Raw genomic sequence first — 57671 nt, 5'->3', positions numbered from 1 at the left:
AGGGCCGGATGCTGCATCAGTCCGGCAAATAAATCCGCCTGCTGCCACAGAGAATCACCGCAGCTACCGGCAGGTACCGTCTGCGGTGCTGACGTTGCCTGTGATTCACTTAATAGGGTGTAGTGACTATGACTATGCCGCAATTCCATAGTAATTCCTTCTGTTTTCAGACAGAACCCATGTAACAGGGGGCCTGTAAACCGTCTCACGGATATAGTGGCTTAGCAGAGATGCAGACAGAAGGATTGTTAGGGACTAACTAATAACAGGCAGGTATATAAATGAAAATGCAGGGGGAACCAGGGGCGGCATCCGGTAACGGACTACCACAGCAGGCGGGTTAACCGCCTGCTGTGGGAAACTTATTTCAGTTCCAGTTCGTTCATTGCGGCGATGCTGAAGCCACCATCAACGTGTAAGATTTCACCGGTAACACCACCGGCCAGGTCAGAACACAGGAAAGCCGCGGAATTACCGACATCTTCGATGGTGACGGTACGACGAATCGGCGTTACTGCTTCACAGTGTGACAGCATTTTACGGAAGTCTTTAATGCCTGAGGCTGCCAGAGTACGGATTGGACCTGCAGAGACGGCGTTGACACGCACACCTTCAGGGCCCATAGCGTTAGCCATATACCGCACGTTAGCTTCCAGAGATGCTTTAGCCAGACCCATTACGTTGTAGTTAGGGATAGCACGTTCTGCACCAAGGTAAGACAGCGTCAGCAGGGCTGAGTTCGGGTTCAGCATGGCACGGCATTCTTTGGCCATCGCGACGAAGCTATAGGCACTGATGTCATGGGCAATTTTGAATCCGTCACGGGTAACGGCATTCACATAGTCACCGTCCAGCTGGTCGCCGGGCGCAAAACCGATAGAGTGTACAAAGCCATCAAATTTCGGCCAGACTTTTTCCAGTTCGGTAAACAGATTTTTAATGCTGTCATCTTCTGCAACATCACAAGGCAGAACAATGTCTGAGCCCAGGTCTTTGGCAAAGCCTTCAACGCGAGACTTTAATTTTTCGTTTTGGTAAGTGAATGCCAGTTCAGCACCCTGTTTGTGCATCGCCTGAGCGATACCCCATGCGATAGACAGTTTACTGGCAACGCCAGTGACCAGAATGCGCTTACCGGAAAGAAAACCCATAGCTGTAATCCTTAATATGGTTATTGTTGTTGGCGGTGGCTGGTGTTTTTTCAGCCGTGCCGCAATGTTCAATCGGTGGATTCTAACACGACAATGGGTTATCAGGTAAAGTGGCGAAGGTTCAGAGCAAAATTCTGTGGATTATCGTTCACTTCGTCGCCAGGCATCGGCGGTCAGCGCCTCGCCGAAGTGGCTGTTAATCAGCCGTCGTGTCAGATCATGGAGCGGGGAAGCAAGGACATCAGCAGTACCGCCGCGTTCCACTACCTGTCCCTGATGCATCACCATCACCAGATCACTGATATGCTTCATCATGCCGATATGCTGTGTCACGTAAATATAGGACAGCCCGTCCCGTTCCTGTAACTCCAGCATCAGATTCACCAGTTGCGAGCGCATAGTCATATCCAGCGATGCCAGTGCTTCGTCAGCTACAATGACTTTAGGCTCTAATATCAGAGCCCGGGCAAGAGCCAGGCGCTGTTTCTGGCCAGGAGCCAGCATATGAGGATAGTATCCGGCATGATCGCGTAATAATCCGACCTTACGCAGTGTTTCGATGATCCGCAGTTCCCGTTGTTCCGCCGACAGACCGCTATTCAGCCTGAGGGGCAGGTCCAGTATCTGGCTGACACGTTGCCTCGGGTTGAGTGAGGTGCCGGGATCCTGAAAAATCATGCGGATAACCTGACTGCGGTAACCATAATCGCCAAATTCCAGCGGATGATTATTAATAATAATTTCGCCGCTGCTCGGCGCTATCATCCCGCTTAACATTTTTGCCAGTGTCGATTTACCGGAACCATTTTCGCCAATAATCGCCAGTGTCTGTCGCTCACGTAATGTAAAGCTGACATTTTTAACCGCATCAATATGCTGTGGCCGGAATAACCCCGTTTTATAACGATAGGTTTTACACAAATCACGGACTTCGAGTAAGGTTTCCATAGTTATTGCGGCTCTTTATTTAACGGAAAGTGGCAGGCATAAAGATGCGTTTTGCTCCCGGTCAGCCGGGGGGCCTGAATACAGTCACGTTGTGCATACGGGCAGCGAGGCCCCAGACGGCAACCCACAGGTAAATGCTCCAGAGAGGGGATGGCACCCGACAGGGTATTCAGGCGGCTTTTATGGGGCAGGGCGCGTCCGAAATCAGGCATAGAACGGATTAAAGCCTGCGTATAGGGATGATGGGGGGTCGCTATCAGTTCATCGCTGAGAGCCGTTTCAACCGTCTGCCCGCAATACATCACGTTAATCCGGTTGGCCCACTGACCGAGAGTCCGCAGGTCATGACTAATCAGTAAGATAGTGGTGTTATTATTCTGATTAAGCCGGCTCAGTAACCGGAAAATCTGCGCCTGGGTGGTCGGCTCCATGGCATTGGTCGGTTCATCGGCTATCAGCAACCGGGGTTTATTGGCCAGCGCGATGGCAATCATAACTTTCTGGCACTCACCTTCGGTCAGTTCATAAGGAAAACTGCGCATAATATCCTTATGATCTTTAATCCCTACGCGGTGTAATAACTCGATGGCCCGCTGTTTCCGCCACCGCCAGAACCGGCGATACCAGTGGCCTTTCAGTGTCCAGCCGGGGATTGCCTGAATCAACTGACGGCCAATACTTTCTGAAGGATCCAGACAGGACTGGGGCTCCTGAAAAATCATCGAAATATGGCGGCCGATAATTTTCCGGCGTTCACGGGGCGTCAGCAGCAGTAAGTCGATATCATTAAAACGCATCCGGTCCGCCGTGACACGCCAGTTATCCGAGGTCACACCGCAGATAGCCTTGGCTATCAGGCTTTTACCGGAGCCGGATTCACCCACCAGCCCGCGAATTTCGCCTTCATTCAGGGTCAGGTTTACCTTATCTACCGCTTTGACCGGCCCCTCGGCGGTGAAAAATTCAATGGTGAGATTGCGTATATCCAGTAACGGCATTATTTGACCCCGGCTTCGACAGCACGACGTATACCGTCGCCTAATAAATTGATGATCAGTACGCTGACCATCAGCATGACGCCGGGCAGCATCACTGTCCAGGGCGCTACATAAATCAGCTCCAGGGAATCACCGAGCATGGCACCCCATTCGGGTGAAGGCAATTGCGCACCGAGACCGAGAAAGCCCAGGGCGGCAATATCCAGCACTGCCATCGATAAACCCCGGGTAAATTCACTGACCAGCAGGGGTAACACATTGGGCAGAATGGTGTCTTTGAGTAAAGTGATCGGGCTTGCGCCATCCAGCCGCGCTGCCACCACATACTCTTTTTCCATCTGTTCATGAATAGCGATATAAATTGCCCGGACCAGCCGTGGCATTAACGCCAGCCAGACAGCGATTAATGCATGGAACAGGCTGGGACCGGCAAAAGCCACCACAATAATCGCCAGCAGTAACGACGGAATAGATAACAGAGTATCAAGGATGTGATTCATGATCGCCGAACGGAAACCATGGGTCAGCCCCGCAAGGATACCGATTAAAAAGGCACAGATAGCGGAAAAGACAGTAACCAGAATGGCTGAGCCGACAGTCGGTGCTGCCCCGCGTAATAAACGACTGAGCAGGTCCCGGCCCAGGTCATCGGTACCAAGAAAAAAAGAGACATCGCCGTAACGCGACCAGGAAGGGGGTAATAACTGGTAACCCATAAATTGCTGGTCAACACCGTAAGGTGCCAGTAACGCGCCAGACAGGCATAACAGCAGCAACAGGGCAAAACCATACAGACCGACCATTGCTGCAGTATCGTGATAAAATTTCCCCCAGGACTGACGAAAGGTGCCGGGCAGACGTTTTTCCTGATAGATATTATCGATGGGCATATATCACCGTCTTACTTCTGTTAATTTTCATGTAATGACTTCAGTGAGTCTTCACACTGTTTTTCCAGTCCGGCATGGACATCCGGCGGCAGTGGTGCGGTCATCATATGCTGGTATTCCAGACACTGTCGCGTGGTCTGATCGGCAGACTTATCCGGGGAACAGCCTGCCAGCAGAGGTAGCAGTAATAATGGCATCAGTAATTTTAACATCTATCGTTTCCTGTGGTGATCTGACAACAAACCGCACTACGACTGGCAGTCAGGGCAGTAAGGGAAAACCGCAACTGCCGGTTATCTGAGGGCATACCATTCTTTATGTTTCAGCGGATTTAAAGCTGCGCCGATAATATCTGACAGTACATTTACGATGACCACCATACTGCCAATTACCATCACTCCGGCAGAAATAGCGGCATAATCCTGCTGACGGACGGCCGCGATCAACCAGTGCCCGGCCCCTGGCCAGTTGAAAACCACCTCGGTGATCATGGTCAGAGTCAGCATGGTGGAAAACTGCATGCCGAGGTGCGGGATCACCGGCGGTAAAGCGTTATGCAGTACATGGCGACGGATAACGGTAAAACGGGATAAACCGCGGGTGATGGCTGCTTTGACATAACTTTTATCGATCACTTCAAGGGTACTGTGGCGCATTAAACGGATCACTTCCGTCATCGGGGCCACGGCCAGAGTCACCACCGGTAGCAGCAGATGCTGAAAAATACTGACCAGCATTTCATGACGCCATACGGAGTGAGTCAGCAGCGCATCAATCAGCACAAACCCGGTAACATGCGGCAGAGGATAAAGCAGGTCAAGACGGCCGGATACGGGTAACCAGCCCAGAGTCAGGGAAAAGAACAACGTCAGCAGCAATGCCAGCCAGAATACCGGTAACGAAAAACCGAGTAATGCCAGAGCACTGATCAGCCGGTCCTGCCATTTTTTACGCATCACTGCCGCAATGATCCCCAGCGGGATCCCCAGCAACAGTGCCATCAGAAATGCCAGCACGCAAAGTTCCAGGGTAGCCGGAACCACTTCTTTCAGCTGATCGATGATCGGCTGGCCATTAACACTGGAGACGCCAAAATCCAGACGTAACATATCTTTAAACCAGAACCACCAGGCATCAGACAGAGAGGCACCTTCCAGCGGAGCATGGGGGGTGAAATAACTCAGGCTGAAAGCAACCAGCGATAAAAAAAACAGGGTTACTGCCAGTAATACCAGCCGCCGTAAAATAAAGATAATCATGGGGCATTTCCTTCTGAATCATCACGGTACACTCCGGCAAACGAGGTATTACCGAACGGGCTTAACACCAGCCCTTTAATATCATAGCGATAAGCCTGTAAACGCAGTGATGATGCCAGCGGCAGTACCGGTAACTGGTCGGCCAGCATTTGCTGAGCCTGATCATAACTGTCAATCCGGTCAGCCAGTTGCTGTGAGGTTAAGGCTGACTGTAATATCTGGTCAAATGCAGGGTAACACCAGTGGGCATAATTGGTTGCAGAATTGATAGCCGCGCAGCTAAGCAATGGCCTGAAAAAGCTGTCCGGGTCATTACTGTCGGTTGCCCAGCCTGCCAGAGTCAGGTCATGATTAAGTGACATCAACTGAGCTTCCTGAAAACGGCCCTCTACCGGCACAATATCGACGCTAACGCCAATCCGTCCCAGATCGGCCTGAATCAGCTCTGCCGTTTTAAGCGGGCTGGGATTCCAGGGTTGTGAGGCGACGGGCACCATCAGCTTCAGATGCAGATCCTGTATGCCGAGTTGTTTAAGCCGTTGCTGTGCTTGTTGCGGATTATAATCGGAAATACGGGTACGGTTATCATAAGCCCAGGACGCACGGGGTAAAACAGAAGCCGCGGTTTCTGCCGTACCATAATAAATGGAAGAAATCAGCCGTTCATTATTAATCGCCAGTGACAGGGCTTTACGCACCTCCGGATTATCCAGCGGTGGTTTACGGGTATTAAATGCCAGATAGGCAATGTTCATCCCCGGGCGAAGTGCCATCCGCAGTCGCGGGTCATCGCGCAAAATAGACAGCTGACTGGCGGCCGGATAGGCCAGCACATCACATTCACCGGTCAGTAATTTAGATAAACGGCCGGTGCCTCCGGCGCCGATATCGATGACAACCTGTTGCATACGCGGCACGCCTTTCCAGTACTGCGGATTACGTATCAGCCGGATAAACTGCCCTGAACGGTATTCAGCCAGCTGAAAAGGGCCGGTGCCCACCGGATGGCTGTCCATTGCTTCCTGATGTCCGCTGGCGGTTAACTGGTCAGCATATTCTTTGGATAATACCGGTGCATAGTGGGTGGCAATATGCCACAGGAAAGAGGCATCCGGGTGGGCGAGGCGAAATTCGACCGTGTAGTTGTCCAGCGTTTTGATGCTCAGGACATTATCCGTAAACTGAAGACTGTCGAAATACGGGTAATTTCCGCCGCCGACCTGATGCCATGGGTTGCTCCGGTTAAACATCCGCGAAAAACTAAACACCACATCATCGGCATTCAGGCTGCGGTGCGGGGTAAACCAGTTGGTGGACTGAAAGTTAACCCCGTGGCGAAGGCGGAAAATATAGGTCGCACCGTGATCTCTGACTTCCCAGCCCGATGCCAGTTCCGGCACCAGACGGTAAGTGTAGGGGTCGACACCCAGCAAACGGTCGTAGAGCTGCGCGGCCAGGGTATCCACTGTAAGGCCACTGCTGGCCAGTTGCGGATTAAAGGTATTCAGTACCCCGTTCACACAATAGACAAAACCGCTCTGACGGATGTCCTGCTGAGATGCGGAAAAGGCGGCACCGCAGTACAGACTGAGTCCCAGGCACAGCGCAGAATAGAATTTCGACATAGTACTCAAAGAATTTTAATAGATTGGCGGCAGTGTATCGCAAACCCGGCGGTTACCCCAACCCTGGCGTATGCGGTGCTGCTCTTTTTCATGGTGTCTGCTGGCAACGGTGCGCGGCACTATCCCCGGAAACAGCATCATCAGCGCCCGGCGGACACCTGATGTTTTTTTATTAAAGCCCGTAACTGATGATAGGTCAGTCCGAGATCAGCGGCTGCTTTACGCTGGTGGTAATGATTTTTTTGCAGACTCAGCATCAGCAGACGGTATTCCTGACTATTTTGCCATTCCCGTAAATTTACCGGCAATCCCGGTAAATGCTCTTCAGCGTCCGGAACGGGGGGCGTGGCCTGCAGGGAATCTCCGCCAGCACTGTCCGGCCGGAAAGGATTAAAAATAATCCGGTCCAGCAGCTGTTCGCTGCTGTTGTGGCGATAGATGGAACGCTCGATAACATTTTTCAGCTCCCGCACATTGCCTGGCCACGGCCAGCTGAGCAGCTGATGACGGGCCTTATCACTGAAACCGGGGAATAAGGGCAGTCCGAGTTCACGGCACATCCGGAGAGCAAAATATTCACCCATGACCAGTATATCGCTTTGTCTTTCACGCAGTGGCGGAATAATCACTACATCGAATGCCAGCCTGTCCAGCAGGTCAGCACGGAATTTTCCCTGCGCGGCCAGCGCCGGTAAGTCCTCATTCGTCGCGCAAACCAGCCGCACATTCACCTGCAGCGAGTGGTTGCCGCCGACACGTTCCAGTTGCCCGTATTCAATCACCCGCAACAGCTTTTCCTGAACCATCATCGGTGCGGTTGCCAGCTCATCGAGGAACAGAGTGCCACCATCAGCCCGTTCAAACCGTCCCAGATGCCGTTTCTGTGCCCCGGTAAAGGCACCGGCCTCATGGCCAAATAATTCGGAATCCAGCAGGTTATCGTTCAGTGCTGCACAGTTAAGGGAAACAAAAGGCCCTTGCCAGCGGGCAGAAAGATAATGCAGACGGTTGGCAATCAGCTCTTTACCGGTACCTCGTTCACCGATCACCAGCACCGGTTTATTAAGTGGCGCCAGGGCAGAAACCTGTTCCAGCATCTCAAGAAAGTTATTGGACTCACCCAGCAGATTATCCTGACGCTCACTCATGATTATTTTGACCAGCTATTAATTAATTTCACCATTCTACGGGATCTTTCTGACAGGGCAATTAAATAAAATCATTTAAAAACATTAAGTTAAAAACTGGCATGCCGATTGCTAATACAAGTGGCAGATAACCGGTAGCCATCAGCGGACGGCTATAACCTATTCCGGGGATTTCCCGGCATTTTTCAGGAGAAACAACATGGGTATTTTTTCCCGCTTTACTGACATTGTGAATGCCAACATCAATTCCCTGCTGGAGCGGGCTGAAGACCCGCAGAAACTGGTCCGGCTGATGATCCAGGAAATGGAAGACACATTAATTGAAGTGCGTACCACCTCGGCCCGTGCACTGGCTGAGAAAAAACAGTTAGTTCGCAGGAGTGAGCAGGCGGCACTACATTCTGCCGAGTGGCAGGAGAAAGCCGAACTGGCACTGCGTAAAGACAAAGAAGATCTGGCACGGGCTGCGTTGCTGGAAAAACAGAAAACCGATGCGTTAGTGAGCTCTCTGGATCAGGAAATTGAACAGACAGACCAGACCCTGCAACGGATGAAAGGTGAAATTGCTGAACTGGAAAATAAACTGACCGAAACCCGGGCTCGTCAGCAGGCTCTGACTCTGCGCCACCAGGCGGCATCAAATTCACGGGATATTCGTCGTCAGCTGGATAATGGTAAAATTGATCAGGCAATGGCCCGTTTTGAATCTTTCGAGCGTCGTATTGACCATATGGAAGCCGAAGCAGAAAGTCAGCGTTTTGGTAAGCCTCAGTCACTGGAACAGCAATTTGCCAGCCTGAAAGCAGATGATGAAATCAGCCAGCAGCTGGCGGCATTAAAAGAAAAAATGCAGCGTCACGACGGACAGTAATCTCCGTTATAGTCCCCCGGCTGAACCGCGACTCAGGTAAGGAGAATTCATGAGCGCAATTATTCTTTTTATGATCCCGCTGACTATTTTTGTGCTGTTTGTCGCGCCGATCTGGTTATGGTTACATTACAGCAATAAACATCCGGCGGGCAGTGAACTGTCGCCACAGGAAATGCAACGACTACAGCAACTGACAATAGATGCGCGCCGGATGCAGGAACGTATCGGTACGCTGGAAGCGATACTGGATGCGGAAAACCCGCAATGGAGGCAACAGCCATGAGACAGCGATCCGCGACTTCACGTCAGTTATGGCGCGATCCGCAACAGGGCAAGCTGATGGGGGTCTGTGCAGGACTGGCGGAATATCTCAATGTGCCGGTTAACCTGATCCGTATTATGGTGATTATCTCCCTGTTTATCGGACTATTTTTTATTACCCTGGTGGTTTATTTTGCGCTGGCTTTTTTTCTGGAGAAAAAACCGGTCAGCGGGCAACAAGAGCCGGCACAGCCCGCCGCCGCAGAGTTGTTATCGGAACTGGAACAGCAACTCCGGCAGGGAGAAAACAGGGTCAGGGAGATAGAACGTTATGTCACTTCTGAAACTTTTTCGATCCGCAGCCGTTTCAGACAATTGTAAAATATCAGTGGATATACCCGCCGGAGGTGAGCAATGAAATATGCAGAGCAACAGGGCAGGCCGTCACGCCTGATGTCGGTACTCCTTTCTGCTGTAAAATTTATCATTATCACGATACTCAGCCGGACTCCGGCAGGGATCAGTGCCAGAGTGCTTAACCGGGTCGCCCGCAGGCCTGTGCGCATTATTCTGGCAATGGTGCTCGAACCTGTATTGTCTGCGATAATGAAAAAAATATCTGCCCGACTATTCAGAGAGAAACATGAACAAACTGCAAAATGAGATTGTATCCCTGGTCAGCCGCGGTGCCGATAAACACCTGCGGCTGGCGGTTACCGGACTCAGCCGCAGTGGAAAAACGGCTTTTATTACCTCACTGGTTAATCAGTTACTGAACGTGAATAACGGTGCCCGGCTGCCGTTATTTTCTGTGGCGCGGGAAGAGCGGTTACTTGGCGTGAAACGTATTCCGCAACGGGATATGGGTATTGCGCGGTTTAATTACGATTCCGGTCTGGCGCAACTTTACGGGCAGCCAGCGCAATGGCCGACACCGACCCGCGGTATCAGCGAAATGCGTCTGGCGCTGCGTTACCGTTCTGCCGACTCTCTGTTGCGCTATTTTAAAGACACGACCACCTTGTTTCTGGAAATCATTGATTATCCGGGCGAGTGGTTGCTGGATTTGCCGATGCTGGGACAAAGTTATACCGCCTGGTCACAGCAAATGATGGCGTTCTTGCAGGGAGAGCGGGGCCAGCGGGCAGCCCGCTGGCGGCACCTGGCGGCCGCACTGGATCCCCGGGCCGTGGCTGACGAACAGCAACTGGCAGATATCTCTGCCGCCTGGACCGACTATCTGCACCAGTGTAAAAATAACGGCCTGCATTTTATCCAGCCCGGCCGCTGCGTAATGCCGGGGGATATGGCCGGTGCACCTGCGCTGCAATTCTTCCCGTGGCCAGTTGATACGCTGGCCGACAGCACAAAACTCAGCGATGGCGGCAAACTCAGTAATTTCGGGATGCTGCAGGCCCGCTATGACTATTACTGCCAGCATGTGGTGAAGCGTTTTTATAAAGACTATTTTGTGAAATTTGACCGGCAGATAGTACTGGTAGATTGCCTGCAGCCCCTGAACAGCGGACCGGAATCGTTTAATGATATGCGTCAGGCACTGACCCTGCTGATGCAAAGCTTTCAATACGGACAGCGTACATTACTGCGGCGGCTGTTTGCGCCGGTGATCGATAAACTGCTGTTTGCCGCCAGTAAAGCGGACCATATTACCCACGATCAACAGGGCAATCTGGTTTCTCTGTTACGGCAGATGGTGGGTGATGCATGGCAGCAGGCGGCCTTCGAAGGTATAAAAATCGATTGTCTGGGACTGTCGGCGATCCGTGCCACAGCGTCAGGAAATATTATTCATCAGCAACAGAGTCTGCCGGTATTACGTGGTCATCGTCTGACTGACGGTGAAAAACTGACTTTTTATCCGGGGGAGGTGCCGGCCAGGCTGCCTGCCGCCAGTTTCTGGCAGGAACAGGGATTTCGTTTTGAAGCCTTCCGCCCGGCAACCATGGACAGCGATCAGCCTCTGCCGCATCTGCGGATGGACAGTGCGCTGGAGTTTTTACTGGGAGATAAATTACGATGACCGAACAGGAAAAGGCACCGCTCAGACCCGGCATCATTTTCAGGGACACAGCGGCGCCGGATAATTTCCGTCTGCAACCCGCCCGGCATTTTTCGGCCGATGATAGCTCATTCAGTCCGCAGGATGAGCAGGATATGCCACCCGGCGAAGATAGCGACGATGAACAGCCGCTGGTTGCCGTATTACGTCCGCGCCGTTCCCTGTGGCGCAATATCCTGTTACTGGGGGTCTGCATATTTTTAGCCAGTGTTATCGCCAGGACGGGTGACTGGCTGATCACTGCATGGCAAAACCGTCAGTGGATCGACGCAGGCATCAGCCTGGCGATAGGACTGGTGGTAATTGCCGGGGCCGGTAGCCTGCTGGCAGAATGGCGACGGTTATTTTTATTGCGTCACCGGGCACAGGAAAGGGATCATGCCCGGCAGTTACTGGACAGTCATGATACGGGCAGGGCCAGAACATTTTGTGAACAACTGGCGGCGCGGGCGGGTATTAATGACTCAGAAGCCTTCCGCAAATGGCAGACTGCACTACAGGATACCCACAGTGATCGTGAAGTAATCAGCTTATATGCATTGCAGGTTCAGCCGCTGGCCGATAAACAGGCGAGGGCCACAATCAGCCGTTTCGCTGCTGAATCCGCATTAATGATCGCTGTCAGCCCGCTGGCTGTCGTTGATATGGCGCTTATTGCCTGGCGTAATATCAGGATGATTAACCAGATAGCACGTATTTATGGTATTGAGCTGGGTTACTTCAGCCGGTTACGTTTGTTCCGCGGGGTATTATTCAATATTGCTTTTGCCGGGGTCAGCGAACTGGTGCGGGAAACCGGTATTGACTGGATGTCACAGGACATTATGGCCCGTTTGTCAGGGCGCGCAGCGCAGGGGATCGGCGCGGGGCTGCTCACGGCACGGCTGGGTATTAAAGCGATGGAGTTATGCCGGCCGCTGCCATGGTTTGAGGGTCAGAAGCCCCGGCTGAGCGATTACCGAACCGATTTACTGACAAGGCTTCGCCAGGCGATGAAAAAGAAACCCGCCTCCGGCTCCCCTTCAAAGGATCCCTCATCCCCGGTCACTTAAAGGTGTGGCGTGGCGTGATCTGCCGCGCCCGTCAATAAATACGTACAAAAATGGGTGTTCCCCGCGATATCTGTAAACTTTTAATGACGATTAGGGTAAGTCTGGTATGATAACCGCCACACGTCATGGCTGGGAAAATACACTGATGCGCCTCGAAATTATATGCAAAGACCGATTAGGCCTGGTGCGGGAACTGCTTAATCTGCTGGTGGCACGAAATATTGATCTGTATGGTATCGAAATAGTTGCCCTGGAACGCTTGTATTTACGCTTCAGCCCGATTCCTTTTAATGAATTCAGTGCCCTGATGGCGGAGATCCGTCGTACCCGCGGGGTATCTGATGTACGCACCGTCACAGACCTGCCTTCAGAACGGGAAAACCGTGTACTGACCTCACTGCTGGTGGCAATTCCGGAACCGGTGATCTCCATTGATCTCCGCGGACGGATAGAGCGGGCCAACCCCGCAGCCCTGTCGTTGTTCGGACTGGATGAAAAAAAGATTATGCATTATCCGATCAGTCAGCTGATTGATAATTTCCAGTTTATTCCGCGCAATGAAGGTGACAGTGTCACGGCATCCACCCGCAGTGTAGTGATCCAGGGCCGTGATTTTCTGATGGAACTGTTGCCGATTTACCTGCCTGATCAGCAGGAGCAACAGGAACAGCCGGTCGGGGCCATGATTATGCTCAAATCCACCGCGCGTATGGGCCATCAGTTACAGAATCTTAACCATACTGATGAATCAGGCTTTGCCCATATTGTTGCCGTCAGTGCGAAGATGCGGCAGCTGCTGAGCCAGGCGAAAAAGCTGGCCATGCATGATGCCCCGTTGCTGATTATCGGTGATACAGGGACCGGTAAAGATATGCTCGCCAGAGCCTGTCACCTGCGCAGTCATCGCAGCAGTAAACCTTTTCTGGCGCTTAACTGTGCCTCGTTACCTGATGATGTCGCTGAAAGTGAATTATTTGGCCATGCGGCGGGAGCTTACCCTAATGTGTCAGGCAGCCAGAAAGGTTTCTTTGAACAGGCAAATGGCGGTTCTGTTCTGCTGGATGAAATTGGTGAAATGTCACCACGTATGCAAACCAAATTATTACGTTTTCTCAATGACGGAACTTTCCGCCGTGTCGGAGAAGAGCATGAGGTGCATGTGGATGTGCGGGTTATCTGCGCGACACAGAAAAATTTACAGGAACTGGTCAGCCGCGGGGAATTCCGCGAAGATTTATTTTACCGGCTTAATGTGCTGACGCTGAATCTGCCCGCACTGCGGGAACATACTCAGGATATTCAGCCGCTGACCGAGATGTTTGTTGCCAGGTTTGCCGATGAGCAGGGTATTCCCTGTCCGGTTATTTCCCCGCAACTGGCTGGTTATCTGGCGCGCTACAGCTGGCCGGGTAATGTAAGGCAACTGAAAAATATTATTTACCGGGCCATGACTCAGCTGGAAGGGCATGAACTGAAGCCGAAAGATGTGCTGTTACCTGAAACCTTTACTGCCGATCTGGCGGTGGAGGATAATCTGGAGGGGTCGCTGGATGATATTACCAGCCGTTACGAACGGGCGGTGCTGGTCCGCTTATATCACCATTATCCAAGCACCCGTAAGCTGGCAAAAAGGCTTGGGGTTTCTCATACAGCAATCGCAAATAAATTACGTGAGTACGGACTGAATCACAAAAAAACAGCCGGTGAGGAATAATACCGGCTGTCGGACAGAACACCACCGGGGGATAAGCCGGTGGTGTTCAGAAAACAGCGATAACTTACTTCAGTACCGCTAATGCAGCATCGTAGTCAGGCTCGTCAGCGATTTCTGCTACCAGCTCGGCATGTAATACGGTGTTATCTTTGTCCAGCACCACAACGGCACGGGCGGTCAGGGCTTTCAGCGGGCCTTCGAGGATTTCCACACCGTAATCCTGCTTAAATTGACTGCCACGCAGGGTGGACAGGGTAACCACATTATCCAGACCATCAGCCCCGCAGAAGCGGCTCTGGGCAAACGGCAGATCAGCAGAGATACATAATACTACGGTGTCTGAAAGCTCAGAGGCCAGCTGGTTAAACTTACGTACCGACGTTGCACAGGTGCTGGTATCGATACTTGGGAAAATATTCAGGACCTTACGTTTACCGGCATAGTTTTCCAGAGACACATCATTCAGGTCTTTTGTGACCAGGCTGAAATCAGGCGCGGTTTTACCGGTGGCCGGGAACTGACCTGCGACGGCAATAGGCTGACCTTTGAAGTTAACTGTCTGAGACATTTGAGGTTCCTTTTAATCCTAACTGATTTACTGTAATGCTGACTGACCAGCACCACAGGGCAAGTGATGTTTTTATTTATCCCATATTCCGCAGTATTTTACGAGCTGCGCCCATCAATATCCGCTTAAAAAGCCATAACCGTTAAACAGAATGCTGAAAATACCCGCAATCCTCCGCGCAATATTCCGTTGCAGCCCTGTGCGGAGAGACAGAGACAGGTAAGTATTTCTGATAACGAAAATACTGAAGAGTTCAGTCAGTGCTATCAGTGGCAGAGTTTTTTCCCGTACCTGTCAATCCCTGTGCCTGCCGAGGGAGATCCCCGGAAAGTCTGCGCTATCAGATTGATTTTAAGCATCATTGTTTGGTTTCTTTTTTTCCGGTTGTAATGCGTCTTTACGTTTTAAACCCCATAGACGGTCACTAATCCTCTACAATAACGGTTATATACATCAGTCAGAGTGAAGTAAGGGGAAGGAGTGAGTATTATTGACGGTAAAGAACTGCATATCCCGGATGCGATTATTTCCTGTCAGTTAGACGGGCAAGGCGGCATGTTGCCTATCAGTGAAACTGAAGTGGTAAACAGTGAGCATGCCTGTTGGCTGCATCTGAATTATGCTCAACAGGAAAGTGCAGAATGGTTACAGGACACGCCGCTGTTACCGGATTCGGTACGGGATGCATTAGCCGGTGAGAGTATGCGGCCAAGGATCACTAAGCTGGCTGACGGCTTTATGATTACGCTGCGCAGTATTAACTTTAACCATGACTCACGGCCCGATGAACTGGTGGCTGTCAGAATTTTTATCAACGATCGGCTGATTGTCTCTACTCGTCAGCGTAAAGTCGCGGCAGTGGATGATGTCTGGTCCAGCCTGAAAAATAAAGCCGGCCCGGAAAACGCCGGCGACTGGCTGGTGGAATTTTGCGATGCGCTGACGGACCATATCAGTGAATTTATCGAAGATCTGCACGATAAAATTATTGATCTGGAAGATGGCCTGCTGGAAGGCAAGGTGCCGCAACGGGGCCAGATGGCATTATTACGTAAGCAGCTGATTGTTATGCGACGTTATATGGCACCTCAGCGCGATGTTCTGGCACGGATAGCCAGTGAAAAATCACTCTGGCTGGACGATGCGCAACGGCGGCTGTTGCAGGATATCGCCGACCGGCTGGGAAGGGGGCTGGAGGATCTTGATGCCGGTGTTGCCCGTACAGCGGTGCTTAACGATGAAATCAGTTCGCAGATGACCGAATCGATGAATAAACGCACCTATATTATGTCATTACTGGCGATGATATTTTTACCGGCGACTTTCCTGACCGGATTATTCGGGGTCAACCTGGGGGGGATCCCCGGCGGCCAGTGGAGCGACGGATTCAGTGTGTTCTGCGTGATACTGGTGGTCATCGCACTGATGATTACCTTGTGGCTTAAGAATCGTAAGTGGCTGTAAGCGCACAGAATGGCGGCAATCGAAAAAAGTATGATCTCAATCAACTCATGATGGCGTTAAATCGCTGATACTTCTTTCCGCAGGTGAATGCAACGTCAAGCGATGGGCGTTGTGCTCCACATTGTCTTACTTTTGAATTACTGCATAGCACATTTAATTCTTATGACCCCGGCGTTATTCACGCCGGTTTTTTTTGTCTGTTTCCCGCCAGAGCTACTGTTTTTCTGCGTTATTGCCCGCCGCTTTTTTCACCGCGTGGCAGGTGTTCTGTCTGCCGGCAGATAAGGAGATTTCCCCGCTGAGGAAAAATCCGTATAATCCGCTGCCATGCAGGTACCTAACCAGGAAATAAACAGCCGGACTCTCCGGCGGTGTGAACGTAAGCTATGAATCAGACAGATAACAGAAAAGAAACCCTCGAATTCAACAAACTTCAGAAACGTCTCCGCAGAAATGTGGGTAATGCCATTACGGATTACCAGATGATTGAAGAGAATGATGTGGTCATGGCTTGCATGAGCGGCGGCAAAGATTCATTTGCAATGCTGGATATTCTCCTCAGCCTCCGGAAAGTGGCCCCGGTAAAATTTCAGGTCATTGCGGTTAACCTTGATCAGAAACAGCCGGGTTTCCCTGAACATATTTTGCCGGACTATTTCGAACGTCTGGATATTCCTTATTACATCGTTGATAAGGACACCTACTCGGTGGTTAAAGAAAAAATCCCTGAAGGGAAGACGACCTGTGGTTTATGTTCGAGGCTGCGCCGCGGCACCCTGTATTCGTTTGCTGAGAAAATAGGTGCTACCAAAATTGCCCTTGGTCACCATATGGACGACATTGTTGAAACCCTGTTTCTGAATATGTTTCACGGGGCACGTCTGAAAGCCATGCCACCGAAGCTGCGTTCTGATGACGGACGTAACGTTGTTATCCGGCCGCTAACCTACTGCCGGGAAAAAGACCTGATCAGCTTTGCCGGGCAGAAAAACTTCCCCATCATTCCCTGTAACCTGTGTGGTTCACAGGAAAACCTGCAGCGCCAGGCGATCAAAGCCATGCTGAATGAATGGGATAAAAAGGATGCGGGACGTGTAGAAAGCGTGTTTAAGTCACTGCAAAATGTCAGCCCCAGCCAGTTAGCCGATCGGCAGCTGTTTGATTTCGGCCATTTGCCGCTGGACAGGGAAGGTGAGCGTGACACTTACCAGTTTACCGAAGCCACAGTCTCTTCAACCAATATCGACGAGTCATTGTTTATCGATATTACTAACGTCTGAAGTCTGTGTTGCCGGTAAACGGGCAGCGGTGGTGATTGCTCTCCTGCAGACGCTGGCAGGGGAGCGGCAACATAAAACTCAAACATTGGTCCTGCCTGCCACCGGCTGAATACTCTCAGTATCGGCGAACCGGGATAAATCTGCTGGTAATACGGCTGCCACTAAAGAGTAAAAACATGTAACAGCAGTCGACCCGCACCCTTTCCTGACATATTCTGTGTTGCGAACTGTCAATATCCCCCGGAGCCCGAACCATGAAAATAGCCGCTTTATTGCTGGCCAGTGCCAGTCTGTTGCTTTCTGCCTGTAGCAGTAATAACGAGAATGATCCGCCACAGCAGGCAACAGCAGCCCATATTCAGCCAGTGGTCATGTCATCGTTAGCCGAAACTAACTGTGCCGATGCGGGGGGAAGACTGGCTTATTCACGTCAGCTGGATGGCAGCCGGATAGGCATGTGCCAGCTGGCGAATGGCAAACGTTGCAGCGAAAATGCCCTTATCGGAGGTGGCTGCGCCCTGTAGGCCGCAGTCTCCCCCCGATAACCTGGTATTATCAGACGTCCGATACCAGGTTATCAGATTGCTCTCCGCTGGCTAATAACTGTAAATTACCGAGAGTAACTTTGGCAATCGAAGTCAGTGCTTCGGTGGTAAGGAATGCCTGATGCCCGGTAAACAGTACGTTATGGCAGGAAGAGAGACGGCGGAAAACATCGTCCTGAATAACATCGTTAGATTTATCCTCGAAAAACAGGTCGCGTTCGTTTTCGTAGACATCCATTCCCAGAGCCCCCACTTTTTGCTGTTTCAGGGCTTCAATCGCGGCCTGAGAATCGATCAGCCCGCCACGGCTGGTGTTAATAACCATTACCCCGTTTTTCATCTTATCGAAAGCGGCAGCATCCAGCAGGTGGTGGTTTTTTTCGTTCATCGGGCAATGCAGTGAAATAACATCCGACTCTTTCAGCAGAGTATTGATATCGGTATATTCTGCCGACAGATCCAGTGCCTGCTGTGAAGGATAAGGGTCGGTGGCCAGTAACCGCATGCCAAAGCCTTTCAGGATACGCAGGGTGGCGAGGCCGATTTTACCGGTCCCTATGATACCGGCTGTTTTGCCGTGCATGGTAAACCCGGTCAGCCCTTCCAGGGAGAAATTTGCATCACGGGTACGCTGGTAAGCACGATGAATTCGCCGGTTCAGGGTCATCATTAAACCGACAGCATGTTCGGCCACGGCTTCAGGTGAATAGGCAGGGACACGGACCACCTGAATACCGGCATGGCGGGCGGCGGCAATATCGACATTATCAAAGCCGGCACAGCGCAGGGCAATATAACGTACTCCCAGCCCGGCGAGCTCGCGGATGACTTTTGCGTTACAATCATCATTAACAAAAATACAGATAGCATCGAACCCTGCGGCATTTTTGGCTGTGTGCTGATCGAGTTTAAAATCATAAAAAGTTAAGGAAAAACCGAACTGCTGGTTGACGCGTTGCAGGGAAAGCTGGTCATAATTTTTTGTACTGTAAATCGCGATTTTCATTACCGGACTCCGGAATAACTTTGCAGGGAATGCGCCATACTAATAGCGCTTAGTTATCATTTTGCCTAAACTGAATCAGTATAGCGGCTATGGTGTTATATGACGGCGGTATAACCAGTTTTACTGAAGATTCAGAATAAAACGGATGTATTATTTATGAAGGGAAAGCTAACAGTTGTGCTGCTGGTTGTGCTCAGCCTGCTGTTGATCATCAGCGCCAGTATATTATCCCTCAGCTTATGGTTACCGCGGCTGGCGGGGATATGGCTGCCAGCCGGAGTACATCTGCAGACCAAAGGTGCTTTACGGCCGGGCCTGCGCTCACTCCGCTTACCGGATATCTCGCTGCATACTGCGGGTTGTGAAATTATGGATATTTCCGGTCTGTCGGCGGGTTACCGGCAGCAGATGTGGCAACTGACAGCAACCACTGTCCGGGCAGATTCAGAGTGCCTTGCCACTGTGTCCGCGACATCCTCATCATCAGCACCGTCGAAAAGCCTGGCCGACTGGCAGCATTTACTGCCGGACAGTCGTCTGCACATAGACAGCCTGCAGATATTGCCCTGGCAGCAGTATGCAGGCAGTGTCACTGTCACCCAACAGCAGGGCAGGCAACGTCTCAGTATCCGCGGTGATAATCTGCAGCTGGATGCTGATCTTAATCAGCAACAATTATATCTCCGCCAGCTTAAATTTACGGCGCCCGGATTACCGCAACCGGTGACAATGCAGGGAAAAGTAACCCTGTCCCCGCAGACCAGCGGCTGGCCACTGGCAGGAGAACTGACCGGCCAGTTCTCACTGGATCAATCACCGTTCGTTGTGGCGACGCACTGGCAACAGCAGCGCGGAGAGCTGCGTCTGACGGCATCGTCATACCCGCGCCCGATACTGACGCTGCCCTGGGAAGTGACTCCGCAGTCTGTAACCGTCCGCCAGGGGCAGTGGTGGTGGCCTTTTAACGGCCAGGTATTACAGGGCGGCATAGCCCTGACTGCAGATAACTGGCCGTCAGGGCTGGAAAATACTGCCTTTAGCGGGCGTCTGAATGTTTTAACAGCAGGTTATGGCGGCAAAGGGAACGCAGTACTGAGTTTCGGCCCCGGAAAACTGAGTCTGCAGCAGAGTGATATGCCGCTGCGGCTGACAGGCAGTGCCGGTAGCCCGCAATTACAATTTTTTGCCAGTCTGCCCGCCAGATTAACCGGTCCGCTGATACAACCGGAAGTCCGTTTTATCAGTGGTGCTTTACTCAGAATGCGCGGCCGGATACTGGATACATTACAGGTCGATGAAGCGCGTTTTCCGCTGGCAGGGGTCAGTTTATCGGTTGGCGGGGTCAGCGGCCCATTACAGGCAATTCTCAGGGTACATAATCCGTTTTACGGGCAGTACCGTTTGCAGTTACAGGGACAGGCACAACAGTTCTGGCCAGACAATGGCCGCTGGAACTGGCGCTACTGGGGAAATGGCTATTTCCGGCCATTGCAGGCGGAGTGGGATATACAGGGACGGGGCCAGTGGGCGGACCGTCTGATCACTTTACAGAGTCTGTCTACCGGTCTGCGGCGGATAAAATATGCAGGGATAACTACCCGCGCCGCACGGATCACCCTGAGTAAACCTGTTCGCTGGTCACGTGACCCGGCAGACCCGCAATTTACCGCAGCATTGTTACTGAATGCCGGACAAACCCGGTTTGCTTATGGCGGCAGACTGCCCGCTGCCCGGTTACCTTTTACACTGCAGGGCAGCTCTCCGGAAAATTTCCTGTATAAAGCGCAACTGGAGGCCGGAGCTATAGGTCCGCTCACCCTCAATGGCCGCTGGGATGGAGAGCGGGTCCGCGGACAAATCTGGTGGCCTTCTCAGCCACTGCAGGTCTTTCAGCCCCTGATGGCAGAAGATACACAGATGAAACTGACCGGCGGCAGCTTGCGGGCACAGGCTGCATTCTCTGCCTCGGCCACTGAAGGGTTTCAGGCCGGGGGCCACTGGGTGATCACTGATGGCAGCCTGTGGACTCCCGACAACCAGGTGAGTGGCGTGGACTTTTCCCTGCCGTTCCGTTACCGGCAACAGCGCTGGCAGTTTGGCTACCGGCAGCCGGTAAGGTTATCGGTGGGTAACATTACTAACCAGATACAAATGAAGGATATTACTGCCAGTGTACAGGGATACTATCCGTGGAGCGAAAACCGGCCGTTATCACTGAGTGATGTCAGTATATCGCTGCTTGACGGACAACTGAGCCTGAGCCAGTTACGGCTGCCTCAGCATCATCCGGCTATTCTTAAGGCCAGTAATATCAGCCTCAGCCGGCTGATCACCGCATTGCACCCGAAACAGGTCGCCATGTCAGGCAGAATCGACGGAGAGCTGCCATTGCTGGTCAGTGATCCGCAGTACATTGTCCGTAATGGCTGGATAAAGAACCGTGGCCCTCTGACCCTGCGGGTAGATAAAGACCTGATTGATTCAGTTACCAGTAATAATATGGCGGCAGGAGTGGCAATAGACTGGCTGCGTTATATGGAAATCAGTCGTTCCGAAGCAACACTGAATGTGCAGAGTAACGGCGAACTCACCCTGACATCAAAGGTGCAGGGCACCAGCCGCTTCAGTAATAAAGACCAGCGGGTTAATCTGAATTACACCCACCGTGAAAATCTGTTTCTGCTCTGGAAAAGCCTGAGCTTCGGTGACAATTTACAATCGCTGCTATCACAGCAACTGATACTGCCCGGCAATAACCGGCTGAAGGAACCGTCTGAATGAAAACCGTTAACCTGATCGTTTACCTGTTGCCGGGTTTTGTCCTGTGCGGATGCGTTCCGCGTATTGAAGTTGCGGCACCGAAAGAACCGATCACTATTGATATGAATGTGAGAATCGATCACCAGATTACGGTGAAAGCCGATAAAAATATCGAAACTCTGCTGAGTAATGATGAGAACAACCGGAGTCGACAGGGGAAATAACCGCGATATCGCCGGCACTGTCGTCCCAGCGATGAACTTATCAGGCCGCGATAATTGATTCAATCGCGCTTTTTGCATCGGTCGTTGCTTTGGCGCTGACTTCCGGACCGTAACCATAACCTTCCGCAAAGACAAAGTTAATCTCGGTCATTCCCAGGAAACCAAGGAAGACTTTCAGGTATGGGGTCAGCAGATCTGCCGGTGTATCTTTGTGGATACCACCACGGCTGGAGATAACAACGACACGTTTACCTTTGATCAGACCTTCAGGGCCGGATTCGGTATAACGGAAAGTCACTCCGGCACGGGCCACCAGGTCAAAATAGTTTTTCAGCTGAGTGGGAATGTTAAAGTTATACATTGGTGCCGCAATCACGATAACGTCATGGGCCAGCAGCTCATTGATCAGTTCGTCGGACAAAGCGGCAACCTGTTTCTGACGCTCAGATAACGGTGCATCGGAAGGACGCAGGCCACCGACCAGCTCACCATCCAGCACCGGTACTGGCTGCTCTGCCAGGTCACGAAAAGTGACAGTGTCACCTTTGGCCGTCGCCTGCTGCGCATAGAAGTCAGCCAGCTGACCTGACTGGGAATAACCGGCGAGAATACTTGACTTAAGGACCAGAACTTTACTCATTACGTTATCTTCCTGTCTTTAGGGCGGAAGTCCTTCCGCTGAATTTCAGATAATGTAAGGTGCTCAGGCATCAGATAAAAGCTGATAATTTCGAGGACTATATTCGAAAAAACTGAACAACATTATCACCCGTGTCGATGCGGAGCGATAACGGCAGTTCAGGGGATATGTTACAATGTTATATCATTGCTGATTGCCGGGGGATTTACCGTCACCGTTTACGGTCTCCGGCTGTTTTGTCATATAAAATCAAGGTAACACATTATTATGTCATCTCAGGATTTTTCACTGTTGTCTTCTCTGCGCCAGCGTCTGGAGCCTTTGATCCTGCGGGACCGCCAGCAACTCAGACGCCGGATTACTGGTGCTGAAAAGGTGAAAAACCCGCAAGCCCGTGCGGAAATAACCAGTAAGATTGAACAGGAAATCAGCGAAGCCGAAACCCGGCTGGCCCTGCGGCTGGCATCCGCGCCACAGCATATTGATTTCCCGGAAAATTTACCGGTCAGTCAGAAGCAACAGCAAATTGCAGAGGCAATCAGCAAACATCAGGTAGTGATTATTGCCGGTGAAACCGGCTCAGGCAAAACAACCCAGATCCCTAAAATTTGTCTGGCGTTAGGCCGGGGTAACCGCGGCCTGATTGGCCATACGCAGCCCCGCCGGCTGGCGGCCAGAACCGTGGCTACCCGTATCGCCGAAGAGATGAATACCCCGCTGGGCGACTATGTCGGCTATAAAGTCCGTTTCAGTGATCAGGTCGGAGAAAATACCCGCGTTAAACTGATGACTGACGGTATTCTGCTGGCAGAAATACAGCAGGACAGACTGTTACTGCAATACGACACCCTGATTATCGATGAAGCCCATGAGCGCAGCCTGAATATCGATTTTCTGCTGGGTTACCTGCGGGAACTGCTACCACGCAGGCCCGATTTGAAGGTGATTATCACCTCAGCTACCATCGATCCTCAGCGCTTTTCCCGCCATTTCAACCATGCTCCGGTCATTGAAGTTTCCGGCCGGACTTATCCTGTTGAAGTACGTTACCGGCCAGTCGCCGAAGATACCAGTGACGGTGACCGCGATCAGTTGCAGGCGATTTTTGATGCCGTCGATGAACTGATGCGTGAGGCAGCGGGTGATATTCTTATTTTTATGAGCGGTGAACGGGAAATCCGTGATACAGCCGATGCCTTAAACCGCCGTGAATTACGGCATACGGAAATCCTGCCACTCTACGCGCGGTTATCTAACGCCGAACAGAACAGGGTATTTCAGTCTCATAGCGGGCGGCGGATAGTACTGGCAACCAACGTGGCCGAAACATCGTTAACCGTGCCGGGGATTAAATACGTGATCGATCCCGGTACGGCACGTATCAGCCGCTACAGTTACCGTACCAAGGTGCAGCGTTTACCGATAGAACCTGTTTCTCAGGCTTCCGCTAATCAGCGTAAGGGACGTTGCGGACGTGTTTCCGAGGGGATTTGTATCCGTTTGTATTCGGAGCAGGACTTTATTAACCGTCCGGAGTTCACTGACCCGGAGATACTGCGTACCAACCTGGCATCGGTCATTCTGCAGATGACGGCCCTCGGGCTGGGCGATATTGCTGCTTTCCCGTTTGTTGAAGCCCCCGATAAACGTCATATCCAGGACGGTGTGCGGTTACTGGAAGAACTGGGCGGTATTCTGCCGTCAGCTGACGGTCACTATAAGCTGACCCCGCTGGGGCGGCAGCTGGCGCAGTTGCCGGTTGATCCGCGACTGGCGAGAATGGTACTGGCCGCACAGCAATTTGGCTGTGTCCGTGAAGTGATGATTATTACGGCTGCGCTGTCAATCCAGGATCCCCGCGAACGTCCGGCAGACCGCCAGCAGGCCTCTGACGAAAAACATCGCCGCTTTGCGGATAAAGACTCAGATTTTCAGGCATGGGTAAATCTGTGGAATTATCTCGGTGAACAGCAAAAGCGGCTATCCGGTAACCAGTTCCGCCGGCAGTGTAAAACCGATTATCTGAACTACCTGCGGGTACGGGAATGGCAGGATATCTATACCCAGCTGCGGCAGGTGGTAAAAGAGTTGCGGTTGCCGGTAAACAGTGAACCGGCGCCGTACCGCGAAGTGCACAGCGCGTTACTCTGTGGTCTGTTATCACATATCGGCCAAAAGGATGTTGAAAAGCAGGAATATACCGGGGCGCGTAATGCCCGTTTTTCTGTTTTCCCCGGCTCGGGCTTATTTAAAAAGCCGCCAAAATGGGTCATGGTCGCTGAACTGGTTGAAACCAGCCGTTTGTGGGGGCGTGTTGCCGCTCGCATTGAGCCGGAATGGATTGAGCCGCTGGCAAAGCATCTGCTGAAATATCATTACAGCGAGCCTCATTGGGAAAAAAGCCAGGGGGCGGTTATGGCCCTGGAAAAAGTCACCCTCTACGGATTACCGGTGATCAGCGGGCGTAAAGTGAACTATGGCAAAATTGATCCGCGCTTATCCCGCGAGTTATTTATCCGTCACGCGCTGGTGGAAGGGGACTGGCAAAGTCGTCATGCGTTCCTGAAGAATAACCGTAAGTTGCTGAATGAGGTGGAAGATCTCGAGCATAAATCACGACGCAGAGATATCCTGGTCGATGATGAAACCTTATTGACTTTCTATGACCAGCGTATTGGTCATGAGGTTGTGTCAGCGCGTCATTTTGACCAGTGGTGGAAAAACGCCAGCCAGCAGCAGCCCGATCTGCTTAACTTTGATAAGCAGATGCTGATCAAAGACGGTGCTTCACAGGTCAGTCAGCTGGATTATCCAAATTTCTGGCATCAGGATAACCTGAAACTGCGTCTCAGCTATCAGTTCGAACCGGGCACCGGCGCAGATGGCGTGACGGTACATATTCCGCTGCCGTTATTAAATCAGGTTGAGGACAGGGGATTCGAATGGCAGATTCCCGGGGTACGCCGCGAACTGGTGATCGCCTTAATTAAATCCCTGCCTAAGCCATTACGCCGTAACTTTGTGCCGGCACCAAATTATGCAGATGCATTTTTGCAACGGGTTACTGACCACAGTCAGCCACTGACCGATTGTCTGGAACGTGAATTCCGCCGGATGACCGGTGTAACAGTCACCCGCGAAGACTGGCAATGGCAGGGGGTGCCTGACCACCTGAAAATGACTTTCCGGATAGTGGATGAAAACAACCGCACCCAGGCCGAAGGTAAAGATCTGACAGCGCTTAAACAGTCACTGAAAGATAAAGTGCAGGCAACCCTTTCGGATGTCGCCGATGACGGTGTAGAACAGCAGGGGCTGCATATCTGGAGTTTTGGCGATTTACCGCAAAGTTATCAGCAGAAACGCGGTAATTATCAACTGCAGGCCTGGCCTGCGCTGGTGGATGATAAAGAGAGTGTCGCGATCCGGCTGTTTGACAGCCAGAGTGAGCAGCAGAAGCATATGTGGCGTGGTCAGCGCCGGTTGCTCTGGCTGAATATTCCGTCACCGGTGAAATATCTGCATGAAAAATTGCCAAATAAGGCCAAACTGGGACTTTATTTTAACCCTTATGGCAAGGTGCCGGAACTGATTGACGACTGTATTTCCTGTGGCATCGATAAAATGATGGCGGAACACGGCGGTCTGGTCTGGACTGAAACGGCGTTTGAGCAGCTGAAAGAGAAGGTACGTGCTGAGCTGAACGACACTGTGGTAACTATTGCGATGCAGACTGAGCAGATCCTGACGACGGTATTTCAGATCAATAAACGGCTGAAAGGGAAAGTGGATATCAGTCAGGCGCTGGCCCTGTCGGATATCAAGTCTCAGCTGGCAGGACTGATTTATCGTGGTTTTGTCACCGGTAACGGCTGGCAACATCTCGCGGATACTCTGCGTTATCTGCAGGCTATCGAGCGCCGGCTTGATAAGTTACCGGTTGATCCCCACAGTGACCGCAGCAGAATGCTGAAAATCCAGAGTATTGAGCAACAATGGCAGCAATGGCGGGGTAAATTAGCGCCGCAACAGCAGGATGATGACGATGTGGTAGCGATACGCTGGATGCTGGAAGAGCTGAGAGTGAGTCTGTTTGCCCAGCAATTGGGTACACCTTATCCGGTCTCTGAAAAGCGGATTTTACAGGCGATGGCACAGAAAAACGGCGGGTAAAAAACGCGGCAGCACAGGAGTCGCTGTGCTGCCGCGCCAGACTAGTGGGTCAGTTGCTGCAATTGCTGCAGTTTGTCATAAAAAGAGGTTACAGCAATCGCCCGGTTATCGGCACGATAACGATCTTTTGCTGCCGGAGCGGAACTCTGTACCGCAATAATCTGCCAGCCATTATCGGTCTTTAACAACAGAGGTGACCCGCTGTCACCCGGCAGGGTATCACAGCGATGGGATAATACCGCTTTTTGTGCCCAGCCAGTGATCAGACAATTCTGGTGAGCATATAAATTATCCAGATGATCGGCCGGATAACCGGCTTGTGTTACCCGCCCGCCAGTGACTTTCAGTGCTGCGATCAGGTCGGCCCGGCTGCCTGAAAACAGTGGTACCGGCTGGATGGCGGATGGCGGATTGTGAATAATCACGACTGCATAATCATAGGGTGCCGCCGCCGGTGGAACAATCCAGCCATCGCCTTCGGCTTTCAGCTTACCGGGCAGTAAAGGCTCAACCCGCGCGTCAATATCATGGATCTCGTAGCGCCAGCCGGTCGGCATCGCCATAAAACGGATGGCTACCGGAGGATCAAACTTACCCGGCGGAGTCAGCAGGCAGTGTCCGGCAGTCAGAGCTATATGCGGGGAGATCAGGGTGGCAGTACACAGATTACCGCTGTCTGTTTCCAGCTGGCCAATGGCATCCCAGGGGGCGCTGGTCACATCAGTAATCGCCTGACGATGGTCTTTGCCAAAAAACAGCGCCTTGATTTCGCTGGCATTCGGTGTGTCATCATCGTCATCATCAGCGTGCACCTGCACACTAACGCAAAATAAACTTAAAATAAGGACGGTCAGCAGGCGCATAATTCTCTCAACTGCGGGAAGTATGTAGGTTAATCATCGGATTCCGGAATGATTACTATAAGCCGTAAGATGGAAAAAAGGGAGAGATATTGCGTATTTACCGGTCTGAAGTTAAATAAAAAAGCTGGCAGCGACAACGCCGCACATAATGACTGCGACCAGAATGATTTCGAAACGATAGCGACGCACCATATTTATAACTCCGGGAAACAAACACCCGGTATAACCGGGTGTTTCTGTCACTATGACGCGAGTTCAGGAGTAATCCTGGCGGTCAGAGATTTATTTTTTTGCAGCTTTTTTAGCAACGGCTTTGTGGTGATGCTTTTTAGCAGCCTGTGCTTTCTGTGGTGCAGCTTTTTTAGCGACTGCTTTGTGGTGATGTTTTTTAGCAGCCTGCGCTTTCTGTGCAGCCGCTTTCTTAGCTACTTTTTTGTGGTGATGTTTTTTAGCAGCCTGTGCTTTCTGAGCAGCCGCTTTTTTGTGATGACGTTTTTTAGCGGTTTTCTTATGATGTTTATGAGCAACATGCTTAGCCGGAGCAGCAGGTGCCGCAGCAGGAGCGGTTGCAGCAGCAGGTGCCGCCGGGGCCGGAGTTGCAGTAGTTTCTGCAGCGAAAGCAGCAGAGGACAGACCCATAGCAGCGGCAACTACCAGTGCAAATAATTTTTTCATTGCAAATTCCTCAAATTCATTTCATTTAATAGCCCACTGCGGGGCCGGTAAAATGACTATATGAGAATATTTCGATAGTGTCCGTTGCTGAATGGTATCGCTGTGTAACCGATTGTACAAACGACACTCTGGCCGGGAAAACAACCGAGAGCAGCCGGGAAAAACAGCTGCTCTTCAACAGGTTACCCCAGATATCTCTTTTCAAGATGACGACGGAAAAACTGACTATTTAACCCTTCTCCGGTTGCTTTAGTGATCAGTTCACTGGTCGATAACCGGCTGCCATGTTGCCAGATATTTTTTTCCAGCCAGCCGAATAAAGGCTGCAGATCTCCCCGTGAAATCTGCTCCCCGAGGGCCGGCAGTTGCTGATGTGCAGAGGCAAATAACTGTGCGGCATACATCGCCCCCAGAGTATAGGTAGGGAAGTAACCAAAAGAACCATCCGTCCAGTGAATGTCCTGCATACAACCGTCTTTAAAGTTACCGCGGGTATCCAGTCCCAGGTAATGGTGCATTTTTTCATCCCACAGGGCCGGAATATCTTCAACTTCAATGATGCCGTCAATCAGTGCCTGTTCGATTTCGTAACGTAACATCACATGGGCAGGGTAACTGACTTCATCCGCATCCACGCGGATAACCCCGGGCTTCACCTGCTGTGCCAGACGAATAAAATTATCGGTTTCAAGGGCTGGCTGCGAACCAAAGGTTTCCGCAACCAGCGGCTGAATTAATTGCAGAAAGCCGGGGCTGCGTGCCAGTTGCATTTCCAGTAGCAGACTCTGTGATTCGTGGATTGCGGTTGATCTGGCCTGTGCAACCGGCAGTCCGGCAAATCTGCGCGGCAGGTTCTGTTCATAACGTGCATGGCCCGTCTCATGAATCACTCCCATCAGTGCGCTGAGAAACAGTTTTTCGTCATAGCGGGTGGTGATACGTACATCGTCGGGAACGCCACCACAAAACGGATGGGCACTGACATCAAGCCGGCCGTGATTAAAATCAAAACCCAGCAGCGCCATGACCTGCAAACCCAGTTGTTTCTGGGCCGCCTGCGGAAAAATACCTTCCGGTTGCAGAGGCAGGGCCTGCGATTGTTTGCTGACCACCTGTTGCAATAAACCCGGCAGCCATTGTTTAAGGTCAGCAAAAACAGGGTCAAGCGTCTGGCGGGTCATCCCTGGCTCATAAAGTCCGAGTAATGCATCATAGGGTGAGGTACCGCTGGCACTGGCTCTGATTTGCGCTTCGCGGCGGCTCAGGGCAACGACTTTACGCAGATTTGCAGAGAATCCGCGCCAGTCGTTTGCCGGACGCTGTGTCCGCCAGGCATGCTCACACTGGCTACCGGCAATAGCTTTCGCTTCAACCAGTTCGTCAGGCAGTAACGATGCCTGCTGCCACTGCCGGGTCATTTCATACAGGCTGGCCCGCTCATCTTCATTCAGAGACTGTTGCTGCGCGGCACTCAGTAATTCCCCGACCTGTTTACCGGTCAGTAACTGATGACGTAATACGCTCAGCTCCGCTAAGGCCTCTCCGCGGGCTCTGCTGCCCCCGGCAGGCATCATGGTCTGCATATCCCAGCCGGCAACCGCCGATAAATGGTCAAACCGCGATATACGGCGAAAAATCTGACATAACTGCTGATAAGCATCGGTATTCATATTACTCCTTGCGGGGGCTGACGGAAGAAATAGCTTTACCGGCGGTCGGTGGTGTTACCGGCCAGCAAAATCTGACACTGGCGCCGCCTAACGGGCTGCTGTCAATGGTGACGGTACCACGGAATGCCTGGGCAATAGAATGGACAATTGCCAGTCCGAGCCCGCATCCGCCGGTCGCCCGGTCACGGCTGGGGTCAAGACGGACAAAGGGTTCGAAAACATGTTCCCGTTCTTCCGCCGGGATACCCGGACCATCATCTTCAACCTGTAACAGACCATTATTACCGTCAAACCACAGGCTGATCCGCATCCGCTGCGTGGCATAACGTAAACCATTATTCACCAGATTATCCAGTACCCGCTCCATCAGGCGCAGATCAGCATAGCCCTGGTTTTCCTGCTGAGGAATATCCAGTTCGACCAGATGGCCGGGGTTCAGCGAGCGGACATCATCCACACGCTCCGCCAGCCAGCGGGCCAAATCAAACTGCTGTAACTTCATATCAACTTTCGGACGGTCGAGACGGGCATAGGTCAGTAGTTCCTCGATGAGTCCTTCCAGCTGACTGATATCCCGGTTCAGGGCCGCCGCTTCGTTATCACTCAGGTTGTCGCTCATCTCCAGCCGGTAGCGCAGTCTGACCAGCGGCGTACGCAGTTCATGGGCAATACCATCGATCAACTGTTTCTTGCTGGCAACCAGCACTTTTATATTTTCTGCCATCTGGTTAAAGGCAATACCCAGCCGGTACAGGCTTGAGGTGTTATCAAAGTGGGTACGGGAATCCAGATCACCCTGGCCGAAACGCTGTGCGGCACGTTCAAGGCGCTGCATCTCTTTCCAGTGGGGCCGCATCCAGATAAACACCGGGAATGCCAGCGACATCCCGATAAAAGCCAGCAGACCAATATCCAGTAACCGCATCTGGTGCAGATAAAACAGGTAAGGAATAGGGCCGACCGACAGAACATAGTGGCTGCGGGGGATATGCTGTAAAAAGGTATATTGATCGTCCAGCGCGACTATCTCTCCGGCGCGTAACCGCCGCATATCGTCGGCCCCTAACTGATAGCGGGTAATGGGCTCAATATGCAGTTTAAAGGAGAGGTTTAAATCAAGATTATCTATCGTTTTATTCCAGTCTTTTGGCGGAATTTCACGTAATTCGCTGCGCATCAGGTACAGTGAGCTGGCCATCAGGTCATTCATCGACTGGCGGCCGGCACGTTCGGCGGTCATTTTATACACCAGGCCAACCAGCAGGGTCATGACCAGAAAACAGGCGAAGAGCAGCAGATAGAACTGGATAAACAGTTTTTTCATTCGGAATGGGTATCCCAGGCCTGAGGCGCGAACAGATAACCTTTATTACGGATGGTTTTTATCCTGAAAGGCTCGGTGGCATTGTCATGCAGTTTTTTACGTAACCTGGAGATAGCCACATCAATACTGCGATCCATGCCGTCGTAGCTGACACCACGCAGGGTTTTCAATAGTGCATCACGGTTGAGGATCTGTCCGGCATGGCTGGCCAGTTCCCGGAGTAAATCAAAATCCGCGGTCGACAACGGGATCGGCTCTTCTGCCAGAGTCACTTCCCGGTTCAGCATATCAATCGTCAGACTGCCGAAACGGATCAGCCGGGCCGGTGCAGTACCGGAAGCTAATTCTTCGTTGCTGCTGTTTTGCTGTGACTGACGCAGGTGCAGACGCAGTCTGGCGAGTAACACCGCCGGCGGGGTGGTTTTCAGAATATAATCGTTGGCACCCATTTCCAGCGCCAGAATATGGTTCATATCACTGTCCAGCGAAGTCAGCAATACAATCGGGCCGTGCCAGCGTGTACGCAGGTCACGACACAGGGTCATACCGTCTTTGCCGGGCAGCATAATGTCCAGCATCACCAGTTCGGGCTGTTCGCGGATAATCGTTTCTTCAGCCCGATCGCCGCGGGTTTCAACCACCACATCGAAATCATGTTTGCTAAGGTAAGCGGCGATCAATTCACCAACTTCAGGTTCATCTTCTACGTAAACTATTTTATTCATAATTAACAATAATTATTTATATTTAACAACAAAGTAACCCGGAACAGTCATCACCGTTACGTTATCATGAAAAAGGCATCTGTTGCTGGTATATACCCTATATAATATGCCATTATAATCCGCGGAAATATGAGTTTCCTAAGGATCGTGCTAACAGGGGGAGTTTGAGTGTCTGATGATAAATTGACTTCAGGCGCGGATAACCGGCGCATTTGCTTCAATTACAGTGATTTTCTGTCGGCATCCTGTAAGAAGCACTGGAGTTTTGTGGATGCTATCTATGGTGTTCTGCCTATTTTCGGTATGGTGACGCGTAAAACTGCGCGCAACATTAACGGAATGACTAACGATGCAGAACATTTTAAGGCTATGGCGCTGCAGATAATTTCTACTCAGGTCAGCGATGAAATTAATATCGCCCGACTGATTGCCCTTGCTGAACAGCAAAAAATTATCAGTTTTGAAATCCAGCTTCCTTATCCTCTTTCAGAACATCAGCTGGCGGGTATTTATGATGAATATCGTAAGCCGCTGACACTCAGGCAGGATGATGACTGCCTGAGGATCGCCTTACCCTGATATAAAAACGGCTGGCCTGTCAGGCCAGCATCAGTTTTATTCCTGTCGCCAGCGCCAGTAACAAGATTAATCCGGTCAGTGAATACTCTTTACGGGTCAGTTTCATCGGTTGCGGAGCGGTATAACGCGCAAAGATAAATACCAGCAAGCCCGGGGCATACAGCATTACAGACATTAATAAATTTTCCGGCCCGGACGCATACAGCAGCCAGAGACCATAAACTGAGGCACCCAGCCCGATCAGCCACGGGGCTGACATCCCTTTATGGTGAACGGTTTTAATTAAAAACAGTCCTACCAGTAAATAGGGAACCAGCACCATTTCAGAAGCGATGGTCAGCAGAGTCCCGTAACCGGCATGGGTGATACCAATAATCAGCAGGCAGGCCTGTACACAGCCGTTAGTCAGCCACAGTGAGGCGGCAGGGGCTTCATGCCGGTTTTGCCGGCTGATAATCCGTGGAAAGGCGTCTGTTTTGGCGGCCAGAAACGGGATCTCGGCAGCCATAATTGTCCAGCTGAGGTAAGCACCTGATACGGAAAGTACCAGCCCGGAAACAATGACGACAGTGCCCCAGGGGCCGATAATGGTTGCCAGTAATCCGGCCATCGACGGGTTATGCATTGCTGCCAGCTGCTCGCGGGGCACGATGCCTAGCGACAACAGTGTCACCAGCAGATAGACGACCAATGCTGCCACAACGGCCCATAATGTTGCGCGGCCCACATCACGGCGGTGGCTTGCCCTGGCAGAAATAACCACCGCCCCCTCAACCCCGATAAACACCCACAGGGTAATCAGCATGGTTTGTTTTACCTGCGACCATAATGGCTGGTGAAGCGTCAGTCCGCTGAAATCATAACTGAAGTTTTCCATCCGGAAGGCGACGATGGCCATAATAATGAACAGACACAGGGGGATCAGTTTACCGAGGGTCGCCAGCACATTGATACTGGCTGCAGTTTGTACACCGCGCAAGACCAGGAAATGGATCATCCATAACAGTAACGAGGCGCCCGCCACTGCCGGCCAGGTATTGCCTTCACCAAACAGGGTATGGTCCGGAGAATCCGTAAAAAAACTTAATGCAGAAAAAACGATCACCAGGTACGACACATTGGCGATCACAGCACACAGCCAGTAGCCCCACGCAGAACAAAAACCGATAACTTCCCCAAACCCGTCACGGGCATAGGTGAAAATACCGCCATCGAGATCAGGGCGTAACCGGCTGAGTAATAACATTGCCAGTGCCAGAAAAATGATCCCGACCCCGGTGATTAGCCAGCCGCATAACAGCGCCGCAGGACCTGCTACTGCTGCCATATTCTGTGGCAGACTGAATACCCCTGCGCCAAGCATTGAACTCAACACCAGAGCTGTCAGTGCCGCGAACCCTAATTTTTTTTGAGACATGTCGTTCCTGCATTTACATTCAGCGGTTCGCGCTGAATTGTGTTTAAAACCAGCAGAAGCTGCTGAGATAGTAAAATTGGCTGAGATTTTTCACCAGAATAACAGGCCGGTGATTCTACGGAGTGGCAGGGGGTAACGCAATCTGTAAAGCGGGGAAAAACAGGCCGCAGCACAGAACACGGGTAACAAAATATTACCCGTGCCTGAGGGGATCCGGACTTACTTAAATAATTCTGCAGTAACGGTCAGATTACCGCCGCTCTGGTTTTGCCACTGGCGGGTAATATGGTAAAACTTCGCGCCTTTATCAGCCGCCCGACGGGCGATGGCGTCAGAAATTTCCGTCGGGGTGCCGAAGTGGTCAGTGATGGTAACAGTAGTAAACGGCGTCATCTGTGCGGCGGTAATCGCACTCAGTTCCTGAACTGACGTACCGTCTGGCAGTTTGACCGTATAACGCTGGCCGGTACTGGTCTGGGTTTCGAAGAAACGACCGATATTTCTGTCCGGCGTGTCAGAAGAGGCCACTCCCGGAATTTCCACTTTGGCTGCCGCGGCGCCGCCTGCGGCTAATGCGGCTTTACCGGCTGCAGAGTTCGCCGGGATAGCATCAGGGCTTTGTACCTGACGCTGTCTGGCATCGGCCTTATAAACATAGGCGGTGACAAACTGATTGCCACCATTGTTGGCATCAATCTGACGGACAATAAAGAAAGAGGCTGCGTTTTTGTCTTTGGCGGCACGGGAGATGGCATCCACGACATCAGGCTGGCTCGGGAAGTAGCCGCTGACAGAAACCGTATCAAAAGGCTCTAAACGGTAGGCGACATTTTTAGGCAGCTGAGCAACGCCATTGTACTTACGGTAGTCGGTATTTTTAACCACTTCCGGCGCATCTTTATGGTAAAGGTCGGCGGTGACGCGCCAGTTACCACTATTACCCGTGGCATCGTTTACGCCCTGAATATAATAGGCGGCGGCACCCAGTTCATCGGCACGCTTTGAGATCGCGGCACTGGCATCAATCAGAGAATTAAAACGGCCATTAATATTAATACGTTTGAAGGGCTGTAATGCTGCTGCTTTTTCTGGCGCCAGCTCCTGGGCTGCAAACGCATTAACAGCAGTAACGGAGAAAAGAGCTGCTGCTAAAAAAGTGTTCTTAAGCTTCATAAAAATAATCCTTCGCCTTGCTCAAAAAAGAGTACGAAATCGTCCCGGACGTTGATGTGTAACCTGTTTGTGGTTGATTATTACATGTAAAAATTGTGCTGTCTCAGCCAATTTATGCATTTATCCTGCCAGCGATAAAAAAAGCAGATTCCGGAGATTGCGGCATTTTTATGACAATCAGATGACAGAAAATTCAGGGCAGGATGTCGGATGGCGGGCAGGTCGCTGCAGATCAGATAACCCCCCTGTGTCTGCACAGGGGGAAGGCATTAGTCGTCTTCGGCATCATCCTCTTCGTCTTCCGCTTCTGCTAAGACGAAATCATCAGGTTTGAATACCAGTAAGTCGCAGCGCAGATGATCGATCACCTGTTCTGCGGTATTGCCCAGAAATGCGGCTGACAGCCCGGTACGGCCGATGGTACCCAAAACCACCACCCCCGCGTCCAGGGTATTTGCCAGCCCGGGAATAACCTCTTCAGGCTCGCCTTTATCGACATGGGTAAATTCATCACCAATCGAGAAGGTCTGGCGTAATGTTTTCATCGCAATCAGATACTGACCGCGGATGGCATCATTATAGGTTTGCGGGTCAAAATCAGGCAGCTCAATTGCGATATTTACCGGTGTCAGAGGATAAGCCCCCACCAGATGTACTTCCGTATGATTGACCATATCAGCCAGTAACTGACTCTCACGCACCAGTTTATGATTAAGGGCATCATGGCCGGGGTCTTCGCTGGCAAGGTTCACCGCCACCAGTGCCTTGCCTTTTTCCGGCCAGGGCTGATCCTTAACCATCCAGACAGGAGAAGGGCATTTACGCAGGATATGCCAGTCAGTCGGTGTAAAGATCACAGACTCCAGCCGGTCATACTGGTGGGCCATTTTCAGGACCAAATCGTGCTGATGCTGTGATACTTCCTGAATAATGGCCTCATGGGGGCGATTGTGCCATACCACCTTGATATCAATATTTACACCGGCATCAATATACGCCTTTGCCTGATGACGGATCCATTCCGTGCGCTGATCAATGACACCCTGACGCATACTGGCCCGCTCATCGGGGGACAGTAAGGTCGTCATTTCGTAGGAAAAGTCATAGATAGGGAGAAATGCTTTTATTTTACCGCCAATGCGCTGGTTCAGATAGACGGCCCGCCGCAATGCGGGCTGGTCGTCCTGCTCTGCATCAACAGCCACGAGGATATTCTGATATCTGGACATTCTGACATCTCCTTGTAAAAGCCTGAGGATTTAAAGATAGCCTGGCTTAGATGGCGGGAGAAGGAAAAATTAAAAAACCGGAAACTGACGGTCGTTTTACCGTACGGTTCCGGTTATCCCGGGCTCAGGGACTGCAGGGGGAGGTTTGTCCTGCCAGCTCAGTCAGCATCTGGTGATTTTCGATGGTGATATATTTACCTTTGACTGCCAGCATACCGCTTTTCTGAAAACGCCCCAGCAGACGGCTGATGGTCTCGACTGTCAGTCCCAGATAGTTACCGATATCGCCGCGGGTCATGGTCAGACGGAATTCACGCTGTGAAAAGCCGCGCTGGGCAAAACGGCGAGACAGGTTCCAGATAAAGGCAGCCAGACGTTCTTCGGCGCTCTTTTTCGACAGCAGCAGGATCATGTCCTGGTCACTTTTGATTTCACCGCTCATCAGACGCATCATTTGCTGGCGCAGGGCCGGCATTTTTCCGGACAGGTCATCGAGGGTGTCAAAAGGAATTTCGCATACCATTGAGGTTTCAAGGGCCTGAGCGAAGCTCGGATGATGACTGCTGATAATAGCATCGAAACCGACAAGGTCACCGGCCAGATGAAAACCGGTAATTTGCTCATCGCCCTGTTCGGTAATGGTATAGCTTTTCAGGGTACCGGAACGAATTGCATAAAGTGATTTTAATTCATCTCCTGCTTTAAAAAGGGATTGTCCTTTCTGAATTGGTTTTTTACGCTCAATAATATTATCCAGTTGATCCAATTCATGTTCATTAAGAGTGAAGGGGATACATAGCTGGTTAATACTGCAGTCCTGACAATGAATTGCACAACCGCCAGATTGAACGCGACGAATAATCCTTTTTTCTGGAATCATAATTCAGTTCCGGTAGTGGTTAACTGGCCATAATTTTAACATTTTTCGCGAAGAAAAACAGGTTTACACGCAGGTGCTTATGAAAAAATTTTATAATTTAAAATTTATATTTAAATAAGGTATAAATTCATCAGCTTACTGAAGGCGAGTATAAACTACTTTGTTACCACAGGATAAGTGTGGTTATGCAATTCGTGCCAATTGTGATACAGATTCAGATTTTACTCAGGCATAACACGATCACCCTCGGCGGTATCTCAGAAAAAATACGCAGGATCTATTGCGTTATCACGTATCTGCGTAACACTTAAACCGTGTCTGTTAATTTTCAAGGGGCGAGTATGAGCGGTAAATATGACGTTTTCCGGGGGAAAGACCAGCAGTATTATTTCCATCTCAAGGCAGCAAATGGGGAAGTTATTCTCAGCAGTGAAGGCTATAAAGAGAAGAGCGGCTGCCTGAACGGGATAATATCGGTACAGAAAAACAGTGCTGACGATCATAACTATCAGCGTCTGACCGCTAAAAATGGTGCACCTTATTTCACTCTGAAAGCACAAAATCATCAGGTTATTGGTTGCAGCGAAATGTACAGCACTGTGGCAGCGCGGGAGAAAGGCATTGAATCGGTGAAAAAAAATGGTCCGGACAGCCCGGTAACGGAACTGTCCGCAGAGTAACTTCCGCTCAAATCCCCGGCGTACCGGGGATAGCATTACAGGTTAGAGCGTAATTCAGGGTATTTTTTCAGGCCGTACAGGCACCAGCCCAGACTGACCAGGGCAAATGCGGCACCCACATACCCGACCAGCCCCATACCCAGATGGCTGCTGACCTGATTACCAATCAATGCCCCGGCGCCGATACCAATATTATAAATCCCTGACATCAGAGACATCGCAACATCTGTTGCATCCGGTGCCAGAGACAGCACCCGCACCTGCATCGACAGGTTAATCAGCATCATGGCGATCCCCCAGACAATGCACACAGTAATGATACTGCCCGGGTGGGTGGCGGTAACCAGCAATAATCCCATACACAGCATAATCGCGGTAATTGCACCGGCTAACAGTGATGAAGGGAAGTGTTTACCCAGTGACGAGAACAGCACACTGCCAAAGATACCGGCTGCGCCAAACAGTAATAACAACAGGGTCGTGAAGTTTTCACCCTGTTGTGCCAGCTGTTGCATAAACGGTTCGATATAGCTGTAAGCCGTATAATGGGCGGTGACGACCAGGGTCACCAGCAAATACATGCTCATCAGCGCCGGGCGGCGCATCAGCAGCGGCAGGCTACTCAGGGAACCCGTATGTTCACTTGGTAATTTCGGCAACAGTTTTATCAGCATAACCATCAGCACCAGTGATGAGATAGCGATAATACCGAAGGTGGAGCGCCAGCCCATAGTCTGACCAATAATCCGGCCAAGGGGAACACCTAACACCATTGCCAGTGCTGTACCGGTGGCAATCATACTCAGTGCCTGGGTTTTCTTGCCCGGCGGTGCAATCCGGATAGCCAGTGAGGCGTTGATCGACCAGAAAACAGCGTGGGTGATGGCAATACCGACCCTGGAGACCAGCAGTGCGTTAAAATCCCAGGCGAAGGCTGACAACAGATGGCTGGCCGTAAACAGTACCAGCAGGATCACCAGCAAAAAGCGGCGCTCGATATTGCGGGTCAGCAGCATCAGCGGTAATGACAGCAAGGCGACGCACCAGGCATAGATGGTCAGCATAATCCCTACATCAGCCGTTTTCATATTGAAACTGGCACCGATATCCGACAACAGCCCGACGGGGACAAACTCGGTGGTATTGAAGATGAAGGCAGCCACCGCCATCAGCAGCACTCTTAACCATGCTACTTTACGTGAGCCTGGCGGGTTATATTGCGGGTCTTCTGGCTGGCAGGAAGATTCAGCTATCATAAAAAGGCTTTTTCCTTGGCGTTAGGTGATCTCAATCACATTATTCGCGTATTGTGACGAATTTGAACACAGGATTAAACCTTTAATTAGTCTGATAAACAGAATGCAGATGTTTATGGGTGCGGCGGAACTCTGCGTGATGGCAGCATCCTGCGCAGAGTGTTATCCCGCAGTAAAAAATGATGGATAATGGCGGCCAGCGCATGTAACCCAATCAGCCAGTAGCCCGCATCTGCCAGGGTTTCATGCCAGCGGATGATTTGACGACTGAGGCCGGGGTCAGGGCGGGTGGTGACCGGCATCAGTATGCCAAACAACGGCCACGGCTGGCCACGCAGATAGCGCGACGCGACTCCCATCACCGGTAATGACAGGAATAACAGATATAACAACTGATGTACCGCAGAAGATAGACGGTGCTGCCATTGTCTTGCCAGTGACAGTGGCGGAGGGGCCGGATAGCGCAAGCGCAGTAACAGCCGCAGACAAATCACCGCAAAGACCAGAACACCGCAACTGAAATGGGTCATTATCACCATCTTACCTTGCCAGGAACCACGTACTGCCAGCCCGCGCAGTTCAATAGTCCCGTAAACAATAATCAGCAGCACTAATGTCAGCCAGTGCAGACGGATCTGCCAGCGGTGATAGGTTGTATATGTACAATCTGGCATGGTGTTCTCCGTGACGGATCGGCGCGGGTCATCGAGTGATGGTTGTTACCGGCAGAGACTGTTGTGGCAAGTATAGAGACTATTACAATCAGGCTAAAATATTCTTACGAATATATACAATCGGAGGTAAGGTGACAGCAGCAGGCGTACCGGTATCCGCACACGGATACCGGTAAAAAGCAATTAGCGGGCAGGTTGCAGGCGGTTCATCAGTTTATAACCGACGCATAATGCCAGTATCAGCAGCACCGAGATAAACCCGACAACGCCTGTCCAGCCAAAATGGCGCCAGAAAATCCCCCCGGAAGTCCCGGCCACACTGGAACCAAGGTAATAGCAGAACAGATACATTGATGACGCCTGGCCTTTGGCCCGCCGGGCCCGCACCCCAATCCAGCTGCTGGCAATCGAGTGGGCGGCAAAGAATCCGCCGGTAAACATCAGCAGTCCCGGCAGGATCAGCCAGACCGAGGAGAACAGGGAGACAAGCACCCCGGCCAGCATCAGACTGACGGAAAACAAAAATACCGGGCCGCGGCCAAACCGGACGCTCATCGCACCGGCTTTCGGAGAACTCCATGAACCGGCGAGGTAAACCACCGAAATTAACCCGACGGTTGCCTGACTCATGGAGTACGGTGCGTGCAGCAGCCGATAACCAATATAGTTAAACAGAGTGACGAAAGCCCCCATCACCAGGAAGCCGATAATAAACAGCAGGGGCAAGCCTTTATCGCGGAAATGCAGGCGGAAGTTAATCAGCAATGCTTTAGGCCGCAGACGTACCGGCCTGAAATGGCGTGATTCCGGTAAAATTTTCCAGAACATAAATGCGGCAGCCAGCGCGCAGCAACCAATACTGAGAATAGCCACTCGCCAGTTAAAGAAATCGGTGATCACGCCGGTCAGTAAACGTCCGCTCATCCCGCCGATAGAATTACCACTGATATATAACCCCATCGTAAAAGCCAGTACGCCGGGGTGAATTTCTTCGCTCAGATAGGTCATTGCCACAGCCGCAACCCCGCTGAGAGACAAGCCAATTAAGGCCCGCATAATCAGGATCCCGGTCCAGTCGGACATCATGCCGGACGCCAGGGTACAGCAGGCTGCAAGCAGCAATGCACCAACCATCATTGATTTCCGGCCAATGGCATCAGAAATAGCGCCGGTAATTAACAGGCCGAATGCCATACAGGCGGTGGAGATTGACAGGGAGACCGAGCTCATTGCGGGGGAGATATTAAACTGATGGGAAAGCACCGGTAATACGGGCTGTACGCAATAGAGCTGAGCAAAGGTGGCAAGGCCGGCAGAAAAAAGAGCAATAGTGACCTGAATAAAAGAAGGGGTGCCGCGGGTAATAAAGGGTGATTTACTCCGGCGTTGGGCAGGACTCTCTTCTTCCGCCAGCGGAAGAGTTGTCGCCCGGGACGTGCTGTTCATGAACATTCCTCAGTGATTGGTGTGCGCTAACTCTAGGAAAAGGTTAATAAGTTGTCTAATATATTAATAATCTCAAATAAGATAATTAACATATGAATATCGAGCTGAGGCACTTACGTTACTTTATTGCGGTGGCAGAAGAACTGCATTTCGGGCGGGCAGCAACAAGACTTAATATCTCCCAGCCTCCTCTGAGCCAGCAAATTCGCCAGCTGGAGGAAGCGATAGATGCAAGGTTATTCGCCAGAAACAATCGCCGTGTCGAACTGACCCCGGCCGGAAAACAGTTTCTCAGTGATGCAAGGGCGATACTGGCTCAGGTGGCGCAGGCCAGTGAGCGGGCATCACGCCTGCATTACGGTGACAGCGGAGAACTACGGCTTGGTTTTACGTCATCGGCGCCGCTGATAAAAAAAATATCCGAGGCGGTATACCGTTATCGTCTGACATATCCTGATGTGCACCTGCATATGCAGGAAATGAACAGCCGCCAGTTACTGCTTCCGTTACAGGAAGGGCGTATTGACCTGGCGATTATGAGAAATACGGCTCTGCCTGATGATCTGCAATATCGTTTACTGCAGAAAGAATCCATGTATGCGGTAGTGCATAAGGACCACCGGCTGGCCGGACAACGGCAGGTGTCGATTCGGCAATTGCGTGATGAGCCTTTTGTTTTCTTCGATCATCAGGGCGGTACGGCACTTTACAGTGAGATACTCGGTCTGTTACTGAGAAACCAGATAACGCCGAATATTACCCTTGAGGTTGAAGATGCGGTAGCAATCCTCGGGTTAGTAGCCACCGGGCTGGGGGTTTCTATTCTGCCTGCCTCTTTTCGCCGCGCGAAACTCAGTGAAGTGGTGTGGCTGGAACTCAGCGAGGCTGATGCCCGTACCGAAGTATGGATGGTCTGGTCTGCCCAGCGACAAACAACCGCAACCCTGCAGCATATGCTCGACCTGATGTCACCGGTTAACGGTTTGTGAAAAATCTTGTGTGAAGCCAGTCACATTAAATTATTCTCTGACGTACGGCGCGGCGCTAACCCCCCATAATTAATTTATTTCGATCTGCGAATAAATAGATAAGGGAGGCAGTGTTGACAGACAATCAGCCAGGACATATTGACCATATCAGGCAAATAAATGCCGGTACTGTCTACCGGCTGATTGACCAGTATGGCCCTTTGTCACGTATTGAACTTGCTAAACGAACAAAACTGGCCCCTGCCAGTATCACTAAAATTATCCGCGAAATGTTGCAGGCAGATTTGATCCGTGAATGTGAAATCACCGAACCCGGCAACCGCGGACGCCCTGCCACCGGACTGGAACTCTGCTCTCAGCGCTGGCGATTTCTGGCGATGCACCTTTCTGATCACTGTCTGCGGATAACTCTGCGCGATCTCGGGGGAGGTAAAATAACCGAAAGAGTACAGCCACTGCCTGCGGGTTCGGAGACATCACTGGCCGGCGTACTGGCCGCAGCCGCAGAGGACTTTCTCTGCTGCTATCCGCTATTACCGTCACAGCTGGCAGCATTAGCCGTCACCTTACCCGGGATGGTAAACAGCAATAGCGGGGTGATCCCTAACCGGTCTGACTGTCAGCAGCCGGATATTCCGTTATCTGCCATGCTGCACCAGCGAACCGGCCTGAATGTTTATGTGCAGAATGTTATTTCAGCCAGGGTACTGGCTGAGCATTACTTTGGTGCTGCTACGGACTGTCGCGATGTCATACTGGTGGTTTCCGATCAACAGACAGAGGCTGCAGTGATCACCGGCGGGGAATTGCTGCATCAGAACCGTTGTTCACGGGTTGATATTGGTCATACCTGTATCGACCCTGATGGCAGCTTATGTGACTGTGGCAATAGCGGTTGTCTGAATACCCTGGCCAGCACTGAGAGTTTGCTGGAACAGGCCAGACAGCAGATAGCTGAGTATCCCGACAGCCTGCTGCACCAGTCCCCGTCCGCGATTACGGATATCCGCGAGCTATGCATTGCTGCGCTCTGCGGTGATACCCTGGCCAGCGGGATTATTACCAGAGCGGGGCATGTTATTGGCTACAGTCTGGCGATGATGGTGAATATTTTTAATCCCCAACAAATACTGATTGATTCGCCGCTTAACACTGCAGCAGAAATACTGTTTCCTGCCATTAAAAGCCGCATTGAAAAGGCTGCTTTACCGGCCTATAGCCGGCAGGTGAGTATCCGGCAAGCCGCATTAGTCAGGCCGGGGACCCTGGCCTGTACCGCGCTGGTCAAAGATGCGTTATACCGCGGAGAATTGTTAGTAAAGCTTTTCGCGGGGTAAGCGTCACTAAACTTGCGTTAACGCAATTCATACCATCAGTCAGTCACTTAGAATGCATCCTGTATTTTCAAAACTTCTGAACCCTACTGCGAAACCAGGGAGCATACGTGAAAAAAGTGTTTATTACAGGCACGGATACGGCCGTGGGTAAAACAGTCGTATCTCTGGCATTGTTACAGTCTGCTGCTAAGCAGGGGGTGAGTTGTATCGGGTATAAGCCGGTAGCCAAAAATTCACGGCTGACCGATGAAGGGATGCGTAATAATGATGCACTGTTATTGCAGCAGGCATCATCATTGCAACTGCCTTATCAGTGCATTAACCCTTTCGCCCTGCAGGGCGATGAAATCAGTACCAGCCCCGGTTGCCGGGTGGATTATAAGAGACTGAGTGATGGTCTGGAAACCCTTAGTCATCAGGCTGAACAACTGGTGATTGAAGGAACCGGAGGCTGGAACTGTCTGATGAATAATGAACAACCTCTTTCAGACTGGGTGATCAGTGAGCAGTTGCCGGTAATCATGGTGGCCGGGATCAAGCTGGGGTGTATTAATCACGCACTGCTGACCGCAGAAGCTATTCTCAGTGACGGGTTACCCTTATGTGGCTGGGTTGCGAACCGTATCAACCCGGGACTGGCCGGATACGCCAGTATTATTGACGTGCTGAAAAAACAGATAGGAGCCCCGTTACTCGGGGAAATACCGTATTTACCTCGTCCTGAGCAGCGCGATCTTACCGGTTACCTCGACCTTTCGTTAAGCGGTGAACCGGGCCTGTCTGCCGGATCCTGTTGAGAATAAAAACAACGGCAGGTATGCCTGCCGTTGTTTTTGCTGCGTCAGTATCAGGATGACGGGGTGCTGCCATCACTCAGACGTTTGTAGACAATTTTCTGAGTATCATTCTGGCAATGACCTACCACCAGTCCGCCTTGCTGATCGGCCTGATCACTCGGTACGATATCAAGGCTGAATCCGGACTCAGGCACACCGTTAGCAATAATTTTCTTACTGATATCTGCTTTCACAGATTCGCAGGATGCCTGTGCGAACAGGGGAAAAACAATTAACAACGCGCTGGACAACAGTACGGATTTTTTCATAGGAAGTACCTTTAATAAAATGAACGGCCCGCTTCGGGGATCAAGGCGTTACCGGACGCCCGGTGCGGCGGTCAAGACAGCGTAAGGTTTTTGGCTCCCAGTATGCGTTCAGGTTTGCACTTTGTTCGCATTTATCCCGGGTATCGTAAGCCTTATCAATCTTACTGAACTCTTTATCAGCCCGCTGATTAATCCTGTTACGCAGGTTACGGGTCTCATCCCATTGCTGCTGGCTTTGACGGGCCTGTTCTTTGGTCAATGCATTATCGCCACTGTCGATAACAACATGCTGTGTTGCCGCCTGACTCGCCACTGCAGCACCGAACAGTCCGCCGCCAAGCAGGATACTGCTAAGGATCACCGGCAATATTGTTGAGTTCACTTTCATATTGAGTTCCTTTTATCGGTTACCGGACAGCACAGCATTACCGTTGCTGCCGGACAAAAGTATAACATTGCTGACGGATTTTCGGCTACTTTTGCCGGTTATCGGTAACTGGTTTAGGAAGGGTTAATCTTTTAGCCGGCCGGCAGCATATTCTCCGGTCCGGCAGGCTGGTGGTTATTGTTTGGTGACTTTAAGGCCGCCGTAAGTCTGGCTGACGGGCATCATTTCCAGAGTATTAATATTCACATGGGCTGGCAGGGATGACACCCAGAACACCGCTTCTGTCACATCATCCGGTGTCAGGGCCTGAGTACCGTCATAGACTGAACTGGCTTTACCCTCGTCACCTTTAAAACGTACGTTAGAGAATTCGGTGCCGCCGACCAGACCGGGTTCGATATTGGTGACCCGTACAGCAGTGCCCTGTAAATCTGTACGCAGATTCAGGCTGAACTGGCGGACAAATGCTTTTGTTGCGCCATAGACATTACCTCCCTGATAAGGCCAGTTGCCGGCAGTGGAACCGATATTAATAATATGACCTTTGTTACGGGCCACCATGCCAGGCAGAACGGCACGGGTTACCATCACCAGACCTTTAGCATTGGTATCGATCATTGTTTCCCAGTCATCAGCGTTGGCCTGCTGGGCAGGTTCAAGGCCTAATGCCAGCCCGGCATTATTGACCAGGATATCGATATCCTGCCATTCTGCAGGAAGCTGACTGATGGCCTGATCAATCGCTGCACGGTCACGGACATCCAGCTGCAGCGGCAGAACACTTTCACCAAACTTATCTTTTAGCTGTTGCAGGCGCTCTGTACGGCGGCCGGTAGCAATAACTTTATGGCCGGCATCAATAAAACGGCGGGTGATAGTCTCACCAAAACCTGCGGTTGCACCTGTTACCAGAATAATCATATCAAGACCTTACCTTTCAGCGGTGGATTTTCAGAGGTATGACAACATAGCATTGATGTTGCGGGGATGCCTACTTATTAATACTTCAGAAGTAATTACCGGAGAGGCATAACGGATGCAACATGATAATGACCCTCTCTGCCTGTTGTGACTGACGGATATACAGCAATCAGCGGGTCAGCTATCAGCAAGGGGAAGTGTTCGTGGTGTCGTTTCTCCCTGCGGCAGCATATGGTATAGCAGGGTGCTCTATCATGGTTTTATCGCCAGCGGGTCATTGGCACACCTTTTGCAAGTTTTGCTAATCCAACCGTTTGTATATGAAACTCCGGCAAAACGAATGCCGGGGTAAATGGCTGAGGAGGCCGGAATATGTCACACACGGGGTTACAGGCCATTCGTGCCGCATTTGTCGACTTCGCCGGGACAGTCGCTGACCCTGAGCAGATGATGCAACAATTTCGCTATCTGCCTGACGGGTTGCTGCTGACGGAGGGCGGGAAAATTATCTCTTTAACGCCCTGGCAGGAAACTACCGTCTTACCGGAAAACTGCATATTCAATGACTTTCGTGGTCAGCTGATTATGCCGGGTTTTATTGATACGCATATTCATTATCCGCAGACAGAAATGATCGCCGCCTGCGGAGAACAGTTACTTGAATGGTTAGAGCAATATACTTTTCCGGTCGAAAGTAAATACGGTGATCCTGAATACGCCGCAAAAATGGCGGCTTTTTTTATTCGCCAACTGTTCAGTAACGGAACCACCACCGCTCTGGTATTTGCATCGGTCCATCCACAGTCTGTCGATGCTCTGTTTAGTGAAGCAGAAAAATACGCTATGCGGTTAATTGCCGGTAAGGTCATGATGGATCGTCATGCCCCGCAGTCATTACTGGAAACACCGGAGCAGAGTGCGGAACAGAGCAGGGCGTTGATCGAACGCTGGCATGGTAAAAGCCGGCTGGGATACGCGATAACCCCGCGTTTTGCGCCCACTTCTTCTGCAGAATTACTGCAACAGGCAGGTGCACTACGTAATCAGTATCCGGATGTCTGGATGCAGACCCATCTGAGTGAAAATCTGCGTGAAGTTGAATGGGTACGGGAGTTGTTTCCGCAGCAAGACAGTTACCTCGGTGTATATCACCATTTTGGTCTGACGGGGAAACGCAGTGTATTTGCACACTGTATTCATTTGCAGGATAAAGAATGGGATTGTCTGCAACAAACCGGATCCGCGATCGCATTTTGTCCGACATCAAATCTTTTTCTTGGCAGTGGGCTCTTTCCGTTGGACCGGGCCCGGGCGCAGCATATTCCGGTCGGTATGGGGACGGACGTAGGTGCAGGGACCAGCTTTAGTCTGCTGCGTACCCTGGGGGATGCCTATAAAGTGCAGCAACTGCAAAATAACCGGCTTAATGCCTGTGAAGCCTTTTATCATGCCACCCTGGGCGGAGCCCACGCACTGGATTTACATCATCAGACGGGTAATTTTAATGCGGGTAATGACGCTGACTTTATTGTTATTGACATGGCCGCAACACCTTTACAGGCACTGCGGCAGCGTAATAGTAAAGATATCATCGAGCAGCTGTTTGTTCTGATGACCCTTGGTGATGAACGTAATATTGCTCAGACCTGGGTGAATGGTCAGTGTGTCTGGCAACAAGGGACAACCGAAGCGCTGGCCATCCCCTGAACAAGGGCCTGACAGAATAGACCGCATCTGCCGGTATTGAGACCGGATACCGACAGATGCGCAGTGCGCTCAGCCCAGCGGACCGCCTTCGATAGTCTGGCACATTCCTTCAAGTACCCGTTCACCTGTTTCTGAACGCAGTTCAAGGTACCAGTCAGCGGTCAGTTGAGGATCTCTGGCATGAGTCAGATCGCAGCGTTTACGGGCTTTCAGTATCAGATCTTTTGCCCGTTCATTGCGACGATTCTGGTAGCGGAGCAGTGCATCCTCAATACCCAGAGAATGGGATGACAGGGTAGACGCCAGTACTATGGCATCTTCCATGGCTGTACATCCCCCCTGACCAATATCCGGTGTGGTGCTGTGTGCCGCATCGCCGAGCAGTGCCACCCGTCCTTTTACAAACTCCATAAAAGGCTCAATATCATGAATTTCTACCCGATTGGTCGTTTGTGGGTCGATAAGTTCAATCAGTTTACGGACGGGTTCAGCCCAGCCGGAAAAATAGCGTCGCAGATCCTGTTTCAGACTGCTACGGTCTTCGGCCAGCCCTTTGGCTAACGGCACATCAAAGAAAAAGTAAAAACGGTTGCCGCCGACTGGCATCAGAGAGACTCGTTTACCCTCTCCGACAAAAGTGGTCCATTGATCGTCGGGTGCCACAGATTTATCAATAGTCACCAGACCGTTCCAGTTCACATAACCGGCATAGCGGCGTTCGGTTGGTTTGCCCCGCACATAATCCCGTATCACTGAATGGGTACCATCAGCAGCAATCAGAAAATCCCCGCGTGCCTGACTGCCATCATCGAAGCTTACCCGCACTCCGTCAGAATGTTGTTCCACCCGGATAGCCCGTTTACCAAACCGGATATCCTCAGCCGCGTAATGGTTTATCAGCATTTGCTGTAACTCGGCCCTGGCGACGGGGCTGGGGTATTCCCCGACGCGTTCGACCAGTGGCGATAAGCTGAAACGGGTCAGTACGTTGCCGGTGGCGAAATCATGATATGCCATCCATGCCATATTACCGGCCAGTGCTTTAATTTCTTCTCGCAACCCGAGGGCATTAAGGCATTTAACCCCGTTGGGCCAGATGGATATTGCTGCACCGACCGGTTTTATCTGCTTAACGGACTCAAATACTTCAGTCTGATAACCGCAAGCACGTAAAGCCAGTGCGGCACTCATCCCGCCGATTCCCGCCCCGATGATCAATGCTTTCATATGTTCTCCTTTTTCCAGACGGCAGAACTTTGCAACTTTTGTACCAGTTGCAAAGGCACAGCCAGTGAGCATCAGAACGCATTAATACCGGCAGTTAGCAAGAATGACTGTTGACGGAAAGCTGTACCCTGCGCTGTCAGTGTGCATTTCAGAACAATAAGCCAGGGGAATGCACCGTTATGAATCATTACGTGAATTCGGCTGTGTCAGCAACAGAATAAATCCGCAAGTGAGTAACAGTATTTTTTTTCGGCATATAGAATAACTCCTTTAATGCACAGCAATATAACTCCCGGTGGACGGGTTTTTATTTTTTTAATAATAAACGCTATACGGCCACTCTGAATTTTATATTCTATCGGTAACTGATAACCATGACGCCGAGTGAATGCTGCGGATTAATCCAGGTCAGTTTTCGGGTGCCAAGGTCCATCGGCAGAGCATCATCGCGAACGGAAAGGGCTGTCTTCTGGCGGGTTTTAAGCTGCCCCTGCTGACAACGGAATATTACCGAGCCATCAGTGAAAGTCTGGGAACAGGGCGACTGGTATATATTTCCGTTAAATCTTATCATCCCGGCATGGGAATAAAACATGGATGACATCAACAATAAAAAAACAACGGAAAGTTTATATTTTTTCATTACAACCTCCTGTAATTTGTTTATCACTAACCCTGAAGTTAATATATTTAAAATTAATTAAAATAACATTGGTCACTGTGATAAATAGACGATATACACTCATGAATAGTTAACTTACTGGTCGGATTTGTGTTACTGAAGGATATTTAAATTCATGCATGTTTTTACGGTTTAATTATTTTTTGTATTTCTGATTTTAATGGAAATTAATTTTTTAAAATATGGATATCAGACAGGTTATGACACAGGAGAATACTGGTTATTTGATGTGTACATATAGCTTACATTATAATTACATTTATCTCACTCTGTGAAATATAACACGGCGGGTAGTTTATTATGAAAATATAGCCGATGTTATTAAAGGTAAAGCTGTCCGTATAGCAACTGGCAGGGTATCGCGATTAGCAGTATCAAAAGGATCCTCCGGAGATCCTTTTGCGCTGGCCGGGCTGGTTTTTTCTGTGTGCCGGAAGGTATTGTCAGAGATCTCGCCAGTTCAGCCATAATCTCATATCAAACTCCAGCTGGTGGTAATCGGGTTCCATATGGCAGCATAACTGATAAAACGATTTGTTATGTTGTTTCTCTTTAAGGTGCGCCAGTTCATGGACGACGATCATTCTCAGGAAGTCTTCCGGACCTTCACGAAACAGAGTCGCAATCCTGATTTCGTTATTTGACTTTAGTTTACTGCCCTGTACGCGGGAAACAAAAGTATTGGTGCCGAGGGTACCGGTCACCGGGTTTTGTTTATTGTCATAATATACTTTGGATAGTGCAGGCGCATTTTTCAGGTAGCGTTGTTTGTACTCAGCAACAAACTGATAGAGGGATTTATCACTTTGTACCGAATGCGGCGCTACAGCGTATTTAGCCTTCAGCCAGTCACCCAGCAGTCCCTGATCGGCGAGTGTTTGAACCTGACTGATAATCGCAGGGGGATAACCATTAAGATATCGTAACTGTGTCATAAGAGAGCGATGTAAGATAACAGGGCTGTATCATAACATTAGCGACACAGGTAATAAAAATAACGGGTTATGGCTTTTCACCCTCCGGGCGAAGCGAGACAGAAACGGGATAATTTTTGCTGTAAAAATGGCCAGCATCACGGTGATAATCCGGAACTTATGCGGTGAATCCGCCACAGATTCACCGCATACGGAAAACGGGGTTCAGGCTGACGTTTTTGAGCAGTGCTCTGGTGGTATATATAAAACAGGAGGTATATAACAATATGCAGACCGGTATTTTATCGGCCCGAAATACCCGATGAGGGCAGGGAAGCACCCTCTGATCTGACGGCACAACCTGCACAAATAAGTGACAACGTCACTTTTTATATTTGCTTTACCATAACCCGGAGAATATTAAAGCCAGATAACTAGCGAAGTTGACTGTCTTTACTACCCCGGCGATTGTACCCGCTGTGTATTTCATCTTGTTTGTCCATTTTGCTCTGGCAACTGACACAATAGCGTACGCCGGCAAGCGCTTTCCGCCGGGCGTCAGGGATTGGTTCTCCGCATTGTTCACAAAACCAGGCGCTCTCTCCGTGTCCGAGATGATCTCTGGCTCTGGCGACCGCATCTTCAACGGTTGCATCAATTTGTTTATTTACTGCGCCATCGTCAGACCATCCGCCAGCCATCTTTTTTCCTCCATCAGGGCCTGTAAACAGTATAAGCCGTTATATTCGTCAGTACAAAAATCACGCTACGGGACTGATGGTAATACGGAGCCGCTTTGCTGCTTTACGGTCCGGAATAACGTAGGGTTAAACACCGGGATCCGCTGCAGAGCGCCGGTCACCGACTATACTAATCAGTGGGAATTACACAAAAAACAGGTCTGCAGGAGGCGTTATGTGGGAAGAAGCTGGTGGTGATATGTGGCTGCATAAGGTAAACCGGCAAGTGGTATTCCGGACAACACTGATTGGCGGATTTATGAGCTCTCTGGTGAAATGGGGCTCGGAAGTCAATATGCCGCCCAGAGTTCCGGGTGAAATTTCACCGCCGGGGGCGAATATTGATGCGTGGCTGGGATGGCTGGGGGTAAACTCGCATTCTCTGGACTATGTTTACCAGGGGGTGACGGTTCCCGGGGCAATAACGCTGTATCACTGGTTGTTTAGTTTTGTATTTGCATTTGTCTACGTCTTTCTGTCGGCTTATATGCCACGCATCCGACTGTGGTTCGGCGCTTTATTCGGAATTGTCATCACTATTGTGATGCACGGTTTTCTCATCCCGGCACTGGGCTTCCGGAAACCGGTTTATGATCAGGGAGTGATCGGCTGGTTATGGAACCTTAACGGTTATGAGTTATGGAGTGAAATTCTTGGCCATATTTACTGGGCGGTATCGATTGAAATTTGTCTGATTGCCGTACTGGCTTGTTTATCACGGCCATTAAAAGGTAACTGGGTAAAAGGCCTGTAAAGCTGGCCGACTGAGGTGGCCGCAATCGCGGTAACCGTTTTTTCAATTATCCTATGGTGTAACAATCAGAGAAGAGCAGGGAGGCTCGGTTTTTACAGGGGAACGGCTCAGCAATCCGCTGTCTGTTCCGCCTGGCCGGTATTTGCATCAAGTCTCTGTGTCCCAAAGGTTATTTATACCGCAGTAAAAATGGCGTCGCTGTGTTAATTCTGTAAATTTCGCAGGGTACCAGTACCTGTTTTTTTACAGAGCGACGCCTTAAATTTGCCGGTATTTTGTACACCGGCGGACAATAGGCCCGAAATCCGGAGTTTCACGGAAAGATAACAGTGAACTATGCAGAACAGATTGTCCGTCAGCAGCATATGTTGCTCGGGGGGGGGGTAATTTCATCCCCGCATAACGGTCCCTGACAGGAATGATCAACAAGCCCTCCGGTATGCTAATCAACAAACCGGCGACGAGTTTAGCGTTTCTCTGGAGTCATTATTCTGATGCAGTCACTATGGATTGATAAGGGCTATTCGCGTGGTTTACTGCTGCAGCCATATACCGGGAATCTCGTCCCGACAAGCCTGACAGCAATACAACAGTCCGCGGGTGACACCTGACAATTCCATCAATAGTGGCCGGAGTTATCTTATCAGTAAGGGGATCACTCTTAACGTGAGCTCAGACTTATCTGCAATGAGTGTTCTGAAAGAGAGGTGGTTATCAGCTTAACGACGAAGTTCCATTATTTAACATAATATACATTATGCGAACTAAGGTAACGGTACGCATAATAGTTGAAATGTCTTGCGGCCTTAGATCTGATTGCTGTGCTGAATTCTGATAAAACCGGATAACAAACAATAAAAGAAGCCTACGGCTCACATATCGGAACCTGTCAGCGAAACCGTACATTTATGCTGTGGCATAACATGCTGGCACGGTGCTATACACTCAAAAATGGTCGGCGTTACTTTAAGGGTTACAATGATGTCAGGGTTTGTAATAGCTGGCATAACTTCCAGACATTTTGTTCTGACCTCCCTGCTATTCCCGGCTACAAACGCTGGCTGGAAAATCCGGGAGATTACGAGCTGGATAAGGATTATCTGCATCGCCGTCATTACTCACCGGATACTGTCTGCTTCATCTCAGCATCAGATAATGCCAGAGAGTCCAGAGCAAGGAGTGCTGCAATGAAAATTCCAAAACAGATTTACCGTAAAATTATGGAAGAAAAAGACCTGATACTACTCGATACACTGAGATTCTTTCGTAAAAATGCCGTTCTGTTCGAAGTTATCCGGCACGGTAATGTGAAAGTTTTTGTCTTCAGTTCGCCTTATGGTGCTGTGGTTTACTACCCGCTGACAAAGAAAATACAGCGTAAATGCTATGTCACAGAAGGAAATGAAGTCTTTTGTCTGAAGTATCTGAACTGGTTGAAGCAGCGCTGGAGTGAAAGAAATCCTGAACAAAATGCAGTGGAGATTAGCTAATGTAATGAAAATTATGAAGTATCTTACTACCACTTCTGTTTAATGCTGCCTGTCAGTGTTAAACTTGCCTGCACTTAAAGCAGTTAAGGCTAAATGGCCAGCCATTTAACATGTTCAACACATTATGCGAACCGTGGTGTGTAACAGCAAAGCTGTAATGTCCGCTTATGGCAAAGTTAAGATGTCCGGCGTGTATAATCAAGTAAGGATTACCATGGCGGCTCTCGCAGCGGAGTTTTTCACTTTGGATGATGGGTCCCACGTAATCAACGTGCGCCAAAAATTCAGCAGCCTCGTTACCGTCGTGCCTGTGTCGGTGAACTCATCCTTCAGGACAGACTGGTCAAGGAACTCAGGCTTCAGGGCATCAGCACCATGGAAGCTGCAAACGCATTTGCCGAAGAGTTTATGAACGATTACAACCGACGTTTCTCAAAAGCACCTCGCCAGGCGCTCGATGTTCATCGGAAACTGGATGTCGATGATGATCTCGATATGGTGTTTACTTGGCGTGAAGCCCCCGGTGTGTCGAAATCACTCACGGTGCAGTACGACAAAGTGCTTTATCTCATTGAAGACAGTGAATTCAGTCGTCGGGCGATTGGTAAATATATTGATGTTTGGCATTACCCTGACGGACATAAAGAGCTCCGTCTTAATGGCGTATCACTTCCCTACTCCACTTATGACAAACTGTCTGAAATCGATCAGGGTGCCATTGTGGACAATAAACGTCTTGGCCGCGCAACTGGTGCAGGCCGAACGGGATAATAACCGGTCACAATCAGTGCCATCCGGTGACGGCCCTTCACGCAGGCGCAAAGGCCCTACGACGAAGAAATCTCAGTGTTCTTTGGCTCAGGACGATATGTTCAATGCACTTGTAAAACTTCAGACAAGATCTGGGGAAATTTTTGGTGAACGCAACCAGAAATGATGTTCTGATACGAACATTTCAATGGTTAATATATAGAATGGATATAGATTTTGAAGGACAGAAAAAATTTAGGAAAGGCAGTTAAAGTGAGGAGTACCTTACATTTATTCAAAATGAAATCTACTCTAATAAACGTCAGAACCTTATCGCACCACCAGACATAGAAATGATTCGTGAAGCTATTTACGTAATGTGAAACAATGACGATAAAATATCGCCTGGTTACGATGGAACGCTATTTATAGATAAAAATGTGCAGGGAATCAGCATGGAAATTATTGGCGACAACACCTGTATTACCAGCATCAGGCCTAAAAGTAAGGTTGTTTACTGTCGTGGTGAGCCGCATAAATACTGGCTTGAGCTTCAATTCGTGGATGAGAACAACAATCCGGTTACCGGGCTGAATGTGCAGCTGGAATACCACCCACTGGCCTCTGCAAAGGAGGTCGCTATGTGGAAAAAATATGGTAATCACGACTACAACCCCACACCGCCGCCCAATCCTCCGGCTGGCATTACCGACGCTCAGGGCGTGGTGCGCTTCGACGACCTGTACTGGATAGCGGTTGACGTGAAGACAGACGCCCAGCCGCTGGCCGACGAGATGGAGCAGCGCCCGCTGGGGCTGCGGCGCAACCCGAACAGCCAGCCGGTGAGCAACAACATGTTCCGGCCGGAAACCCGCGATCCCAAATGGCGCTCAGACGTGCAGGAAAAAGCCGAGGCTGCCGGGTACATCACATCACTATGTGACCATTGGGGAGCTGTGCGACCGGCTGCCGGAGATCGAGGGCTGGACTGATCCGGCGCCACCGAAGTTTCATTTTCCACCGGGACGGTCACTGAAAGGCACGGAGATAGCGCGGGAGGCACTGGAGAAACGGCACGTTATCGAGATTTTCCCGTTCCGGGCGTGGGTGCTGGATCTGCATGATACGAATGATTATGACCTCGCCAACGGGCTGAACCTCGGCATCATGGCCGACCTTGCCTATTCAGCCGAAAAAGAGAATAAAACAGTCGATTACTTCTTCCGGCAGAAATGTCTGGACCTGTCCTGCATCCCACAGTTTGCCGAGTTTCCGTCTTATTTTCACACGCTGTCGGTGGACGTGCCGTTCCGCGATCGTTATCTGGCACCTGTATATCTGAATACAAAGGACAGTGAGCCATCGGAAGGTGATAGCCGATTTTTTACGGCTGAGTGCGGTACTCATGTGCTGGTTGCCTGGTGCGGAACGGACAGCCTTCTGAATGTCCTGACGGATGCCTCATTCGGGCCGAAGAGGTGCCTGCCCGAGCTTGCCGGTGCGGGTAATATTCATGGTGGTTTTCTGGAAGCCTATGAGCTGGCTAAACGGAAGTTTGAGCCTATATTTCAGGCGATAAATAAGTCTCTTGATGAAGGTGGTGGAGCGAAAAAACTGTTTATCTGTGGTCACAGTCTGGGTGGTTCTCTGGCACTGTTATATGCCGCCGAGATGAAAAATTATCGGCCTGTGCTGTACACCTACGGGATGCCACGGACGTTTACCCGCGCGGCGATGCCGTTTCTGGACAGCATCACCCACTACCGCCACGTCAATGATAACGACACCGTGCCACAGGTGCCGCTGGAAACAGATATGGATAATCTGTTCTATCAGACCCTGGGACCGCTGGGCGACAAGCTGGGCTTTAACTGGCTGGCGACGTCGTTTGCCGGTCTGCCGGTCTCTCTCTGGCAGAAAGACATGGAGTTAAAAACGGGGATACGGCTGAAAAAAGACCCGTACTGGCATCACGGCAACACCGTCGTCTTTTTCCGGGCGCAGCAATGTTCGATGAACCTCACCAGCTCGAACAGGAAGAGTCTGGTTGATGGTGAGGTATATACCCGGCATTTTGTGGCCGTTAAGCTTTTTCTGGTGCCCTCCCTGAACGATAAGTGTCTGAAAGCAACCGGCGAGCATCAGGCGGCGTTTATCCAGTGCCTGAACCCGGCCAGCTTGGCAAAGACCTTTCCTAACAACACCAACCCCATGCTGGAAGGCCTCGGCACCGATCCGCGCAGCCATTCGATGGCGCACCGCTACCTGCCCTATATCCATAATCAGGTGCTGGAGCTGGCCGATCCGGCGCGGGATATGAGCAGGAAAGCGATGCGGGAAAAATTCCGGGAGGAAGTTGAGAAAAGCGCGGCCTACAGCAATCCCGATGAGGTTGAGCGTAACCGGCAGTTCATTGCCCTCCAGAACATGCTTCCGGTTACGCTGTACCGGACACAGGCAGAAGAAACCGGCAAGAATGCTCTGCTCCGCTTTACGGCAGTAACGGAGGAAGAAGTTGAATTTTCTATCTAAAATCGCCGTATTTTTGCCTGCTTTCGTGTTGCTATCAGGGTGTGATGGGCGTACGGATCAAACACTGTTACCGCCGGATAATGCGCGGCGGGTGACGGTGACCATCAGGGTACCTGAGGGTATTACGCTGTTGCCGATGCAGATGCTTTACCGCTCCGAACGGTGTAAGAGCAAAGACTATAATTCGAGTAATAAAGCCTATGAAATTCGGGGGTTTAACGGTTTTAAACAGGCGTTCAGACCACAGGGTAGCGGCGATATCCTGCAGCAGAATATCGCCGTTGACGGCGGCGGCCCATGCCAGTGGCAGCTTAATTCTCTGCGCGTCAGTTTTAAGATTTCTGACAGCAACCCCCTGGTGACGGGTAAAAAGGTTATTGAAACCAGCTATATCTTTGATTTTGATGATTACGGGCTCAGTGACGGATATGGAACAGGAAGGGCAAAAGAAGTCAGTGGAGACCTTGATTTAAAAACGGATTTTTTCCCGATGACATATATCAGTCATATGTTTAACGAGACAATTATTGAAATGTTCGGGGGGAATACGGATTATGAACAATCGAGCAGGCGTTACAGGCTTCGGAATACTAAAAATATAGTGATAGAGCCAATGTTTCATGCGGAAAAAAACGTGTCACTTGAGGCGGATAAGCAACGAGGAGTCGGGATGGTTATAACCTACCCTGATGGAAATGAAGAGCATGTCCGCCAGGTTAACCCTGATTATCAAAGATTATTGTCGTTGTTGAAATAAACAATCAAATTTATCATATTCAGTATTATGTCCTCAGGTATCGGATTACGGGCTGTAGCTCCCCGTTTTATACGTATCCCGTAATACCGGATCTTTGAGCATCATCATTTTCTGTGCCTGATATGCCACG

The 57671-nt window shown here is 50.7% G+C and carries 55 protein-coding genes and 1 pseudogene (1 of these 56 cut by a window edge); 25 read left to right on the top strand and 31 right to left on the bottom strand.

From position 1 onward, the window contains the following. The 9 genes from JK216_RS00810 to pspF all read right to left on the bottom strand — a co-directional run. Window positions 1-149, bottom strand: partial view of a hypothetical protein gene (locus tag JK216_RS00810; RefSeq protein WP_212711673.1) — the start only. 910 nt of this gene lie to the left of the window's left edge; only the first 149 of its 1059 coding nucleotides appear in the window; it begins with the start codon at window positions 147-149; the stop codon falls past the left edge of the window. A gap of 213 nt (window positions 150-362) precedes the next feature. Beyond that, a complete protein-coding gene (fabI, locus tag JK216_RS00805) occupies window positions 363-1151 on the bottom strand; it encodes an enoyl-ACP reductase FabI (protein WP_212707825.1) in 789 nt (262 codons plus the stop codon). Window positions 1152-1292: 141 nt separating this feature from the next. Beyond that, on the bottom strand, window positions 1293-2099 hold the full coding sequence (gene sapF, locus JK216_RS00800) for a putrescine export ABC transporter ATP-binding protein SapF (protein WP_212707824.1): 807 nt from the start codon (window positions 2097-2099) through the stop codon (window positions 1293-1295). A 2-nt stretch (window positions 2100-2101) separates the two neighbouring features. Next, on the bottom strand, window positions 2102-3097 hold the full coding sequence (sapD, locus tag JK216_RS00795) for a putrescine export ABC transporter ATP-binding protein SapD (protein WP_212707823.1): 996 nt from the start codon (window positions 3095-3097) through the stop codon (window positions 2102-2104). Next, complete coding sequence (sapC, locus tag JK216_RS00790; RefSeq protein WP_212711674.1) at window positions 3097-3987, bottom strand: putrescine export ABC transporter permease SapC; 891 nt, start codon at window positions 3985-3987, stop codon at window positions 3097-3099. Before sapC ends, sapD begins: the two co-directional genes overlap by 1 nt. A gap of 20 nt (window positions 3988-4007) precedes the next feature. Further along, window positions 4008-4199 carry a hypothetical protein gene (locus tag JK216_RS00785; protein ID WP_212710587.1) on the bottom strand — a complete coding sequence of 64 codons (192 nt, stop codon included), beginning with the start codon at window positions 4197-4199 and terminating at the stop codon, window positions 4008-4010. 81 nt (window positions 4200-4280) lie between these two features. Continuing rightward, window positions 4281-5246 carry a putrescine export ABC transporter permease SapB gene (gene sapB / locus JK216_RS00780; protein WP_212707820.1) on the bottom strand — a complete coding sequence of 322 codons (966 nt, stop codon included), beginning with the start codon at window positions 5244-5246 and terminating at the stop codon, window positions 4281-4283. Continuing rightward, window positions 5243-6871, bottom strand: a complete 1629-nt coding sequence (gene sapA / locus JK216_RS00775; RefSeq protein ID WP_212707819.1) for an ABC transporter substrate-binding protein SapA — start codon at window positions 6869-6871, stop codon at window positions 5243-5245. Before sapA ends, sapB begins: the two co-directional genes overlap by 4 nt. 140 nt (window positions 6872-7011) lie before the next feature. Further along, window positions 7012-8019, bottom strand: coding sequence for a phage shock protein operon transcriptional activator (gene pspF / locus JK216_RS00770; RefSeq protein ID WP_212707818.1), 1008 nt, complete (start codon window positions 8017-8019; stop codon window positions 7012-7014). Between the two features lie 199 nt (window positions 8020-8218). Here pspF and pspA point away from each other — a divergent pair, with 199 nt between their 5' ends. The 7 genes from pspA to tyrR all read left to right on the top strand — a co-directional run bounded on the left by pspA (window position 8219) and on the right by tyrR (window position 13997). Continuing rightward, on the top strand, window positions 8219-8890 hold the full coding sequence (pspA, locus tag JK216_RS00765; protein ID WP_212710585.1) for a phage shock protein PspA: 672 nt from the start codon (window positions 8219-8221) through the stop codon (window positions 8888-8890). A 49-nt stretch (window positions 8891-8939) separates the two neighbouring features. Continuing rightward, complete coding sequence (pspB, locus tag JK216_RS00760) at window positions 8940-9173, top strand: envelope stress response membrane protein PspB (RefSeq protein WP_212707816.1); 234 nt, start codon at window positions 8940-8942, stop codon at window positions 9171-9173. Then, on the top strand, window positions 9170-9532 hold the full coding sequence (gene pspC, locus JK216_RS00755) for an envelope stress response membrane protein PspC (protein ID WP_212710584.1): 363 nt from the start codon (window positions 9170-9172) through the stop codon (window positions 9530-9532). The genes pspB and pspC overlap by 4 nt, the downstream gene beginning before the upstream one ends. A gap of 33 nt (window positions 9533-9565) precedes the next feature. Beyond that, window positions 9566-9814 carry a phage shock protein PspD gene (locus tag JK216_RS00750; RefSeq protein ID WP_212707814.1) on the top strand — a complete coding sequence of 83 codons (249 nt, stop codon included), beginning with the start codon at window positions 9566-9568 and terminating at the stop codon, window positions 9812-9814. Beyond that, window positions 9795-11192: a YcjX family protein gene (locus JK216_RS00745; protein WP_212711675.1), complete on the top strand. Its 1398-nt coding sequence runs from the start codon at window positions 9795-9797 to the stop codon at window positions 11190-11192. Before JK216_RS00750 ends, JK216_RS00745 begins: the two co-directional genes overlap by 20 nt. Continuing rightward, window positions 11189-12283, top strand: a complete 1095-nt coding sequence (locus tag JK216_RS00740) for a TIGR01620 family protein (RefSeq protein ID WP_212711676.1) — start codon at window positions 11189-11191, stop codon at window positions 12281-12283. The genes JK216_RS00745 and JK216_RS00740 overlap by 4 nt, the downstream gene beginning before the upstream one ends. A gap of 145 nt (window positions 12284-12428) precedes the next feature. Further along, window positions 12429-13997, top strand: a complete 1569-nt coding sequence (gene tyrR, locus JK216_RS00735; protein ID WP_212711691.1) for a transcriptional regulator TyrR — start codon at window positions 12429-12431, stop codon at window positions 13995-13997. 64 nt (window positions 13998-14061) lie between these two features. Here the strand turns inward: tyrR and tpx are convergent, their stop codons facing one another. After that, entirely contained in the window at window positions 14062-14565 is a 504-nt protein-coding gene (tpx, locus tag JK216_RS00730) for a thiol peroxidase (RefSeq protein ID WP_212711677.1), read from the bottom strand. A gap of 480 nt (window positions 14566-15045) precedes the next feature. Between tpx and zntB the strand changes: the two genes are divergently transcribed. The 3 genes from zntB (at window position 15046) to JK216_RS00715 (ending at window position 17833) form a co-directional block, all read left to right on the top strand. Beyond that, the gene (zntB, locus tag JK216_RS00725) at window positions 15046-16029 is read left to right on the top strand and encodes a zinc transporter ZntB (RefSeq protein WP_212707810.1); all 984 of its coding nucleotides are present in this window, start codon (window positions 15046-15048) and stop codon (window positions 16027-16029) included. A 386-nt stretch (window positions 16030-16415) separates the two neighbouring features. Continuing rightward, complete coding sequence (gene ttcA / locus JK216_RS00720; RefSeq protein ID WP_212707809.1) at window positions 16416-17309, top strand: tRNA 2-thiocytidine(32) synthetase TtcA; 894 nt, start codon at window positions 16416-16418, stop codon at window positions 17307-17309. A gap of 254 nt (window positions 17310-17563) precedes the next feature. Continuing rightward, window positions 17564-17833, top strand: a complete 270-nt coding sequence (locus JK216_RS00715; protein WP_212707808.1) for a DUF333 domain-containing protein — start codon at window positions 17564-17566, stop codon at window positions 17831-17833. Between the two features lie 31 nt (window positions 17834-17864). Here JK216_RS00715 and JK216_RS00710 read toward each other — a convergent pair whose 3' ends face one another. Further along, window positions 17865-18860: a 2-hydroxyacid dehydrogenase gene (locus JK216_RS00710; protein WP_212707807.1), complete on the bottom strand. Its 996-nt coding sequence runs from the start codon at window positions 18858-18860 to the stop codon at window positions 17865-17867. 156 nt (window positions 18861-19016) lie between these two features. Here JK216_RS00710 and JK216_RS00705 point away from each other — a divergent pair, with 156 nt between their 5' ends. Together JK216_RS00705 and JK216_RS00700 are read left to right on the top strand one after the other, a co-directional pair. Next, window positions 19017-21641 carry a YdbH family protein gene (locus tag JK216_RS00705; RefSeq protein ID WP_212711678.1) on the top strand — a complete coding sequence of 875 codons (2625 nt, stop codon included), beginning with the start codon at window positions 19017-19019 and terminating at the stop codon, window positions 21639-21641. Continuing rightward, window positions 21638-21844 carry a YnbE family lipoprotein gene (locus tag JK216_RS00700; RefSeq protein WP_212707805.1) on the top strand — a complete coding sequence of 69 codons (207 nt, stop codon included), beginning with the start codon at window positions 21638-21640 and terminating at the stop codon, window positions 21842-21844. Before JK216_RS00705 ends, JK216_RS00700 begins: the two co-directional genes overlap by 4 nt. A 40-nt stretch (window positions 21845-21884) precedes the next feature. Here JK216_RS00700 and JK216_RS00695 read toward each other — a convergent pair whose 3' ends face one another. Beyond that, window positions 21885-22484: an FMN-dependent NADH-azoreductase gene (locus JK216_RS00695; RefSeq protein WP_212710580.1), complete on the bottom strand. Its 600-nt coding sequence runs from the start codon at window positions 22482-22484 to the stop codon at window positions 21885-21887. Between the two features lie 267 nt (window positions 22485-22751). Here JK216_RS00695 and hrpA point away from each other — a divergent pair, with 267 nt between their 5' ends. After that, a complete protein-coding gene (hrpA, locus tag JK216_RS00690; protein ID WP_212711679.1) occupies window positions 22752-26657 on the top strand; it encodes an ATP-dependent RNA helicase HrpA in 3906 nt (1301 codons plus the stop codon). A 41-nt stretch (window positions 26658-26698) separates the two neighbouring features. Here the strand turns inward: hrpA and JK216_RS00685 are convergent, their stop codons facing one another. The 5 genes from JK216_RS00685 to rstA all read right to left on the bottom strand — a co-directional run bounded on the left by JK216_RS00685 (window position 26699) and on the right by rstA (window position 31914). Beyond that, entirely contained in the window at window positions 26699-27520 is an 822-nt protein-coding gene (locus tag JK216_RS00685) for a serine protease (RefSeq protein ID WP_212711680.1), read from the bottom strand. A 282-nt stretch (window positions 27521-27802) separates the two neighbouring features. After that, the gene (asr, locus tag JK216_RS00680) at window positions 27803-28195 is read right to left on the bottom strand and encodes an acid resistance repetitive basic protein Asr (protein ID WP_212707801.1); all 393 of its coding nucleotides are present in this window, start codon (window positions 28193-28195) and stop codon (window positions 27803-27805) included. A 182-nt stretch (window positions 28196-28377) separates the two neighbouring features. Next, complete coding sequence (locus tag JK216_RS00675) at window positions 28378-29865, bottom strand: carboxypeptidase M32 (protein ID WP_212711681.1); 1488 nt, start codon at window positions 29863-29865, stop codon at window positions 28378-28380. A gap of 1 nt (window position 29866) precedes the next feature. Beyond that, window positions 29867-31189 carry a two-component system sensor histidine kinase RstB gene (gene rstB / locus JK216_RS00670; RefSeq protein ID WP_212707799.1) on the bottom strand — a complete coding sequence of 441 codons (1323 nt, stop codon included), beginning with the start codon at window positions 31187-31189 and terminating at the stop codon, window positions 29867-29869. Then, the gene (gene rstA / locus JK216_RS00665) at window positions 31186-31914 is read right to left on the bottom strand and encodes a two-component system response regulator RstA (RefSeq protein WP_212707798.1); all 729 of its coding nucleotides are present in this window, start codon (window positions 31912-31914) and stop codon (window positions 31186-31188) included. The genes rstB and rstA overlap by 4 nt, the downstream gene beginning before the upstream one ends. 168 nt (window positions 31915-32082) lie before the next feature. Here rstA and JK216_RS00660 point away from each other — a divergent pair, with 168 nt between their 5' ends. Further along, the gene (locus JK216_RS00660; protein WP_212707797.1) at window positions 32083-32493 is read left to right on the top strand and encodes a hypothetical protein; all 411 of its coding nucleotides are present in this window, start codon (window positions 32083-32085) and stop codon (window positions 32491-32493) included. 19 nt (window positions 32494-32512) lie between these two features. On the opposite strand, the gene JK216_RS00655 is transcribed toward JK216_RS00660, so the two are convergent. The 4 genes from JK216_RS00655 to JK216_RS00640 all read right to left on the bottom strand — a co-directional run bounded on the left by JK216_RS00655 (window position 32513) and on the right by JK216_RS00640 (window position 37192). Then, entirely contained in the window at window positions 32513-33910 is a 1398-nt protein-coding gene (locus JK216_RS00655) for a basic amino acid/polyamine antiporter (RefSeq protein WP_212711682.1), read from the bottom strand. A 219-nt stretch (window positions 33911-34129) separates the two neighbouring features. After that, window positions 34130-35083, bottom strand: coding sequence for a DUF1471 family protein YdgH (ydgH, locus tag JK216_RS00650; protein ID WP_212707795.1), 954 nt, complete (start codon window positions 35081-35083; stop codon window positions 34130-34132). Window positions 35084-35352: 269 nt separating this feature from the next. Beyond that, window positions 35353-36312 (bottom strand): universal stress protein UspE, encoded by a 960-nt coding sequence (uspE, locus tag JK216_RS00645; RefSeq protein WP_212710578.1) that lies wholly within the window; start codon window positions 36310-36312, stop codon window positions 35353-35355. A 124-nt stretch (window positions 36313-36436) separates the two neighbouring features. Then, window positions 36437-37192, bottom strand: coding sequence for an FNR family transcription factor (locus tag JK216_RS00640; RefSeq protein WP_212707793.1), 756 nt, complete (start codon window positions 37190-37192; stop codon window positions 36437-36439). Between the two features lie 341 nt (window positions 37193-37533). On the opposite strand from JK216_RS00640, the gene JK216_RS00635 reads away from it, so the two are divergent. Beyond that, window positions 37534-37872, top strand: coding sequence for a YegP family protein (locus tag JK216_RS00635; RefSeq protein ID WP_212707792.1), 339 nt, complete (start codon window positions 37534-37536; stop codon window positions 37870-37872). Between the two features lie 35 nt (window positions 37873-37907). Here JK216_RS00635 and JK216_RS00630 read toward each other — a convergent pair whose 3' ends face one another. The 3 genes from JK216_RS00630 to JK216_RS00620 all read right to left on the bottom strand — a co-directional run bounded on the left by JK216_RS00630 (window position 37908) and on the right by JK216_RS00620 (window position 41248). Then, on the bottom strand, window positions 37908-39128 hold the full coding sequence (locus tag JK216_RS00630; RefSeq protein ID WP_212707791.1) for a sugar transporter: 1221 nt from the start codon (window positions 39126-39128) through the stop codon (window positions 37908-37910). A gap of 113 nt (window positions 39129-39241) precedes the next feature. Next, window positions 39242-39802 carry a cytochrome b gene (locus tag JK216_RS00625; protein WP_212711683.1) on the bottom strand — a complete coding sequence of 187 codons (561 nt, stop codon included), beginning with the start codon at window positions 39800-39802 and terminating at the stop codon, window positions 39242-39244. Window positions 39803-39985: 183 nt separating this feature from the next. Next, complete coding sequence (locus JK216_RS00620; RefSeq protein ID WP_212710576.1) at window positions 39986-41248, bottom strand: MFS transporter; 1263 nt, start codon at window positions 41246-41248, stop codon at window positions 39986-39988. 92 nt (window positions 41249-41340) lie between these two features. Here JK216_RS00620 and JK216_RS00615 point away from each other — a divergent pair, with 92 nt between their 5' ends. The 3 genes from JK216_RS00615 (at window position 41341) to bioD (ending at window position 44371) form a co-directional block, all read left to right on the top strand. Continuing rightward, entirely contained in the window at window positions 41341-42237 is an 897-nt protein-coding gene (locus JK216_RS00615) for a LysR family transcriptional regulator (protein ID WP_212707788.1), read from the top strand. Window positions 42238-42347: 110 nt separating this feature from the next. Next, a complete protein-coding gene (locus tag JK216_RS00610; protein ID WP_212710575.1) occupies window positions 42348-43574 on the top strand; it encodes an ROK family transcriptional regulator in 1227 nt (408 codons plus the stop codon). Between the two features lie 107 nt (window positions 43575-43681). After that, complete coding sequence (gene bioD / locus JK216_RS00605; RefSeq protein ID WP_212707786.1) at window positions 43682-44371, top strand: dethiobiotin synthase; 690 nt, start codon at window positions 43682-43684, stop codon at window positions 44369-44371. Between the two features lie 50 nt (window positions 44372-44421). On the opposite strand, the gene JK216_RS00600 is transcribed toward bioD, so the two are convergent. The 3 genes from JK216_RS00600 to ydfG all read right to left on the bottom strand — a co-directional run bounded on the left by JK216_RS00600 (window position 44422) and on the right by ydfG (window position 45988). After that, window positions 44422-44679 carry a DUF1161 domain-containing protein gene (locus JK216_RS00600; RefSeq protein ID WP_212707785.1) on the bottom strand — a complete coding sequence of 86 codons (258 nt, stop codon included), beginning with the start codon at window positions 44677-44679 and terminating at the stop codon, window positions 44422-44424. A 40-nt stretch (window positions 44680-44719) separates the two neighbouring features. Further along, window positions 44720-45067: a DUF1283 family protein gene (locus JK216_RS00595; protein WP_212707784.1), complete on the bottom strand. Its 348-nt coding sequence runs from the start codon at window positions 45065-45067 to the stop codon at window positions 44720-44722. A 174-nt stretch (window positions 45068-45241) separates the two neighbouring features. Next, window positions 45242-45988: a bifunctional NADP-dependent 3-hydroxy acid dehydrogenase/3-hydroxypropionate dehydrogenase YdfG gene (ydfG, locus tag JK216_RS00590; RefSeq protein ID WP_212707783.1), complete on the bottom strand. Its 747-nt coding sequence runs from the start codon at window positions 45986-45988 to the stop codon at window positions 45242-45244. A gap of 372 nt (window positions 45989-46360) precedes the next feature. Here ydfG and guaD point away from each other — a divergent pair, with 372 nt between their 5' ends. Continuing rightward, window positions 46361-47695 (top strand): guanine deaminase, encoded by a 1335-nt coding sequence (guaD, locus tag JK216_RS00585; protein WP_212711684.1) that lies wholly within the window; start codon window positions 46361-46363, stop codon window positions 47693-47695. A gap of 69 nt (window positions 47696-47764) precedes the next feature. Here guaD and hpxO read toward each other — a convergent pair whose 3' ends face one another. The 4 genes from hpxO to JK216_RS00565 form a co-directional block, all read right to left on the bottom strand. Further along, window positions 47765-48922, bottom strand: a complete 1158-nt coding sequence (gene hpxO, locus JK216_RS00580; RefSeq protein ID WP_212707781.1) for an FAD-dependent urate hydroxylase HpxO — start codon at window positions 48920-48922, stop codon at window positions 47765-47767. 355 nt (window positions 48923-49277) lie between these two features. Beyond that, window positions 49278-49565, bottom strand: coding sequence for a hypothetical protein (locus tag JK216_RS00575; RefSeq protein WP_212711685.1), 288 nt, complete (start codon window positions 49563-49565; stop codon window positions 49278-49280). 482 nt (window positions 49566-50047) lie between these two features. Further along, window positions 50048-50539 (bottom strand): M48 family metallopeptidase, encoded by a 492-nt coding sequence (locus JK216_RS00570; protein WP_212711686.1) that lies wholly within the window; start codon window positions 50537-50539, stop codon window positions 50048-50050. 413 nt (window positions 50540-50952) lie between these two features. Beyond that, window positions 50953-51219, bottom strand: a complete 267-nt coding sequence (locus tag JK216_RS00565) for a DksA/TraR family C4-type zinc finger protein (protein WP_212707778.1) — start codon at window positions 51217-51219, stop codon at window positions 50953-50955. A gap of 238 nt (window positions 51220-51457) precedes the next feature. Between JK216_RS00565 and JK216_RS00560 the strand changes: the two genes are divergently transcribed. The 6 genes and pseudogenes from JK216_RS00560 (at window position 51458) to JK216_RS00540 (ending at window position 57541) form a co-directional block, all read left to right on the top strand. Beyond that, on the top strand, window positions 51458-52012 hold the full coding sequence (locus tag JK216_RS00560; RefSeq protein ID WP_212707872.1) for a DUF1440 domain-containing protein: 555 nt from the start codon (window positions 51458-51460) through the stop codon (window positions 52010-52012). Between the two features lie 908 nt (window positions 52013-52920). Beyond that, window positions 52921-53502: a hypothetical protein gene (locus tag JK216_RS00555; RefSeq protein ID WP_212711687.1), complete on the top strand. Its 582-nt coding sequence runs from the start codon at window positions 52921-52923 to the stop codon at window positions 53500-53502. Window positions 53503-53823: 321 nt separating this feature from the next. Beyond that, window positions 53824-54439: pseudogene (locus JK216_RS00550) on the top strand (ISNCY family transposase); the annotation flags it as partial. 268 nt (window positions 54440-54707) lie between these two features. Further along, window positions 54708-55244, top strand: coding sequence for a hypothetical protein (locus tag JK216_RS16975; RefSeq protein WP_249212941.1), 537 nt, complete (start codon window positions 54708-54710; stop codon window positions 55242-55244). Continuing rightward, on the top strand, window positions 55192-56784 hold the full coding sequence (locus JK216_RS00545) for a lipase family protein (RefSeq protein WP_349290150.1): 1593 nt from the start codon (window positions 55192-55194) through the stop codon (window positions 56782-56784). Before JK216_RS16975 ends, JK216_RS00545 begins: the two co-directional genes overlap by 53 nt. Window positions 56785-56875: 91 nt before the next feature. Beyond that, on the top strand, window positions 56876-57541 hold the full coding sequence (locus JK216_RS00540; protein ID WP_349290149.1) for a hypothetical protein: 666 nt from the start codon (window positions 56876-56878) through the stop codon (window positions 57539-57541). Window positions 57542-57671 lie beyond the last annotated feature (130 nt).

Origin of the sequence: Tatumella sp. JGM94 (assembly GCF_018257595.1) — a bacterium.
Lineage (GTDB): Bacteria > Pseudomonadota > Gammaproteobacteria > Enterobacterales > Enterobacteriaceae > Tatumella > Tatumella punctata.
This window is presented reverse-complemented; position numbering and strand designations above follow the sequence as displayed.

Bases quoted from the DNA above. Each gene is read 5' to 3' on its own strand.
- JK216_RS00595 (WP_212707784.1), bottom strand. From the start codon at position 45,067: ATGAAAGTGAACTCAACAATATTGCCGGTGATCCTTAGCAGTATCCTG.
- JK216_RS00750 (WP_212707814.1), top strand. From the start codon at position 9,566: ATGAAATATGCAGAGCAACAGGGCAGGCCGTCACGCCTGATGTCGGTA.
- sapF (WP_212707824.1), bottom strand. From the start codon at position 2,099: ATGGAAACCTTACTCGAAGTCCGTGATTTGTGTAAAACCTATCGTTAT.
- tyrR (WP_212711691.1), top strand. From the start codon at position 12,429: ATGCGCCTCGAAATTATATGCAAAGACCGATTAGGCCTGGTGCGGGAA.
- fabI (WP_212707825.1), bottom strand. From the start codon at position 1,151: ATGGGTTTTCTTTCCGGTAAGCGCATTCTGGTCACTGGCGTTGCCAGT.
- JK216_RS00575 (WP_212711685.1), bottom strand. From the start codon at position 49,565: ATGAAAAAATATAAACTTTCCGTTGTTTTTTTATTGTTGATGTCATCC.
- ttcA (WP_212707809.1), top strand. From the start codon at position 16,416: ATGAATCAGACAGATAACAGAAAAGAAACCCTCGAATTCAACAAACTT.
- hpxO (WP_212707781.1), bottom strand. From the start codon at position 48,922: ATGAAAGCATTGATCATCGGGGCGGGAATCGGCGGGATGAGTGCCGCA.
- hrpA (WP_212711679.1), top strand. From the start codon at position 22,752: ATGTCATCTCAGGATTTTTCACTGTTGTCTTCTCTGCGCCAGCGTCTG.
- JK216_RS00740 (WP_212711676.1), top strand. From the start codon at position 11,189: ATGACCGAACAGGAAAAGGCACCGCTCAGACCCGGCATCATTTTCAGG.
- rstB (WP_212707799.1), bottom strand. From the start codon at position 31,189: ATGAAAAAACTGTTTATCCAGTTCTATCTGCTGCTCTTCGCCTGTTTT.
- asr (WP_212707801.1), bottom strand. From the start codon at position 28,195: ATGAAAAAATTATTTGCACTGGTAGTTGCCGCTGCTATGGGTCTGTCC.
- sapA (WP_212707819.1), bottom strand. From the start codon at position 6,871: ATGTCGAAATTCTATTCTGCGCTGTGCCTGGGACTCAGTCTGTACTGC.
- sapB (WP_212707820.1), bottom strand. From the start codon at position 5,246: ATGATTATCTTTATTTTACGGCGGCTGGTATTACTGGCAGTAACCCTG.
- sapD (WP_212707823.1), bottom strand. From the start codon at position 3,097: ATGCCGTTACTGGATATACGCAATCTCACCATTGAATTTTTCACCGCC.
- JK216_RS00560 (WP_212707872.1), top strand. From the start codon at position 51,458: ATGTGGCTGCATAAGGTAAACCGGCAAGTGGTATTCCGGACAACACTG.
- JK216_RS00710 (WP_212707807.1), bottom strand. From the start codon at position 18,860: ATGAAAATCGCGATTTACAGTACAAAAAATTATGACCAGCTTTCCCTG.
- JK216_RS00570 (WP_212711686.1), bottom strand. From the start codon at position 50,539: ATGACACAGTTACGATATCTTAATGGTTATCCCCCTGCGATTATCAGT.
- JK216_RS00655 (WP_212711682.1), bottom strand. From the start codon at position 33,910: ATGTCTCAAAAAAAATTAGGGTTCGCGGCACTGACAGCTCTGGTGTTG.
- JK216_RS00620 (WP_212710576.1), bottom strand. From the start codon at position 41,248: ATGAACAGCACGTCCCGGGCGACAACTCTTCCGCTGGCGGAAGAAGAG.
- JK216_RS00675 (WP_212711681.1), bottom strand. From the start codon at position 29,865: ATGAATACCGATGCTTATCAGCAGTTATGTCAGATTTTTCGCCGTATA.
- JK216_RS00555 (WP_212711687.1), top strand. From the start codon at position 52,921: ATGCTGTGGCATAACATGCTGGCACGGTGCTATACACTCAAAAATGGT.
- ydgH (WP_212707795.1), bottom strand. From the start codon at position 35,083: ATGAAGCTTAAGAACACTTTTTTAGCAGCAGCTCTTTTCTCCGTTACT.
- pspC (WP_212710584.1), top strand. From the start codon at position 9,170: ATGAGACAGCGATCCGCGACTTCACGTCAGTTATGGCGCGATCCGCAA.
- pspF (WP_212707818.1), bottom strand. From the start codon at position 8,019: ATGAGTGAGCGTCAGGATAATCTGCTGGGTGAGTCCAATAACTTTCTT.
- JK216_RS00715 (WP_212707808.1), top strand. From the start codon at position 17,564: ATGAAAATAGCCGCTTTATTGCTGGCCAGTGCCAGTCTGTTGCTTTCT.
- JK216_RS00565 (WP_212707778.1), bottom strand. From the start codon at position 51,219: ATGGCTGGCGGATGGTCTGACGATGGCGCAGTAAATAAACAAATTGAT.
- pspB (WP_212707816.1), top strand. From the start codon at position 8,940: ATGAGCGCAATTATTCTTTTTATGATCCCGCTGACTATTTTTGTGCTG.
- JK216_RS00635 (WP_212707792.1), top strand. From the start codon at position 37,534: ATGAGCGGTAAATATGACGTTTTCCGGGGGAAAGACCAGCAGTATTAT.
- JK216_RS00695 (WP_212710580.1), bottom strand. From the start codon at position 22,484: ATGAGTAAAGTTCTGGTCCTTAAGTCAAGTATTCTCGCCGGTTATTCC.
- JK216_RS00615 (WP_212707788.1), top strand. From the start codon at position 41,341: ATGAATATCGAGCTGAGGCACTTACGTTACTTTATTGCGGTGGCAGAA.
- JK216_RS16975 (WP_249212941.1), top strand. From the start codon at position 54,708: ATGGAAATTATTGGCGACAACACCTGTATTACCAGCATCAGGCCTAAA.
- JK216_RS00700 (WP_212707805.1), top strand. From the start codon at position 21,638: ATGAAAACCGTTAACCTGATCGTTTACCTGTTGCCGGGTTTTGTCCTG.
- uspE (WP_212710578.1), bottom strand. From the start codon at position 36,312: ATGTCCAGATATCAGAATATCCTCGTGGCTGTTGATGCAGAGCAGGAC.
- JK216_RS00785 (WP_212710587.1), bottom strand. From the start codon at position 4,199: ATGTTAAAATTACTGATGCCATTATTACTGCTACCTCTGCTGGCAGGC.
- guaD (WP_212711684.1), top strand. From the start codon at position 46,361: ATGTCACACACGGGGTTACAGGCCATTCGTGCCGCATTTGTCGACTTC.
- ydfG (WP_212707783.1), bottom strand. From the start codon at position 45,988: ATGATTATTCTGGTAACAGGTGCAACCGCAGGTTTTGGTGAGACTATC.
- JK216_RS00600 (WP_212707785.1), bottom strand. From the start codon at position 44,679: ATGAAAAAATCCGTACTGTTGTCCAGCGCGTTGTTAATTGTTTTTCCC.
- JK216_RS00630 (WP_212707791.1), bottom strand. From the start codon at position 39,128: ATGATAGCTGAATCTTCCTGCCAGCCAGAAGACCCGCAATATAACCCG.
- tpx (WP_212711677.1), bottom strand. From the start codon at position 14,565: ATGTCTCAGACAGTTAACTTCAAAGGTCAGCCTATTGCCGTCGCAGGT.
- JK216_RS00705 (WP_212711678.1), top strand. From the start codon at position 19,017: ATGAAGGGAAAGCTAACAGTTGTGCTGCTGGTTGTGCTCAGCCTGCTG.
- JK216_RS00745 (WP_212711675.1), top strand. From the start codon at position 9,795: ATGAACAAACTGCAAAATGAGATTGTATCCCTGGTCAGCCGCGGTGCC.
- sapC (WP_212711674.1), bottom strand. From the start codon at position 3,987: ATGCCCATCGATAATATCTATCAGGAAAAACGTCTGCCCGGCACCTTT.
- rstA (WP_212707798.1), bottom strand. From the start codon at position 31,914: ATGAATAAAATAGTTTACGTAGAAGATGAACCTGAAGTTGGTGAATTG.
- JK216_RS00640 (WP_212707793.1), bottom strand. From the start codon at position 37,192: ATGATTCCAGAAAAAAGGATTATTCGTCGCGTTCAATCTGGCGGTTGT.
- JK216_RS00685 (WP_212711680.1), bottom strand. From the start codon at position 27,520: ATGCGCCTGCTGACCGTCCTTATTTTAAGTTTATTTTGCGTTAGTGTG.
- JK216_RS00625 (WP_212711683.1), bottom strand. From the start codon at position 39,802: ATGCCAGATTGTACATATACAACCTATCACCGCTGGCAGATCCGTCTG.
- pspA (WP_212710585.1), top strand. From the start codon at position 8,219: ATGGGTATTTTTTCCCGCTTTACTGACATTGTGAATGCCAACATCAAT.